Origin of the sequence: Wolbachia endosymbiont (group A) of Melieria omissa (genome assembly GCF_964031125.1) — a bacterium.
Taxonomy (GTDB): Bacteria; Pseudomonadota; Alphaproteobacteria; order Rickettsiales; family Anaplasmataceae; genus Wolbachia; species Wolbachia pipientis.
Map to the genome: position 1 here is coordinate 461,371 of NZ_OZ035007.1, position 57,671 is coordinate 519,041.

The window sequence follows — 57,671 nt, forward strand, 5'->3', positions numbered from 1 at the left end:
ACCTCCAGTTCCTTACTTTTTGTGCTATCTGATACCTTATTGAGATGTTTGCCATAAATATTATACATGTTAATACTACCAAACAAAGATATACAAAAACTTCTATGTTTGCATTTTAGTTGAATATTTCTTCACAATTGTGTATAATTATCAATGCTTTTTATCTTACTTTCTCATGGCTCTTTCTAAGTTTCTCGATCCAAAGCTGGACCTGACCTTTAAGAAAATTTTTGGTACTGAAAAAAATAAGAATATCCTTATCCATTTTTTGAATGATATTTTGGGATTTACTGAAATAAATACTATACAAGATGTCGAATTCCTTAGCACCATTATGGATCCTGAAATTGCCTCTGATAAGCAGAGTATTGTTGATGTCCTGTGCAGAGATTCCACTGGGGCCAGATACGTGATTGAGATGCAACTCGCTCGTGATAAAGGCTTTGAAAAACGCGCTCAACTTTATGCTGCTAAGGCTTACTCGAGGCAAGCTGATAAAGGTGGTAAGTATATTGATTTAAAGAAGGTTTTCTTTATTGCTATTTCTAATTGTAATTTATTTCCTGATAAGCTTGATTATATATCTAGCCATACCATAAGAGATGAAAAAACTAACGAGCATGACTTAAAAGATTTTCAATTTATCTTCATTGAGCTGCCAAAGTTTCCTAAAAGCAGGGAAGAGCAGCTAGAAAATGTAATAGACCGTTGGCTATTTTTCTTTAAATATGCAGAAGAAACAACTGATGAAGATTTGAGAAGAATAGCAGAAAAATCACCAATAATAAAATTAGCATATGATGAGTTAGATAAGTTTCATTGGAATGAGAAGGATCTCCTAGCTTATGAAGAAAGGGTAATGGATTTACAGAAAGAAGCTGCTATCTTGGAACAAAAACTCGATGATGCTACTCACAAAGGTAGACAAGAAGGCATCCAAATCGGCCATGAAAAAGGCAGAGTGGAAGGTCGCAAAGAAAGGGATATTGAAGTAGCCAAAAACTCACTCAAGGCCAGTGTCCCTATAGATGTTATAGCTCAAATTACCGGTCTCTCTCATTCTGAAATTTTACAACTCAGGGAAAAAACATAAATACTACAACTTATTCACTTCAACATTTATGAAAATCTTTCCTCAGTTAAACATATCCTATAATTAAGAGTCTAATGAACTGTCTAAAACAGCTATAAAGATTGCACATAGAATTATATAAATTACTATCATAACGTTACCCAAACTTCTATATCAAAGCTATGTGCTATAAGTTCAATATGGAAAACACATTAACCACTTAGCATTTAATGTCTACTTCATCCATTTTAGTATTAGGACCATCAAACTTGGTCTGGTATCCCTAATTATTTTGGCTACCTTCACTTTAAATTTTCCACTACTTGGCATTTTATAGCTGCACCTCTTATATTATAACCTACCTATTGATATTACCTCCAAGCTTGGTTACTCCTATCTCAGAAAGACAAGTTGATACTTCTGAATGGCTGTGAACTGAAGCATTACTTAAATAACTTTGAGGCTCTAAACTTATCTGCTGTTTTTTTGTACCATCAACTTCTAATCTACCACCTCTGTTGTGTAATATCTGCTCTATTGATTGATTTAGCAGACCCTTATTAAATTGAGCTATAAACTTTTCAAATTTCTTCGGACTTAATTTACCAGCTTCTTTACCAGAACATGCTTTCTCTACATATGAGTTGAAAATCCCCGAAATCTCATCAAATTTACCACTCATGATTTTTCCTGTAACTTCTTTCTGTATTTCCACAAAATCAATATTTAATCGATGCATTGACACACCACTTTTTAATCCAGCTTGCTCTACTACTTTCTCAAATCCCTTTGTAATATTGAGTGTATATTCCTGTGCCTCTAGTGGAGATATAGACTGATCTATTGTAGAAATATACTTTTGACCTGTAACCCTTCTAATCAATAAGTCAAATAAAGTTATTGTACCATTAAAGTCAACCTGTGATAGATAGTGATCTCCCATTTCTAATATTGTATTTCTATCCTTAGGCTTAAATTTAACAGGTGCTTGCCTTTCACACATTCGTTTTAGATTTGCATTTACATAATCGACGTTGTCTCGAAAGAAACCTCCATTTTCTTGTCTTTTATCTGTACCATCAGATGGTAGTGTGGTACCTGTGAAACTACTATTACTTATCGACGCTTTGGCAAATTGCCCATCAACTTGTGATAATGAACTTGCAGTCCCCTCAGATTTAGAACTCAATAATCTACCTACAGAGCTTTTCACCCGACTAAATAAATCATTTATCCATGAAGATGGTTTTGCGCCACTGCTTGTTGCTATCTGAGGTTGGTCTATAGCAAGGGGTTTGCGTGATAAGTTATGAGAATTGTGATCTCCATGGTGATGACGGCGTTTGCGTTCTCCTCTTCCTCCCCTGAGCTTTTTTTCTAAGTATTCCACAATATTATTGTGCCCCTTGTCTTTCGCAATATCTAGCGGTGTTTTACCGTAATTACCTTTAGCACCAAGATTAGCATGAGCATCGACAAGAACTTTTACTATATCAGGACTGTTGGTATCAGCACCATAATGTAAAGGTGTCCAATTGTCTTTGTCTTCAGCGTTAACATTTGCACCACGATTAAGAAGTAATTTGACTACATCTATCCTGTAGTTTTCAACCGCTCCATGCAATGGAGTTGCTTGATATTCTCCGTTTTTAGCTTCAATATTAGCACCGTTATCAAGAAGGAGTTTAACTAGGTTTAAATCACCGATTTCAGCAGCTGAATACAGTAGTGTATTACCGTTCTTGTCATTGGTATCAATGTTAGCACCCTGAGCAATAAGACCTTTAGCTTCATTAAAACCACCGCTTTCCACAATAGTCAACAATTTTCTATCTAATTGTACTTGCTTCAAAATTCCTGCTATATCTAGGTAACCTTTTCGAGTAGCCAAATCTAAAGATGTTTGGTTATAAATATCTCTAACTTCAATGTCAGCACCTCTGCCAAGAAGGAGTTCGACTGTATTTAATTTGTTTCCTTGTATAGCTACATGCAATGGTGTCCAACCATTATTGGTTATATTATTAATACCGCTAATATCCTTGTCTAAAAGAAACTTAACTATTTCAAGATTACTACTGTACTGGGCAGCTACATGTAATGGTGTATTACCATACACATCTTTAGCATTAATATTAGCATTGTTATTGAAGAGAAACTCAACTACACTAAGTTTATTACGAGAAGCAGCAAAGTGTAAAGGCGTCCAACCGTACATGTCTTTAGCATTAATATTAGCCTTCTGATTAATAAGATCTTTAACTTCATTAAGACCTGTATCTTGCACTGCAGCTAACAATTTTTTATCTAATTCCGTTTGCTTTAGAAACTCTGCTACACTTGTGTTATTCTCTTGAGCAGCTAAGTCTAAAGGTGTTTTACTATCCTTATCTTTAACACTGATATCAGCTCCTTTGTTCACAAGAAATTTTACCACATCTAAAGCATTGTAATATACAGCATAGTGCAGAGGTGTCCAATCACTACTGTCTTTAGTATTAACGATAGTTTCTTTATCTGAAAGAAATTGAAATATATCATTAAATAGACTCATATTACCATTGTAAACGGCATAGTGCACGGTAGTCCAGCTTGTTGAGAATTTATCTTTATCTGCAACGTCATCTTGATTTCTTTCAGCAGTTTTATCAAGGAAAAGATTAACTATATCCCACTTGCCATTTTTAGCAGCATATTGCAGCGGTGTATAACCGAACTTATCTTTTTCATTTATGAGAGACTTTAATCTTTCTCTTTGGCGAACTGCTTTTACTAGTTCATCAGGTTCTGAATACAAATTATCTTCAAAATTCATACTTTCAATTTTACCTATAAGAAACCTAATAGAACGCAATTTGCCTTCTTGAGCAGCAACATGAAAAAGTGTTTGGCCATCGTTATTTTTAGCTTCAATGTTAGCTTCGCACCCAGCCTTCTTTTGGCAAATCTCTGAAGCTTTATTAATCAGACCTTGTATTTCTGCTATATCAGACAAACTAAACCTGTCTAATCTCCGGATTATTATTGGTTCTAACCCTAAATCGAATTCCAATGTAGAAATCCTATAAGACTCAGAATTATTCCAATTTTTTACATTGATTACATGGTTAGATACTTCGTCGGAAAACACCAAATCTGTATTACTACTGGAAACCCTAATCTGATCTGGAGTAATATCTTTTAATATCACTACTCCTATGCGTTCTTCATCTTGCCCCACCGAAGTTAAAGTGCCATCTTGATTATGTGTGATACTGATAGACTTAGTGAAATCTATAACATATTCTTTTATAATTTTTTCATAATCATTCTTAAGTTTATCTTGATAGTCCATTATTCCATCAACCTCTTGCTGTAAACCTAAATATGAAAAAAAATTACCATTGTTCCACAGAAGAAAATTAACATCTCTCCATTTACTTTGGTCATTATAAAAATCTTCTACTCTAATAATAAAAGGAATCTCACCTTCTCTCGTTAATAAGAGATCATCTTCATCTTTATATTTCTCGATATCTTCAAGATTAGAATCAATCACTACATGATCACCTTCAAAATCCTTAGGCAACAAAAACATATTCTGAGTCTGTGTGGCATGGAAAAAGGGAGATAATTTGCCACTTTCTACGGAAGAGCCAGCACATGACATTGATTGTACATAAGGAATAAAGGTTTCTCCTTTACTGTTCATAACCATAAGGTGCCTATAGCTGTTACCCTTAAGATAATTTCTTACTTGAACATGAGTATTACTATAGTTTAAATGCAAGTTACACTGTTGAATTGAAAACTCCTCAGGAACTTCTGGCATAACCAACATATCTAATTTTTTATCATCTGAGTTATTATCAATAATAATCTCTCTTTTCTCTGTGTTGCTATCAATAACATACATATCACTTCCATTTCCACCTCTAGCAAACATACTCCTTTGGTCAAAATTTATTATATCTTCTCCTGAAGAACCAAATACCATATGTTGGAATGCGCTATTGCTTTGTAGTTTTGCTCTAACAACACCAAAGACTTTATAGTCCTTATTATTAATGAGTATTTCCTTGTAATGATTTTCTGCAGCATCAAAGCTATCAAGAGAATGTTCTGTATGTAACTCGAACGAGTTAATTTTTGTAATGGATGATTCTAGTTTCTCAATTTTAGGAATAATATTACTACCATTTTTATCTATCAGCATAAAATTAGGTTGATTACTGCCTTGCTTAATATAATTTGTAATATCAAGGGTATATTGATTACCTTGACCCAGCCCTATTTTTAAAGATAAAGTATTATTAGTCGAGAAATAAGATATTTCATCACAATCATCTAGCAGATTAGTTTCCGGAAAGATTACAGTTCCCGTTCCTTTTACATCAATTTCTGAATATAAATCTTTAGCCTCGTAATCTGTGGTTTTTATATAAAAGGTATAATCATTTTCTGCACCTGTAACTTTAGTGTATGGCGCAATAGCTACTTTTTTACAATTATCAACTGTATCCTTCTCATTTTTGCTCAAACCTCCACCACTATTTATAAAGACGTCACGATTATCGTTTCTAGTAAGGCGCCTAGAATTATATGTACATAAAACATTATCTGTCTTATTTTGCCTTCCAATATAGCTATACCTGAAAGCATCGACATTGCTATCAACATAATCATTGATCAATCGATGAAGATTTGTTGTTATAGCTCTTTCCATAAAAGTCCGGATGTGATAGGATAAGGGTAGATGATGATAAGGAGGTTGAATGCCAGCAGCATATAGTTATGATTTAAGAAAAAAAGCAATGGAAGCGCTAGACGAAGGAGAAAGCAGAGAAACAGTGGCAGCAAGATTTAAGATTGGAAGAACTACTTTATGGGAGTGGCAGCAAAGAAGAAAAGAAACAGGAGACTTTCAATCAAAAAAACTTGGAAATGGGGGTTACAATCACAAAATTACCGACTGGGATACCTTTGCCAAATTTGCCAGAGAACACGGAGGAAAGACTCTATCGGAAATGGCTAAACTTTGGAACAACGTTAGTATCCAAACGATCTATCGAGCCCTTAAAAAAATTGGATTTACGCGCAAAAAAAGACATATGGATACAAGGAAAGAAACGAAGAAAAACGTGCTGAATTTTTGAAAATTATAGCGACAAAAGAACCTAAAAACTTAGTGTATATAGATGAGTCTGGCATTGATAACACCGAAGACTACCCCTACGGATATTGCCAGAAAGGACAGCGGTTTTATGCCTTAAAATCTGGAAAGAAAACTCAACGAATCAGTATGGTTGCAGCCTTAAGTGGAAGAAAGATAGTTGTTCCGTTAACCTTTGAAGGCCACTGTAATATGGATGTTTTTAATGGATGGTTTGAGCAATTTTTGACACCGATCTTGGAACCTGGACAGACTGTCATTCTTGACAATGCTACTTTTCATAAGTCTGATAAGATTATCGAGCTTGCTAAAGGGGTTGGTGCAGAAATTTTGTATCTGCCGCCTTATTCTCCAGATTTCAACAAAATTGAGCATCATTGGTTTGCTATAAAAAACAGAGCCAGGAAAAACATTCCTCTATTCGAATCCTTTCGTCGTGCTGTTGATTCTGCCTTCCTATGACCTGTTCGGACTATTATGAGAAATGCTATACTTAGCGGAGCTAAGCGGGGTTCAGAATAAATGGCCTCGAGGTGAACAACTAACTTTAACCCGAAAGGGAAGGAGGACAAGAGCATGTATGTAAAGCGAGAGTTATCTGAAGATGTGTAAGGTAACGGCTTGCAACACCTGATCAATATGGTTAAAGCTAAACTGCTTGAATTCTAATCTTCAGGGGTGGGATTTCACATCCATGGGTATCACATTTAAAACCCCATGTCTACAGTAAGCACAAATTAAACTTTCGTTTGTGTGACATTCTGGCTGTAGAACGATAAGTAGTGAACTTATTTAAGAGCATAATAGATGTCGCAAAGATAACAGATGGGGCAAGGAGCTTAGGGTTAACTCAAGGAAAAATAGAATACGGAAGAGATATAGTAAAGATCGGTAAAAGTGAGGTAGAAATTATAACGGAAAATGGCATAAGGCATTACACTAATCTTGCAGACAATAGTAATATAGTGTTAACTTTCTCTACTAGTTTAGGAGAATTAGAAGTTAATTTGTACCCTGACAAGCAAGATAAAATAATAGTAGAAGTTAGTAACAAAAAGGAAATACTGGAAAAGTTCAAAAATTGTAAAGAAGAATTAGGTGAGAATTGCTCGCTTGGTGGATATTGGGTCTACGATGCTATTAAACAGGGATATTTTGAAAGGTCTGGAAAACTTTGTCAATCTTTTGAAACAATTAGTCTATCTAAAAAAGTCTCAGAAGGAGTCAAAGCAGCGGTAAAAGGTTTAAAGTGTGGTGATATAGTGAGTTCTTCATCCAGTAATATATTTCCTCCAAAAGCGATTATGCAGGAAGGTAAAGCAAGAGTACCAGGAGCATGAACTCAAAGTTGCTTAGGGTCAAGTTTTGAGTATTTTACTAAAATAGCTTTAACATTTTTTGGGGAATGTTTTAAATCCTATGGTGATGTTAAGTTAATAGCTTAAGAGATATTCTAAAGGAGTTATCTTATTTAAAAAATTACTTGGACGCTTATAGTTTTTTGAGCATAGCCTTTCATGTTAGATTCAAAGAAGACTGAATAGGCTGCTCCACACTTTCTACTTTCTCGAGCTTGGTGTTGGGCTTAAAGGTATTGACCTTACCCAGAAAAAGTGGAGAGAAAGTTTGGAATGTTTTTTACAAAAAGAATGATGCATCAAATTGTTCTGGAATGCAATAGTTAATAGTGACGTTGTTTGTTATAAAAAATTTCTATGTATTCAAATATTGCAGTTCTAGTTTGTTGAGCAGAGTGTTGTGAAGTATCAATAAGTATTTCTCTTTTCAATGAGCTAAAGAAGCTTTCTGCAACAGAATTGTCGTAACAACAGCCTTTATTACTCATCTATATTCTTTACAGCTAAGAGATATTGATACCCTTGCGCAGTATATTGTGAACCTTGGTCACTGTGCAGCAGTAGATTTTTAACAGGTTTACGCCTATTAATGGCCATTAATAAAGAGTTCATAACCAATTGTTTATTTATTGCACTACTCATTAACTACCATACGTGAGAATTATTGCTGCCAAATATAGCCATCCCTCCTTGGTTTTGATGTAAGTAATCCCATACTTTATTTGGTTGATCAACAATAAAGTTTTGATCTAATATATTGGGAGCTACAGCTCTATTATCTGTTTGTTGTTTTTTAATTTTAAACTTTCTTCTCAGTATAGCCCTGATGTCATTTTTCTGCATAATACTTTGCACCGTTTTCAAATTGCAACTTTTACCCAAAGCCTTCAATTCAGCATGAATTTTAGGAGCTCCATATCTACATTTAGAAACTTGATATATTTTTTGAATAGCTTCGAGTAGCTCTTTATTTGCTGATTCTCTACTGCTTATTTTTCTTGTGGTCCACTTATAGTAGCCACTAGCAGAAAATCCTACATAATTCCTGTACTTTATAGCAGTTACTATATAAAAAAATATTTTACTCTTTTTGACTGGCCAGGGCTTTTTTTTAAATGTCTCTTTCCCTTGTTACTCTTGCTTTGTAAATCAAACCTCTCTTTGTCGTAAGGAGCCATGTTACCTCTACCTGGAAATGCATCTGCTGCCGACTTTTTTTCGTTGTGTTTCTTTATCCATTTTCCTAATAAACCACCCTTTATTCCTAAATCCTTTGCTATTTTTGTAATTGTTTGACCTGCCTTTCTTTGTTCATTTGCCAGCTTAACAGCTTCCAATTTGAATTCTGCCGTATATTCTCTTGCCATTTCTAATCCTCCAAAATTTTATTTTACCCGAAAAAACTCCTTTCTTTCTCTCCACTTTTTCTGGGTAAGGTCAAGAAGCCTATTGTCTAATTATGTACCTAAATTTTATTACGGCACTTTCACTACTACTTTAACGAGTGAGCTACCTTTCTATAAAAGACCTATCGACTGTTGCAATTATAGGCGTAAACAAGAATGATAAAAGAGTACGAGATTGAGTAACTATGTACACTTCTGCTGGCATACCAGGGTATAGGTATACGTTTTTAAACTGAGCAAGCTCTGGTTTTGGTATCACTACACGTACTGAATAATAACGCCCTAGCCTTGGATCATCAAGGGCATCGGGAGAAATATTGCTTACTATACCATTAATTAAACTTAAACGACGTGCACTGTAAGCACTTAAACGAACTTTAACCTTTAGCCCTTCTAGCCCATCAATAGAGACTATGTTGCTATCTTTCTTTTGTGCTGACAGTATCTCTTCTATGTTTCTGGTCTGAATTTTAGCATCTATTATTAGGTCATCATCCGATGGCACTACGCTCATGATCGGAACTCCAGATTGTATAACACCACCTTCAGTATGGTATCTTATATCTGTGACTATCCCATCTTGAGGCGATTTAATTATTGTACGTGCTAATGAATCTTCAGCAACCATCAGTCTCTCTTTCAAGTCTGCAATAGACGTACTAACTTCCTTAAGTTCAGCGTTTGCTCTTTCTTGAGAATCATTTCTCACGTTTATAATTTCTAATTCGTTCTCTCCAATTTTTTGCTGCACTTGAGATATTGCAGAACGGTAATGTCCAACTCTGCCTTCAATTTCAGCAAACTGCTTTTCTAAAGCTAAAATGTGTGGTTTGCTTATATGGCCACTATCAAGTAATTGTCTTTTTGTTTCCAACTCCTCAGTTATCAAGTCATATTGCTTATGAGCTGCATTTAGTTGAAAGTTTAGCCCCGCTAATTCATCATTTAACTGCTTTATACGTTGTTGCAGTATGTCTGTTTTTCCCAATATGCTCTTTCTCTGAGAGTTGAACAACTTTACTTGATTCTTTATCGCTTTATTTACAAGTTCATCGTGAGATAATTTTTTAACCTCATCAGGAAACTCGAGCGTGTCCAAATCTACTCTGATTGCAAGAAGCCTTGCTTCTGTTGCTAAAAATGATAAGAGCTTCTCTTTGATGATACTTAAATTCGCCTTCTCGTTAACATCACTCAACAAAACTAGAGGCTCATCTTTTTTAACTGCTTGACCCTCTTTTACTAAAATTTTGCTTATTATTCCTCCGCCCAAGTGTTGAACTATTTTTCTATTTGAAGATACAATAACTTCTCCACTTGCATGCACCGCACCGTCAATTGGAGCTATAGCCGACCAAATACCACCTATCCCAAAAAAGATGAGTATTACTACCAGACCAAAAAATAGTGGTCCCCATGTTACTTTCAGGACTTCATTTACGTTATTACTTTCGCGTTTTAAAATAAAATTTATCACTGCATCAATCAATGCAAACGTCTTATCCAAAAATTTTGGGTACTTCTTCTTTTTATTTTTTGCTCCTTGCATATTTATATTATCACCATGGCCAATCAAGCCTGTCAAAGAAAATCCAGCGCTAAGCTTTTTTAACTTACTTATCATAATACTACTGTGAATTTGTGTTAACTCAAGATAACACACAAAAACAAAGAATCTATAATTTAAGCATTCCATTTAGACTGTAGAGCACCAGAATAAACTATTTAGTAACAATTCCTGCATCAACTATGTTTTTAAAATTTTTTGACGTTTAACTTTATTATAACTTTTTCTTTATTTTGTGAATATCTGAGTTACTTATATTATGTAAGAAATCTATTGCCAACTAGTCAATATTCTGTTAGGAATTAAGATAATATAAAGTTATTATGCTTAAATTGGAAAGCAGAAAGTTCCTGATTACTGGCGCATCAGGCGGAATAGGGCAAGCAATTGTAAAAATTATGCACAAAGCCGGAGCAACTTTATGTATTTCTGGCACAAAAAAAGAAGTGCTCGAAGAAGTTGCTAAACAATATGAAAAAAACATGCATGTACTCCCTTGTGATTTATCAAATGCTGAGGAAGTAAATCAACTAATAAATAGAGCAAGTGAGCTGATGGAAGGCTTTGACGGGCTCGTATGCAATGCGGGTATTACGCGAGACAGTTTATTATTGAGAATGACAGATGAAGCATGGCAAAAAGTAATTGATATTAACTTGAGCTCTACATTTAAGCTGAGTAGAGAAGCATGCAGAAAACTAATTAAGAATAATTGGGGAAGAATTATAAATATTTCCTCAATAATAGGGCTGACAGGAAACGCCGGGCAAGCAAATTATGCGGCGTCTAAAGCTGGAATAATAGCTATGAGCAAATCCATAGCAAAAGAAGTTGCAAGTCGTAATATAACAGTAAATTGTATTGCTCCTGGGTTTATAGATACTAAAATGACTGAAGTTTTAAATGAAGTACAAAAGGGAAAAATATTAGATAATATTCCAATGAAAAGAATGGGAACAGGGGAAGAAATAGCAGCAGGGGTCTTGTTTTTAGCAAGTGATGAAGCAAAATATATAACAGGGCATGTGCTCAATATTAATGGTGGGTTATTTATGTAGCAACACTTATGTATGGACAAATTATAATTTTTACTTTAAAATAAAAAATGTGTAGGTGTAGGTTTAGGTTAATTTATTACTTAGAGGCAAAAAAATGAGCTCTATAATGGAATTTTTTAGTGTTTTTTGCGTAGTATTGCTTTTCTCTTTCTCAGGTTATGCAGCTGACCCTGATATGGATGACACAACTAAAGTAATATGCAATATTATTGGTTATGTTTGGGGGATAGGCGGTCCACTTATGACGGTAGTAATAATTGGTGCAGCTTTGCTTGCAATATTTGGCAGGATGCCGTGGCCAGCCCTCTTTGCTCTTGGCATGTTCTGTGGTGTATTTTTTGGCGCTAAAACTATCATAACGAAAATTATGCCCAACGTAAGCGATGAAGCAAAAACTATGTTGGAAAAGTGTGGACAAAAATAATCCAAAAAGTGCAGAAATGCTTTTTTGTTATCCATTAAACCGCTTCATATCTTCAACTTGCAACAAATAAGGGCTATCTTTTGGTAAAGTTTTAACAGCTAGCTCAGCATATTTTGTAAATTGCTTTAAATCACCTTCAATACAAGCCTTTTTTGTCAAGGCAAAATAATGCATTGCCGTATCAGCTTCACATTTATATGCAATGCTTAAATACTTCCAGACAAAAGCGTTATCTGGTTCTACATTCAAAATCTGCTCCAGGTAAAAAATCGCCTTTTTTGCATCACCTTGTAATAATAAAGTATGAGATAATGCAAGTTTCACTAAATAACTGTTTTTCTCAGATAAATACCTAAGCGATTCCTCATACATTTTTATTGCTTCACTTAAATTTCCGGCCTTGTATAGCATTTCTGCTTTTAATTCATATAGGTATGGGTCATTGCGTGACTCTTGAATCAATGAATTAACTTTAGCAATAGCCTCTTCTATCTTTCCTTGCCTATAGCAAACTATAGCATTTACATACTCAGAATTATTTTCATATTTATTAGATAACACATGAATAGGAGCAAAGAAAGAGTCTAGCTTGGCAACCACACGCTCAAACTTTAGTAACTTATCCGCAAAAATTGGTTTTACGTTGTTTTTAACCTTATAATTTTGTACAGCAAATATACGTTTCTCACTAAGTGGGTGAGTGCGGAAATATTCCTCGGTGTTCTCATGCTCAATACTTTTAAAATAATCAAAAATCTCTTTCATACCTGAATTATCATAGCCAGATTCATCAAGATACCTTAAAGCATAGCTATCTGCTACACTTTCTTGCTCTTGAGAATAGTTAAAAAATAGCCTTGAACTAAACGCTACACCACTAAGCAAAATTGCACCAGCAACCTGAGGGTTAATGATAATACTAGAAACTAATCCTACCATATAACTAATCATTGCTATCGATTGAAAATAACCCATAGCACTACTCATTTGCAATATATGACCAGCAGATATGTGAGCAATCTCATGTGCTAATATACCAAGCAGGACATAAGGTTTAGCCGAATATTGTAAAAGTCCTAAATGAATGAAAATACTGTTATTGTTAATTACAAAAGCATTAATCGAATTGTCATTAATTATAAAAACTTTTATTTGCTCATGATCAATATCCGCAGCAGAAAATAAAGGTTGCGCTAGCTCTTTCACTATTGCTTCCACTTCACTATCTCTAATAATGTTAATAGAGTAAGCATTATTACAATATGCAAAAAAGAACAATAAGGTCAAAAACTTAGCAACTCTAAACATGAAAATTCTGTGCTTGTATAATTTATAGAAATTCTATATTTTAACACTTAAATTATACAAATTTATAAACGCTAGTTTAAATTTTTAACGTAACTGATAAGTTTGTCGATGGTAGTTAACTTAATTTTATGTTGTTCAGCAAATTTAAGTAACTGAGGTAAGCGCATCATAGAGCCATCATCATTCACTAATTCACAAATAACTGCTGAATGATCAAACCCTACTAACTTCGCCATTTCAACACTCGCTTCAGTATGACCAGCACGTTGTGCCACCCCACCTTTATGTGCAATTACAGGAAAAACATGACCTGGAGTTATGATGTCATCCTGAGTACCATCCTTGTTGATAGCAGCATGTATAGTTTTCGTTCTATCCTCTGCTGAAACACCGGTTGTAATGCCATAACGTGCATCAATTGATGTAGTAAATGCGGTATGATTTTCACCAATATTTTTCTTCTCCATGAAATTAAGGCCCAACCTTTTCATGTGAAATTTAGTCATTGCTAAGCAAACAACCCCTGTACCGTACCTAACCATAAAAGCCATATGTTCCGGCTTTATTTTCTCAGCTAAGACAATCAAATCGCCTTCATTTTCTCTATTTTCATCATCAACTAAAATGAATAATTTACCGGAACGAGCATCCTCTAATACATCTTCCACAGAAGAAATACCTGGTAGACTCATTGAAGCATAAGTGGCCTGTACCATAATAATTTACTTAAATTCAATCTTAACTATTTTATACAATTTCTCTCCATTTGGCACTGTCACTTCCACATATTCACCGACTTTTTTGCCGATTAAGGCACTCCCAAGTGGTGAACTAGTAGATATTAACTGCTTTGAAACATCAGCTTCATATTCGCCTACAACCTTATAAACATATTCCACTTCACCGTTATTATCACTTAACATGCTTAATGTCACAGTTGCACCAAACATTACTGAATCACCAGACAAATTTTTTACTTCTATTACTTCCGCATGTGAGAGCTTACTTTCTATCTCCATTATACGGCCTTCAATAAAACCTAACCTTTCCCGTGCTGCATGATACTCTGCGTTTTCAGACAAATCACCTTGATCACGAGCATCAGAAATAGCCTGTATCACAGAAGGTTTTTCTTCCTTTAATTTTTCAAGTTCGGCTTGCATATTCTCAAAACCTTCCCTCGTCATAGGAAATTTATTAATAATGGATGAAGCCATAATCACCACCTAAACGCAATTAAATTGAGTAACGAAATTACTCACAATGTTAAAAATATCACCTTTTATATCATCACTCATGTCATTTGACAACTTTTTTAAAACCCCAGGGTGTACAGTATGAAAATAATTAATAAGATCATGTTCAAATTTATTAATGTAACTTATTTGTATTTTACTTAACTGATTATATAGGTTAGAAAAAATATACATCAGCACTACTTGCTCTTCTATTGACATAGGTAAATGTTGTTTTTGCTTTAATAACTCGACAAGATATTTACCCTTATTCAAGGATAATTGAACACTAGCATCAAGATCAGAACCAAATTTTGCAAAATCTTCTAATTCTCTATACTGAGCTAAGCTTAGCTTTATAGAACCAGCAACTTTCTTCACAGACTTTAGTTGTGCAGCAGAACCAACCCGTGAAACTGACAAACCTATATTTACTGCAGGTCGAAATCCTTTATAAAATAATTCAGACTCAAGAAAGATCTGCCCATCGGTAATTGAAATAACATTTGTTGGCACATATGCAGATACATCACCAGCTTGAGTTTCGACAATTGGCAAAGCAGTTAAAGAACCCTGCCCTTTTTTATCAGACATTTTAGCAGCTCTTTCAAGCAAGCGAGAATGTACATAGAATATATCTCCAGGGTAAGCTTCACGACCAGGAGGACGTCTGAGCAATAAAGACATCTGCCTATATGCCACAGCATGCTTAGATAAATCATCATATATAATCAAACAATGCATTCCATTGTCACGGAAAAATTCCCCAATAGTGCAACCAGCATAAGGTGCTAAAAATTGCATAGGCGCGCAGTCAGATGCACTAGCCACAACTACAGTTGTATACTCTAATGCTCCGCTTTCTTTCAGCTTATTTACCACTTTTGCTACTGTTGAAATTTTTTGCCCAATAGCAACATAAACACAGTAAACTTTTTGATTTTCGTTTACCTCATCGTTAATCTTCTTCTGATTGATAATAGTATCAAGCGCAATAGTAGTTTTACCAATTTGTCTATCACCAATAATTAATTCACGCTGCCCTCTACCTATTGGAATTAGCAAATCTATAATTTTAATTCCTGTTTGCAGTGGCTCATGCACAGACTTACGATCAATAATGCCTGGCGCTTTAGATTCTATATCCATTCTGTTTTTGGCTCTAATTTCCCCACCGTCGTCCATAGGATGGCCCAACGCATTTACAACTCTCCCTAACAATTCATGCCCTACAGGCACCTGCACAACATCACCACTACATTTTACAACGTCCCCTTCTTTCACATCACGGTCATTACCAAGCACAACTATTCCAGCCGTATCATGATCTAAATCGAGAACTATTCCTTCTACACCACTTGCAAAAAATACCTTTTCACCGAATTTTGCTTTTTCCAGCCCATAAACCAATGCGATACCATCTGTTACTGAAATTACTTCACCTATATTTTCCCGCTTTATAGGATTATCAAACGTCTCAACCTTTTCTCTTATTATACTTGCTATCTCAGAAACATTCATACTGTTCTTCATACAAAATTCCTTACTTTTAATATTTCCATTTTACTTAAGTCAACTAACCTATCCAAGTAACTTTTTAGCGAAGCATCGATCAAATTAAAACCATACCTAACTACGAAGCCACCTAGTATAGAAGGGTCAACCACATTGCTTACTTTTATTATTTTACCAAGAAAGCTCAAAGATTCAGTAATTATTTTTATATCAGATTCCTTTAAAGTTTCTGCTGACTTTATAGTAATTTCGAATTCATTTTCATTTTCTCTTGCAAGACTTAAGAATTTTTCTAATATAAGGATCAATAAACTAGAGCGTTTATTTGCAAATATAACCATAATAAATTTTACTAAATTCTCACTCAAGTGCTCATTTATAGAAAGCATCACTTCTTTTTTGTGTGCAAAAGAAATCATAGGATGAGATAGGTACACAAAAACATCACGTTGATCCTTAAAAAAAGCCAACAGAAATTCTACTTCTTTCCTTATAATACCTAACCTGCTTCCTGAGACATGAAATAGCACTCTAGCGTAAGATGAAACTAAATTATTGTATTGGGTCTTTTTCATATTAAATCCAGTAAATCTAAATTAATTCAGCTACAAATCTTTCATTCTTCAATCCAAGCATTTTTTATATAAACAGGTCTTCTCTTTAAGGAAAAAAAATATAAATCATATCTGACTGAATAATCTAAAAAACTAAGGTTTTTACTTAAGAAATACTTAGAAGAATTTATAATAGACTGACATTGAAGATGAGATATCGGTATTTCTTTTCCAAGTAAACTTGTTTTAACTTCTATAAAAATCAGCTCCTTTTTTTTAGATACAATTAAGTCAATTTCACCGAACTTACAACGGTAACGGCGTTTTATAACATTATACCATTTCAGTTTTAAATATACTAAAACTAATAACTCGCCAAAGTAACCTACAAAGTAGCGTAACCTACTTACCACAAGAAGAACAATTATGATAACAATTAACTTTGTGTAACTACTTTGCCTCCTTCTTTATTTTTACTATAAACCTTACCTCTTGCTGCAATATCCCTACCAACCAGTTCTATCACTGCCATTGAAGCGCAATCACCCTTTCGAGTGCTAAATTTTATTATTCTAGAATACCCACCTTTACGATCTTGATAACGGCTGGCTAAGACGTTTAATAACTTATCAACTGCTAACTTACTATTATGAAGGCGTGAAAGCAAAAGTCTTCTACCATGTAAAGTATTCTTATTCTTAGCAATTGTAATAAACTTTTCGACATATGGACGAAGTTCCTTAGCTTTTGGTAAAGTAGTTACAATCTGCTCATGGTTAATTAATGAGATAGATAGATTCTTTAACGTCGATAATCTATGTTCAGTACAACGAGATAGTTTACGTTTTTTTATTCCATGTTTCATATATCACCTAATCTTCATCAGTATGTTGTTTAGCCAACTCATCTATATCCTTAGGTGGCCAGTTTAGCACATTCATACCCAAAGACAAGCCAAAATTAGTCAAAACTGCCTTAATCTCATTCAAAGACTTTCTGCCAAAATTAGCAGTTCTTAACATTTCACCTTCTGTCTTTTGCACAAGATCACCTATATAAGTGATGTTTTCGTTTTTCAGACAGTTATGAGACCTGACAGATAATTCCATTTCATCTACCTTACGCAATAAGACAGGGTCATAACCCAAATCTTTAGCACCACTAGACGAAGAAACCTGCGATTTTTTATAACTTACATCAGAACTAATAAAGGGCTGAAGTTGCTCCTGTAATATTCTTGCAGCAGAGTCAACAGCTTGACTCGGAGAAATTGTACCATCAGTTTCAATTGACAATATCAGCTTATCCTTATCAGTCACTTGGCCAACACGACTGTTCTCTACCCTGTACGAAACCCTGTTGACAGGGCTATACAAAGCATTAACTGGAATAAAACCAATTAAATCCTGTTCACTCATAAGCTTCAAAAGTTCGTTTTCTTTATACTTAATTACAGGAAGATAACCTTTTCCGCTAGCCACATATATGGTCATGTTAAGCTCTACATTTTGCCCCAGCGTACATATTAATAAATCCTTATTAACAATAGAGCATTGATCATCAGTTTCTATCATCCCAGCTAATACCTGGCAAGGCCCTTTAGCGTTTAAATTTAAGCATTTATTAGAAGCACCATTTAATTTACACCTCAACATGCCCATATTTAACACTATATCAGTTACATCTTCTCTCACCCCTTGAATTGAAGTAAACTCATGAGTTACACCTTCAATTTTTATTCCATAAACAGCACTACCTTTAAGAGAAGATAACATTACACGTCTTAATGCATTACCTAATGTTAAAGCAAAACCACTTTCCAACGGTTCTAGCACTATATCACTTTTTTCACTTGAATCATCTGATATTACCTTAACTGAACTAGGTTTAATCAATTTATCTAAATTGCTACAGAGAGACACATCATTATTATAATACATAAAACAACCTTTTCAAATATCCTATACTCTTCTTTTTTTTCTTAACCTGCACCCATTATGAGGAATTGCGGTTTTATCTGCAATTGAAGTCACAGTCAACCCACAGCTCTGAAGTGCTTTAACCGCAGCTTCGGTACCAAAGCCAGGACCACGAATTATTACAGAGACAACCTTCATACCAAATCTCTCTATTGCATTCTTCGCAGCAGCCTCCGCAGCCTTACCTGCAGCATAAGGTGTGGATTTTCTCGAACCTGAAAAACCACATGCACCCACAGAAGTTTGACATAGCGTATTACCATGAACATCAGTTACATTTACAAAAGTATTATTAAAAGTTGCACGAATATGGACAACACCAGTAATAAACTCCTTCTTACTCTTACCAACCGTTTTGACTTTTTTCATTAAAACTCACAATAATAATAAATTTTATTTTTTCCCAGCAATAGGCAACCGAGATCTACCTTTACGAGTCTTAGCATTAGTATGAGTCCTTTGCCCTCTCACAGGTAAACCTTTTCTATGTCTCACCCCTCTATAGCATCCCATTTCCACTAAAGATTTTATGTTCATAGCCACTTCTTTTCTGAGCTCACCTTCTATAACATAATTTTGTCTAATGAAACTGCTGATCTTTTCTATATCTTCATCTCGTAATTCTGAAACACGTTTGCGCTTATCAACTTCGCAAGCGTGACAAATTACATTCGCAGTAGCAATACCTATACCATATATATAAGTTAATGCAAAAGGAACACATTTCCTCACTGGAATATTTATGCCTGCAATACGTGCCACTGGTACCTCGATACTTTATTAATAACAACTCTTAATTTATACCATAAAACAACTCAGAGTCAAACCAAATTACAAGAAATTTTACTTTCAATCTCTTGCGTTACCTCATCAACACTCAAATTAGCGTCAATTGTTAATAATTTGCCTTTATAATACTCGCGTAAACCTTTCATTTGAAGGTGATATTCACTTATTCTCTTATTAATTGCAGACATATCAGCATCATCAATTCTTTTCTCTAACCTCGTACTTTTACATTTAGCACAAGTAGTACTCTTAAAAGAAGATACACTATATATGCTTTTACAGTCCAAACACGCGAGACGATTTTTTAACCTATCGATTGCAATATTATCGTCAAGCTGCAGCTCAACTACAATGTCAACATCCCTATTATATTTTTCTTGCAAAACTTGAGTCAAAAAATGAGCCTGGTTTAAATTTCTCGGAAAACCATCTAATAAGCAATTATCATCCACTAATGCAAGCTGGTCACGTAATAATCCACATATAATTTCATCTTGAATTAAATTACCAGATTCCACGGTACCCTTTATTTTTTTACCTAACTCACTACTGCTAGATATAATATTCCTTAATAAATCCCCTACTGAAATTAATTTTAAATTATATTTTGCTATTAACAAGCTTGACTGAGTACCTTTACCAGAACCTGGAGGACCAAAAATCGTAATGATCATCTTACTTTCCTCGTTTTAGACTCATATTTCTTTATCCAGTTGTCGTACCTATTTGAAAAAATATAAGATTGTATTTGCATAATAGTATCAGTAATAACGTTCACTATAATCAGTAAGCTCGTCCCACCAAAAATAAATGGTATATCATAATAATATCTCATAACTTCAGGTACAGTACATATGACTACCAAATACGCAGAGCCAATGAATGTCAACTTAAAAACTATATCTTGAAGGTAATCAGAAGTATGTTTCCCAGGCCTTCTACCAGGTATAAAACCACCATTTTTTTTAAGAAAATCTGCGTTTTCCTCTGGATTAAATATAAAATTGGTATAGAAAAAATTAAAAAATACTATCAGCACCAAATAGGCTACAATATATACTACTTTATTTGCCATAAAGTAATTCAAAATAAAATCAGAAAAAGCGTGCCCCTTATAGAAATTTGCAATTGAAATAGGTGTCAATAAAATTGCATTAGCAAAAATGGTTGGTACTACACCAGATAAATTAATCTTCAATGGAATATAAGTAAAATCGTCATTATGTAATCTTTTAAATTGCTTTTTAGGATGTTGAACAATAACCTTTCTATAAGAAGACTCTACAAAAATGACTAAGAGTAGCAGCAAAAAAAACAATACCAAAACAAAAAGGATAATAAATAACGATACGCTACCGTTTTTATTTAACGTTAACAAAGATGACAAAGCGCTGTGTAACTCTGATATTATACCCGTGAAAATGATTAATGAGATACCATTGCCTATACCGCTAGCGCTGATTCGTTCACCAAGCCATATTAAAAGCATAGTTCCACCTAAAAGGCTGAAAACACCTATTGTACGAAACATAACACCAGGTTCGATTACAACCAATACCCCTTCCCTATTCATCCCTTCCAATCCAACCAAAATTGGAATTGATTGAAATACACAAATTACTATGGTCAGATAGCGTATATAAGAATTCATCTTTCTACGGCCTGACTCTCCATCATTCTTAACTTCCTTCATTCCTTTAATCGCAGAAGAAAGTAACTGAATAATGATAGAAGCCATTATATATGGCATAACGTTCAATGCTAGAATTGTCATTCTAGCCAATGCACCACCAGAAAATAAATTAAATACTCCAAAAACGCCTGAGCCATCTTTGGGAAATATATCATTAATTACATCAAGATTAATTCCAGGAATAGGCACATAAGTACCCAAGCGATAGCAAATTAAAGCTATTAGCGTAAAAAATATACGCTTTAATAAATCGCCTTTATATAACAACGTAGGATCCAAGCTATTAAATGCTGATTTATTGCCCATGACTTACGATAGTATTTCCACACTACCACCAACTGAAGCTACAGATTTTTTTGCAGCTTCTGACGCAAAATCAACATGAAACACAAATTTTTCGCTCAACTTACCTTTATTAAGAAGTTTAATTTTATCCTTAATAGACTTTATAAAACCTAATTTATACAGCCTCTCCTTATCTATAACAGAGTCTTTCACTATTTTTTTAGCTTCCATTAAGCGCTGTATATCGCCAACATTAATTATAGAGTATATGCTCCTACGTATAGGCTTAAAACCTCTTTTAGGCAAACGAGTATATATAGACTGTTGTCCACCCTCAAAACCATTTATAGAAACTCCACTTCTAGCCTTCTGCCCTTTATGCCCTCTACCGGATGTTTTACCTTTACCACAACCGATACCTCTACCCAGCAACTTAGGCTTCTTTTTCTTAGATAATTTAGTAAATATAGAGTTTAATTTTACAGCATTATTCATACTTTACCTGTTTCCAACTATCTCGCTAATCTTTTTGCCTCTTTTGCTTGCTACCTGACGAGGAGATAACATACTATCAAAAGCCTTAAACACCGCACATATAACGTTATGAGGATTATTTGATCTAGTGGATTTAGCTACCACATCCTTTATACCTAACACCTCAAAAACTGATCTAATCGCTCCACCAGCAATAATACCTGTTCCGGCTCTTGCGGTTCTTAAAACTATCTCACCAGAACAAAATTTAGCTTTAATATCATGATGCAAAGTTCTACCTTCACGCAAGTACACTCTAATCATTGATTTCTTTGCAGCATTTACAGCTTTGACTCTTGCTTCAGCAACTTCTGCGTGCTTACCTATTCCACACCCTACCCTACCCTTCTCATCGCCAACAACAACCAAAATTGAAAATGAAAATCTTCTACCACCTTTGGTAACCGTTGTCACTCTTCGTACCGAAACTAAAAGCTCTGATAAATCATTATTATTTTGTAAATTCTTTATAGCCATATTCAAAACCTTCTAAAATTCAAATCCAGAACTTCTTAAAGCCTCAGCAAATTGAGAAACTAATCCTGTGTATTTATACGCTCCACGATCAAACGTAAGCTGCTGCTCTAATTTCATGCCAGACAGACGCTCAACCATTAAAGAAGAAACCTGTTTTATAGTTTCAGCGTTGACTTTCCCTTTACATACATCCTTAATTTTAGCATCCAAAGTAGAAGCTGAAGTGAGAGTTATTCCTTTTACATCATTAATTAACTGGACATAAAAATGCCTATTAGATTTAAATATGGATATACGTAAACGTTCAGCGCTCTTGTCAAGCTTCGCTCTATTACGTAACTTCCTTTTTTCAGAATTACTTAAAAAATTATACGATCTTTTCATTTTTATTACTTCTTTTTACTTACAACCTTACGCAGCATAAATTTGCCTTTTATTACAACACCCTTACCTTTATAAGGATCATATTTTCTAATTTTGCATATATCAGACGCCACCATATAGACCTTCTGCTTATCCATACCACTAACTACTAAGTGAGTTGGCTTTATGCACTTAATCTCAACATCTTTAGGCACTTTATATTTAACATTATGGCTATAACCAAGATATAAAGTCAAATACTTACCATCACACTCTGCCTTATATCCCACACCGTTAATCTCAAGATTAACAGAAAAACCATCAACCATGCCGTTAATGATATTATTAATATTACTCCTATAAGTGCCCCACATAGGCTTTATTTTATCATAATTATCTTTATCTTGATCAACAGAAAGCAATAGCTGATTATCAATAATCTGACACACAACATCCCTGATCAAGCTAACTTCCTTTTCAGCCTTAGCACTCTTTATTAACATACTACCATTATTATATTCAACTGAAACACCAGCAGGAATATTGATAGGAGCAGCACCTATACGAGACATGAATTTCTCCTATTATTTAAAACACACGACACAAAACTTCTCCACCAACCTTTAACTTATGTGCATTATAATCAGTCATCACTCCTTTGGGTGTCGATATAATAAAAATACCAAGACCATTATATGCTTTAGAAATGTCCTTATACTTAGAATAACGACGACAACCAGGCTTTGACACCCTAACTATGTCACTAATTACAGGTAACTTCTCATAATACTTCAATTTTACAATGAAAGAAGGTAAATTACCTACAACTTGCTTTTCATAATCAAGGATATACCCTTCCTCTTTTAAAATCTCCAATATAGAAGAATTCATCTTAGAAAATAGTACCCTTGTTGCCCTATGCATTGCCAATTGAGCATTACGTATCCTTGTTAAAAAATCACCAATACTATCAGATAACGCCACAATATACTCCTTATATTATATTTACCAACTAGACTTTGTAACTCCTGGAACTTGCCCAAAAGAACATAAACCACGCAAAACAATTCTACATAAACCAAATTTTCTATATACTCCTCTTGGTCTCCCAGTTAAAGCACACCTATTTCTAATTTTGGTTTTAGAAGAATTTCTAGGCAATTTTTTAATTAATTTATTTTGAGCTGTAAACCTTTCTACAATAGACAAATTCTTATTATTTATTATAGATTTCAATTTTTCTCTTTTTTCTTTATATTGATCGCACAACTTTATTCTGCGAAGATTTCTTTCTATCATAGATTTTTTTGCCATATATTTCTCCTCTCAATTAATCAAAAAAAGGAAATTTAAGAGCCAGTAATAATTCCTTTGCTTCCTTATCACTAACTGCACTTGTTGTAATATTAATATCCATACCTCTAATTTTACTTATTTTATCATAGTCTATTTCTAAAAACGAGATATGTTCCTTTATACCAAAGGAAAAATTACCATTACCGTCAAATTGCTTCACACTAAATCCTCTAAAATCTTTTTCCCTTGGCAAAGCAATATATATCAATCTTTCTAAAAACTCATACATTTTATCTCTACGCAAAGTTACTTTGCAACCTACTGTAGCACCTTTTCTGATCTTGAAGCCAGAAATAGATTTTTTTGCAAAAGTTGATAAAGGCTTCTGCCCAGCAATCAAATATAGGCTATCAAGTGGTTCATTTATTGCTTTACTATCTGTAGCAGCATCTCCAACGCCCATATTGATACACACCTTGACAAGTTTAGGCACTTGCATTATATTGCCGTAATTAAACTTATCCTTCAAGGACTTTACTATGCTATCTTTATACAATTCTTTAAACATATCAACCTAATCTACCACTTCTCCAGAAACTTTTGCAAAACGCACTTTTCTACCGTCTATAACCTTAAACCCCACTCTAGTTGGAGTTTTATATTTAGGGTCCAATGTTGCAACGTTGGATATATCAATAGCTAACTCTTTATTTAATATACCACCACTACTACCAGCTTTTGGTTTAGTATGTCTCTTATGCACATTCACTCCAGAAACAATTACTTTCTTTTTAGCATCACGTGCTATAACTTTGATTACCTTACCAATTTTTCCCTTATCTTTACCAGTTAAAACTATAACGTCGTCACCACTTTTTATTTTAGCACTCATTATAAAACCTCAACAGCTAATGACATTATCTTCATAAAAGAACCAGATGATAACTTTTTTACCGGACCAAACACCCGAGTGCCGAGTGGTTCACCTTGATCGTTAATCAAAACTACAGCATTGCTAGAAAAACGAATTACAGAACCATCAGATTTTCTAATAGGGCTTTTCACCCTCACCACAACTGCTCTATATACTTTTCCCTTCTCAACTTTCCCTCTTGGAGTAATAGATTTAGTAGATACAATAACTGTGTCACCTATAGATGCAGACTTTCTACCACCAAATAAACCAATACAAAGCACTGCACGCGCGCCAGAATTATCAGCTACTTCCAACAATGTATTTTTTTGAATCATATAAATATCCTATTCAATGTGAGCTATTAACAATAACCCATTTTTTAGTAGTAGAAATAGGCTTGTGTTCTTGTATTAAAACCTTGTCCCCTTCTTTACAACTATTATTCTCATCATGTGCTGTATACTTCTTGTATTTTTTTATAACCTTTTTATACAGCTCATCCTTATACACTTGTAATACCGAAACCTTTACAGTCTTATCACACTTAGCCTTAGTTACAGTACCACAAAAAACCTTTTTAGGCATTCTTTTCCTCTCTTCTTCTTTTATTTAATGTAGTTAAAATACGAGCTATGCTCTTTCTTATTAAGCTAAAACGCGAAATATTGTTGCACTGGCCCAGCTTCTTTTGAAAAACCAAATTAACAAACTCTTTTCTCAAATTCACAAGAATTTCATGCAATTCTTGCGAGGACCTCGATTCAATGTCAGCTATATCCATTGCAACTCCATTTAATTATGATTAGATACAAATTTACACTTCATAGGAAGCTTAGCAGTTGCCTTTTCAAGCGCCAATCTTGCTAAATGCATGGGAACATCACTGCTAATTTCAAACAACATTCTACCGGGCTTAGCTTTAAATACCCAAAACTCAACACTACCTTTCCCTTTACCCATACGCACATCCGCCGGCTTTTTACTAACAGGGGTATCAGGAAAAATTCTTATCCACACTTTACCAGAGCGTTTTAATGTTCTAGATATTACACGCCTTGCAGTTTCAATATGCTTAGATTGAATCCTACCTGCTTCCATAGCCTTTAGACCATAATCTCCAAAAGATAATGTGCTACCACCTTTCGTGTTACCCTTAATTCGTCCTTTAAATACTTTTTTATATTTACTTTTTTTAGGAATAAACATTTCAATATACCTAATTAGTTACCAATATAAACCCAGACCTTAACTCCTATGATGCCATATATAGTTTTTGCTTCAGCAAAAGCATAATCTATATTAGCACGTAAAGTATGCAAAGGCAAACGGCCTTCTTTATACCACTCAGTACGAGCTATCTCAGCTCCGCCAAGGCGCCCAGAACAACTTACTTTAATACCTCTAGCACCCATCCTCAAACAACTTTGAATAGCTTTTTTCATCGCTCTTCTAAATGAAACCCTTTTTTCTAACTGCTGTGCAATGCTGTTTGATATTAAAACTGCATCTATTTCAGACCTTTTAACCCCTACTACATTCACTTCCACATTATTTTTTACTTTTTCAGCTATCTTTTGCTTTATCTTCTCAATATCCGAGCCTTTCTTACCTATTATCACTCCAGGTCTAGAAGAATGTATTATTACAGATACCAAATCGATCGTACGCTCTATAATTACTTTAGAAACACCAGCATGCTTAAAAGATTCATTTATATAACTGCGAATAGATAAATCTTGATGCAACCCTTGTTTATAACCCTTCTCAGCATACCAAATAGATGACCAAGTATTAATTATTTTTAACCTAAATCCTTTAGGATTAACGTTTCCCATATTTTTGCACTTTCCTTATTAATTTTCTATTTTTATGAATCATATAATTTCCCCCAATTTTACAGTTATATTACTATAACGTTTACTAACTCTATTAGCTCTACCCATAGCTTTTGGACATACCCTACGCAAAGTAAGAGACTTACCTATTAAAATTTCTTTTATATATAAATTATCGATATCCAATCCATAATTTTGAGCATTAGCAATCGCAGAATTTAATACCTTCCTTATAAGACCTGCAGCTTTCTTTTCACAAAATCTTAATTGCGCAGTGGCAAAAGAAACTTTTTTATTACGTACTAAACCAGCAACCAAATTCAATTTACGAGGAGTTGATTTTAAAACCCTAGAACCAGCTTTAACTATTACATCTCTGTTTTTCATATCAATTACCTTCTTGTCGCCTTTTTATCACCACTATGCCCAGTAAATTTACGAGTGGGTGAAAACTCACCAAACTTATGACCTATCATATTCTGATCATTAACATTCACAGGAATGTAATCCTTACCATTATAAACAGCAAACTTTAAACCTAAACAATTAGGAAGAATTACAGAAGCCCTGGAATGAACTTTTATAGCCATGTTAACAAACCCCTTGTTTAAAGCATTATTCACCGACTTTAATATAGAAGGATGACAAAAAGGAGGCTTCCATGCAGATCTACTCATAAACTAACCTTTCAATTGTTTTATATACTTATCACTAGATTTATTTCTCCTTCGAGTTTTCTTTCCTTTTGTTGCAACACCCCAAGGAGTAACAGGATGACGACCACCAGAGGTTTTTCCTTCCCCGCCTCCATGAGGATGGTCAACCGGATTCATTGCAACTCCACGTACAGTAGGTCTAATCCCAAGCCACCTACTTCTCCCAGCTTTACCCAACTTTCTATTCTTATGGTCAGGGTTAGATACTACACCAATAGTAGCCTTGCAAGAAGATAAAATCAACCTAATTTGACCAGACCTGAGTCGTAATAAAATATATTGGCCATCACGACCAACGATTTGTGCATAACAACCAGCAGCTCTAGCAATCGCAGCACCATTACCTGGCTTCAGCTCAACATTATGAACGAAAGAACCAACAGGTATATGCTTGAGTAGTAAACAATTCCCTGGCAAAATATCAGCATCATTCCCAGCTGTAACAACATCACCTGGCTTCATACCTTGAGGAGCTAATATATAAGACTTAATATCATCTTCCTTATATGATATTAACGCCAAAAACCCACTTCTATTTGGGTCATACTCTATTTTTTCAACTATACCTTGACCACTTCTATTACGCTTAAAATCTATCACTCTATACTTCTTTTTGTGACCACCACCCCTATGACGAGTTGTAATTCTACCATGATTATTTCTTCCACCACTGGACTTTTTACCGGATGTAAGAGACTTTTCTGGCTCATCTTTTGATAAACCAACTTTACTTACTAACACAGTCCCACGAGAAGACGGAGTAACAGGATTAAAAAATTTCATACCCATACTAAACGCTCATTATATCTAATTTTTGACCATCCATCAAAGAAAAATAAACTTTCTTTTTCTGTTTTTCACAACCAATCACACCCCTAAAACGCCTATATTTAGGCTTAATTCTAACAACATTTATAGAAGAAATTTTAACATCAAATAGAGACTCTATTGCCAACTTTATTTGACGCTTATTTACATTTACAAAAACATACAAAGAATATTTATTAAACTTCTCCCTCAAAAAAGAGGCCTTTTCTGTAATTATAGGAGATTTTATTATATTATTATATTTGATCATAACAATCTACCTTCAAGATGCTTTAAAGTATCCTTTGTCAACATCACGCATTCGTGATTCAATATATCAAAAACATTTAACCCAATAGGTTTGATTAAGTCTACATAGTGCAAGTTTTTAGCCGCACGCAACAAATCATCTCCATAATCACCAACTATCAAAAAGGAAGAAAATTTAAAATTTTTAATACATTTACACATTTCAGACGTTTTCTTCACATCAATATTTAAATTATCCAGAATAATTACTTGATTATTTAAATACTTTAGAGATAAAGCAATTTTTAAACCAAATTTGCGTACCTTCTTATTAAGAGAATAAGTATGACTCCTCACAACAGGGCCGAAAATAATCCCACCACCTCTAAATTGAGGAGATCGCAAGCTCCCTTGTCTTGCCCTACCGGTACGTTTTTGACCATAAGGTTTAGCTGTTGTACCAGAGACATCACTAATACCTTTTGTTTTATGAGTACCAGCTCTTCTCTTCGCTAATTGCCATCTCACTATATCATGCAAAATACTCAATTTTTGCTTAGCAGAAAATATCAAAGGATTGAGCTGAGCAGTACCTACATTATCATTAGATAGATTAACTAAATTACATTCCATAACTAACTTACCAAATTACTAGCATCATCATTTACATCTAACAGTAAACCTACCGGAAAAGGAACATCTTTATGTAAAGATTTTTTAACTGCATCTCTTACAAAAACATAGGAATTTTTAAACCCAGGAACATTATTACCCTTCACAGCAATTATACTATTTTCATGATCAATGGATAATATCTTCATATTTTGTGCAGTTATCCTGCTGTTACCTAAATGACCAGCCATTTTCTTTCCTTTGAATACTCTACCAGGATCCTGACATTGGCCAGTGGAACCTTGTGATCTGTGAGCAATAGAAACACCATGAGATGCCCTAAGCCCACTGAAATTATGCCGCTTCATCACACCAGCAAATCCTTTACCTATAGAATAACCCGTAATATCAAGATATTGACCAACCACAAAATGATTGATTCCCACTTTTTTACCACATTCTATTCCCGACAGGTCATTTAATCTACTTTCGTATAACTTACATTTATTATTTATACCCTTTTTCTTTAAATATTCCAACTGAGGTTTTGCTATATTTTTAAAATCTCCTGTGCCTAAAATGACTGAATTATAGCCACATTTATCTTGTCCTTTTATATCAATAATATAAGTTTCGCTGAGATGCAATAAAGTTACAGCCATGCGACTATTGTCAGAATACATAGCAGTATGACCAATATTCATCATTAGTAAACCAATTCTCCTCAGCGAATTTATTCTCTTCATTTCCTTCTCCTAAACCTTAACTTCCTTGACTTTTAAATCCACTTCTACGCCAGCAGAAAAAGATAAACCTGTAAGCATCTGCATCATAGTAGGAGTAAGATCATGTAAAACAATCAAACGCCTAGAAGTTCTCATTTCAAACTGTTCACGAGATTTTTTATCAACGTGAGGAGATCTATTAACAATAAATTTAGAATCTTTCCTTGGCAACGCAATCGGACCAGATAATTTTGCACTGGACCGCTTTAATTCATCAACAAATTTTCGAACACACTCCTCCAATAAAGAACAATCGAAAGCCTTAATGTTAATATATATATCTTGCTTCATCTTAGTTACTACACTCACTCCAAAATTCCAGAAACAACACCAGAACCAACAGTTCTACCGCCTTCTCTTATCGCAAAACGCAATCCCTTATCCATTGCTATCGGTACTTGCAATTCTACTTCTACACTCACATTATCTCCTGGCATTACCATCTCCTTCCCATCTAGCAATTTTATGCTCCCAGTTACATCCGTTGTCCTTAAATAAAACTGTGGCTGGTAATTCGCAAAAAATGGTGTATGCCTTCCTCCTTCCTCTTTCTTTAATATATAAACCTCCGCCTTAAACTTTCTATGCGGCGTTATCGTCCCCGGTTTTGCCAATACTTGCCCTCTCTCTACTTCTTCTCTTTTTGTTCCTCTTAACAATATTCCTACATTGAGTCCTGCACTTCCCTTATCCAGCAACTTCTTAAACATTTCTACACCTGTGCATATCGTCTTTTGCGTCGCTTTCAGACCTATTATCTCTATCTCTTCTCCCGTCTTTATCTCTCCCTTCTCTATTCTTCCTGTTACCACTGTTCCTCGCCCCGATATCGAAAATACATCTTCGATTGGCAATAAAAATGGTAAATCCACAGGCCTTGGTGGAACCGCTACATATTCATCTAACTTTTCCATCAATTTGTCTATTGATTTCTTTCCATATTCGCTGCTGTCATCCTCCAGCGCCTTGAGCGCTGAACCAACCACCACAGGCACTTCATCCCCTGGAAATCCGTATTTACTCAGTAATTCCCTCACTTCCATTTCTACTAAATCTATCATATCAGCATCAGCAACATCAGCTTTATTTATATACACCACGATATATCCAACACCTACCTGCTTCGCCAGCAATATATGCTCTCTCGTTTGTGGCATTGGCCCATCAACCCCCGACACTACCAATATCGCCGCATCCATCTGTGCTGCACCTACTATCATGTTCTTTACATAGTCAGCGTGTCCAGGACAATCAACGTGTGCATAATGCCTTTTCTCTGTCTGATACTCAACATGCGCTGTTGCTATCGTTATCCCCCTCTTCCTTTCTTCTGGGGCTTTGTCTATCTGATCGTACGCTACAAAATTTCCATAATGCTTCGTTATCGCCGCTGTTAACGTCGTCTTCCCATGATCCACATGTCCTATCGTTCCCACATTTACATGCGGCTTTCCAAATGCTTCCACTATTGCTGTCATAATTTAAACTTTTCTACCTAAAATACAAATACATCAATAAATAATATGTTGATTTTATAAAAATACAACAAAAAAAAGAGCGGATAGTGGGAATCGAACCCACGTCACTAGCTTGGAAGGCTAGAGCTCTACCATTGAGCTATACCCGCACAATGGAGGAGGTAGGATTCGAACCTACGTACGCTCACGCGGACAGATTTACAGTCTGTTACCTTTAACCACTCGGTCACTCCTCCGCAAAAATTTGTTAAGAGAATACTATTTTAGCATCTTAACTTAAGCTCTTATTGTATTTAATACTAAACGCCTAAAATTAAAAAATCAAGCAATAAAACCTACCCTGATTAAAATCATGCAGATTTCATTTTATATAACACAATATTGCCAATAAAACGCCTAAACAAATAATGCGAATCATGCGTACCTGGCGCTTCTTCTGGATGATATTGCACAGAAAAGACTAGGTAATCCTTCATCATTATTCCCTCTACACTATTATCAAATAGAGAAATGTGAGTAATTTCAACATTACTTGGAAGAGAAGCTGAATCAACAACAAAACCATGATTTTGGCTAGTGATCTCAACTTTTCCACTAATTACATCATAAACTGGATGGTTACTCCCTCGGTGACCTATATCCATCTTGATGGTCTTTGCCCCCAAAGTAATCGCAAGTAATTGATGGCCCATGCATATGCCAAAAATTGGTATTTTAGATTTTATAATAATGTCTATTTCTGAAACTACACTTTCTCCTATTTCTTGCGGATCACCAGGACCATTTGAAAGCACTATACCATCTGGATTCATACTCAACACTTTTTGAGCAAAACCTGTGCTTGGTCTGATTAATTCAACTGTACAACCAAGTTCTATTAAGCGTGAAACTATACTGATTTTTACGCCAAAATCAACGATTACAATCCTATATTTTGCATTAAGGTCAATAGGTCTATCTGATGTCATTCCAGTGCGTGACACTGGAATCCATATATTTTTTGCTGGATCCGAGTAGTCAGCTACTTGGATGACAAAGTGCTCCGCTAGTCTATTATTTTCAAAACTGTTATTTAAGCTAACCTTATTAGTTATTTCTATCCCATTTACAGGTTTGTATTCCTTCAATTTGTCTAATGCATGCGCCTTACTCGATGAGCATATCATTCCATTTTGAGATCCATGTTCTCTCAAATGTCTTGTTAAAGCTCTAGTATCAACTCCTGATATCCCAATCACGTTATTTTTCTCTAACCAATCATTTAAACTGATATATGAAGAAGGGTGGGACATGGAAGAAAGTTCACGCATAACCACACCACTTGCAAAAATTTTCTTTCCTTCATTATCTTTATGGTTTATTCCAATGTTACCAATATGAGGAAAAGTGAACGTTATAATTTGATCGGCAAAAGAAGGATCAGTTATAGTATGCTGATAACCGGTCATACCAGTGGTAAAACAAACCTCGCCTATGCACTTGCCTTTTTTACCTACTGATTTTCCCCAAAAGCACTTGCCATCTTGTAAAATTAAAACTGCGTCCTGCACTTCATTATCTATTTAACTGATTCAAAACAGTATACAAGAATTTCAAATAATACGTAACTCTTTCTAAAATTCCAAATTTAACCACGAAGCAGCAAAAAATAACATGAAAAACTTTTAATACAATCTTTCATATAAAATATATAGTTGACTACCTTCATATTTCGTATTAGATATAGGTAAATCATAAGTAAAGTGGAGGGTAATAATGAACACTGGTACAAATCAATCAAAAAAAATAAATGAGAAGTGGTTAGCTGGAGGAGTTGGCGCGCTATTATTTGTAATGATGCTACCGTCGATTCTTCTTTTAGCAAAAATAGCTATAGGGCTAATTATGGTTTCAGTTGCAGCAATAGCGATAAAAGTTGCCTTAAAAACAATATCGAATGCTTTAGAGGATAAACAGGCAGATCAAAGCCAAGCGACGCAACAAACAACACAAAGTAAAATTATAAACCTGGCTATTGGATTAACATCTATATTCGTAGGAGGATTATCACTATTCATTATAGCACAAACTGGCTTAATTGCAGCATGTGCAGCTATAACTGCTTTAGCTCTACACGAATATGTTAAAAATCAAGAAATAGGAAAAGAGATAAATGATAAATTCGATAAGGTAGCTGACGATACAATCAATTTTATTGTTAGCAGTGTTGAAAAACTTATTCCAACAAAGCCGCCAGGCATAACAGCCTAAACTGTCTCCGTTCAGGGCATAAGTGTTACAAGTAGCATTATATAAAGCGATTAATGGCATCCTCCTGATAATAGAATAATTGTATCTGTTCAGGGGCATCGCAAATATTGAAGCAAAAGTGGTCAGTGCTTACTATACGAATATTGTGATTTGAATCCACTAGGGAGGATGTCATCCCAGTGCCCAGACACTGGGATCCAGGAATTTTGATTAGAGATTAAATTGGTGAGTATAAAAGTAGCTAATCCTACGTTAAAATACAACGTTTTTAATGGGACTGCGTAAAAGGGCTGGATTCCAGTGTCAAGCACTGGAATGACACCTTTGTGTTTGAGGCAAAACCTGCTATAACATTTCTTCGCAAACAAACGTTCGTACAGTTATGTATCAGCTACTTTCATGGCACCATTTGTTGTAAACTCACATTTCTCTATGATTATCTTTATTTGCCGCTTTCCCGAACGGATGCTCTACAGTTATTTCCTCATTAATAGAGCGAGGTGCACCGGAACCAGGTACAACGATATTCTCGTGCGATTGCATATCCTTCTTTTCCTCACATGGTGTTTGCTTAATGAAATGTGCTGCTAAAACTTCATGTAAAGCTTTACCTTTTATAAGCACAGCCTCGTTTTGCTTAGCTAACTCTAAAATTTTCTTTGGTTCAACATCTTTACCGTCAATAGTTGATTTTTTAATACTAACTTGACCTAAATTTATATTTAGAACAACAGTACAGTTAAGGTCTTTTCCAGATTCATCTTTTGCACCCCAACTAATTTCGATGTCACATATTGCAAATTTTGTAAAGGAGTAGTTCCTCTGTTGTTTCTCATTCTTCTCAATTGTTACTATTCTTTCACCATTGCTGTATATTTTTGCTCTTTTTACCTCGCTTTTCTCTTCTTCCATTCTTTTAGTTTTTTCAGTGAAAAGACGACTGGTTTCTAAACTTTGTTCAGGTTTAGTAATGTTGATATTAAGATGGTCATAATGATTAAGAAGACGGTTTGCATATGGACATGGCACATAACACCCATCAAAGAAAGCAATTGCACTACCAGTTTTTAGAAATTCTTGTCCATCGCTCATTCTTTCACCAATTCGAATAAGATATCTACCCAACCTCTTTTTAAAATTTTCTTTTAACTCCTCCTGATCTTTAGAAGTAAGCTTCTTATCCAATATACCCATTATTTCTTTTCGCTTACTCAATACCACATAATTGAAAAGGAAAATATCATCCTCTCGATAATAATTTGCTATCTTGTCAAATGGATCTGCCGGCCAACCGTTATTATAATTTACGAAATCAGAAGAATCTTCACACTTATTATCCTTAAAATCAAAATTCAATCTTTCAAAATCTGATAATACTTTTTCTGCCCTATCTTCAAAAGACCGAAGTCCATCTTGAAGTTCTTTTCCATAACTCATTCCTTTGTCAATTTGAAGAACATATTGACCATATTTCTTTCTAAACTCCTCCTGTTCTTCGAGGAGAGGAAGATTCCTATCTAATATATCGATTATTTCTTTCCGCTTATTCAATATTACATAGTTAAAAAGGGCACTCTCCCCCTTCTTTTCATAATCGTCTGCTATTTTGTCAAAACACTTATTATCCTTAAACTCCAATTCCTCAAAATCTGAGAGCACACTTTGTACCTGAGTCTCATCGAATTGAAGATTTGCTTGAGGAGATAGAAGAGTCAACTTTTCTTCACTTTCCTTGGTACTCGAATTTTTGTACAAACCATTAAATAGATTTATAATACTAGAAAACATTTCACACCTCTATTGTTATAAGTAAACTTGATTATATCTTAATGCTAAATGTTGTAAAGCTAAAATTAGAAACTAAAAAAGCTAACATAAGTTCTGCATTGTTTGCAGCTTTATCAGCCTATTAGGCAGAATTATTAAAGAATTAGTTGAATAGGTATTATGATTCAATTTAACTCCATCCACAAGTTCTCCGCTTGTTACTCCAGTTGCAATGAACACTGATTCACCTCTTGCCATATCTTTTACGGCGTAGACTTTTTCTGGGTCATCAATATTTAAATTTTTTGCTCTTTCTCTTAACTGATCCATATCAAGTACTAATCTTCCCTCCATCTGTCCGTCGATAGAGCTTAGCGCTGCAGCCGCAAGCACTCCCTCTGGTGCTCCTCCTATACCGATATACATATCATGATTGCCATTTACTAGTGAAACTACGGCCGCAACATCACCATCATCTATTAGTTTAATTTTTGATCCTAATTTCCTGATTTTCTCTATTAATTCACCATGCCTTTCACGTTTAAGTACAGTTACCACGAGATCATTCACTTTGCACTTTTTTGCCTTGGCTAAATTGTCTAGATTCTTTTCAATGCTATTTTTTAGTGAGACTACACCCTCTGGAAGATTTTTTCCTACCGCTATTTTTTCCATATAAACATCAGGTGCATGTAAAAAATTACCTTTTTTCGTTGCAGCAAGAACAGACATTGCCCCTGGTTTGTAATGAGCACAAATCGTAGTGGCCTCAAGTGGGTCAACGGCAATGTCGATTTCAGGACCATTTCCAGTGCCAACCTTCTCGCCAATATATAGCATCGGCGCTTCATCTCTCTCACCTTCACCAATTACGATAGTACCATTTATTTCCATTGAATTTAATACTGTACGCATTGCATCAACTGCAACCTGATCAGCCCTTTTTTCATCACCAAAGCCTGCCAATTTATACGCAGCAAGTGCTGCAGCTTCGGTCACTTTAACTAATTTATAGGCTAAATCTTCCATCATTTGCTTTAAGAACTATATTCAATATGTATCATGATATATCATGCTGCTTGAAACTGCAATATGCCTTGACTGGTTTTGGGAAAGTTGCTATAATAAATTAGATAGTAATAGTGGTAAAATTTGACATGACTTATGAAAAGATAAAGGAAATTGTAACTAACAATCCTAATATAACTGCTGAGGAGTTTGGTGAGAAGCTCAAAGAAAATAGGATAAACATAAAAAAAACAAATAAATATCATTATACTTTACTTGGGCATATTGTTAATTCAAAGGGACCTAATGTTACAGACAACACCAATGATCGTGCTATATTTCTACACATTATTAAATTACTCACAGAGTTGAAAACTGAAGGCAATACTGGTCAATTCAAACATGTAAAAGCTGGATTGAGCGAAGCTATAACGACTAAGCAAGCTGATGTTGTAAGAATACTCCTGGATAGTGGTAAGTTTAATGAAGAAGAAAAATTTAACGCTTTGCTCTGTGCTGTTACTCAAAAGTATGTCCAGGGAGTTAAATTATTGTTAGGTCATGTAAATGATGAAAACATGCAAAAGGCTTTAAAGGTGGCCATGGATAAAGAACAAACTACACAAGTTGAAGAAATTACTCAGATACTATTAAATTTTATTACACCAGAAACATCCAATGTAGAAGAAAATATAGTACCAGCACCTCCTATAGTAACAGAAGCAAATGCTAACCAACCTGTGTCAAGTAGTGTTAATGATCAGCCAGGTCATAGTAACGAAAATGAAACGCCTGTATTAACAATAGAAACAAATACCGGCAAAACTACTATATCAGATTGTGATAATAATAAAAATGTCTTCACAAATTCTCAATTTTCTATGCCAAATGAACAAGAAACTAAATATAAAGAGAGCAAAAAGGATTTTTACACCTCATTGACAAAAGATGTTGTTGGAGTTGTTATTACAGGATTATTCATTACTGCTGCTGTGATGGTTCCATTTGTAGCTGGTGCAGTAGTTTGCAGTGTCATAGCTGCTTTGATTGCAATATATACCGGGTTGCATGTAAAAAATTCTACATTACCAAGTTATAGGGAGATGAGAGAGAATGAAGTTGAACGTGTAACAGGATGTCATCCCAGTGCCCAGACACTGGGATCCAGAAGGTCATAATAAAAACTAGATTCCAGCGTCACGCGCTGGAATGACACCCTCTGGTGGGCTCAAACCATATGAGTAGCCAACACTGCCACTATACTTACCTAGCAAATTTAGATCTAACACTAAACTGTGCTGCCACTAACTTTGCAATCGGTACTCTATAGGGTGAGCATGAAACATAATCTACCCCTGATTCGATGAGAAACTCTATAGATTTTGGATCTGCTCCATGCTCTCCACATATACCCAGTTTTATTTCTTTTCGGGTTTTTTTGCCTCTTTCAATGGCTATCTTGATTAACTCCCCTACCCCTTCGATGTCCAGCACTTCAAATGGATCATTGTCAAATATGTTGCTTTCCTTATAAGAATCGAGGAAATTAACTGAATCATCTCTTGAAAGTCCCATGGTTGTTTGCGTTAAATCATTAGTGCCAAAACTAAAAAACTCTGCATGTTTTGCTAACTTATCAGCAATCAGTGCTGCTCTTGGTAGTTCTATCATCGTTCCAATTGAGTACGCCTTGTCTGATGTCATTCCAGCGCGTGACGCTGGAATCTGCATCTGGATCCTAGCTGAGATGACAGAGGATTCTTTCTTTGCTAGCTCGCATATCAGAACAAACTCTTTCTCACTCATGATAAAAGGAATCATGATTTCAGGTTCCACTTCTATCTTCTTTTCTTTCTTTAATTCACTTGCAGCACTAAGTATTGCCCTAATCTGCATGCTATATATTTCAGGATGAGAAATAGCAAGTCTACAACCTCGATGGCCAAGCATTGGGTTCTTTTCTGATAACTGTGCTATTTTATTTTTTACTGACTCAACTGACTTACTAAGTGATTTGGCAATTTTTTCTATAGTAGACTGATCATTGGGTAAAAATTCATGCAAAGGTGGATCAAGCAACCGTATAGTGACTTCCCTGCCCTCCATAATAGAAAATATTTCTTTGAAATCAGACTTTTGCATTTCTTCTAGTTTAATGAGCGCATTTGCCCTTTCATTTTCATCGTCAGCTATTATCAATTTTTGAATGAATTCGATTCTATCACTAGCGAAAAACATATGTTCTGTGCGACATAAGCCTATACCTTCTGCACCGAATTCTTTTGCAATTTTTGCATCTTTTGGAGTATCAGCGTTCGCTCTCACTTTGATCGTTTTGATTTCATCTATCCAGTTGATTATCGTTTTGAATTCTTGCGATAATTCAGGCGAAATTGTAGGAAGAATGCCAAGCATAACCTCCCCTGTTCCTCCGTTGATGGTAATTGGTTCACCTTTATTTACTTTTGTATCCCCTACAGAAAAGAAAATTCCATCTTTATCGATATAAAGTCCACTTACACTGCAAATGCATGGCTTACCCATTCCACGGGTTACAACAGCAGCATGCGAGGTCATCCCTCCCCGTGCTGTTACTATGCCGCTTGCAGCATTCATTCCATTAATATCTTCAGGACTCGTTTCTGACCTTACTAAAATCACTTTTTTACCCTGCTCTGCAGCTTTTTCAGCATCACTTGCACTAAACACTACATATCCAGAAGCAACACCTGGAGAAGCAGGTAGCCCCTTCCCTATTACTTTTTGGTCACTCTCAACGTCAAGAACTGGATGCAATAAATTGTCAAAGGTTTTTGGATCAATTCTCAATATTCCTTCTTCTTTTGTAATCGTTCCTTCGTTTACCATATCAACTATTATGCGAATAGCAGCTTCAGCCGTGCGCTTGCCAGACCTAGTCTGCAAAATCCATAATTTACCGTCCTGTACAGTAAATTCGATATCCTGCATGTCTTTATAATGCCTTTCAAGTTTTTCACATACCACACATAATTCTCGGTAGACACTTGGCAGCAACTTCTCCATGGTGTTTTTTTGCTCTCCGTCAATTGGCATAGGAGTATAAACACCAGAAACCACATCCTCACCCTGAGCATTAATCAGAAATTCACCAAAGTATTTTTTTTCTCCAGTTGAAGGATTTCGTGTAAATATCACACCAGTTGCAGAATTATCATTTAAATTACCAAAAACCATTGCTTGCACGTTGACCGCTGTTCCAAGGTTTTCAGGAATATTATGTATTCTTCTATAGGAAACAGCCCTATCATTTTTCCAAGAGGCAAATACTGCATTAACTGAGTTTAACAATTGCTCTTCAACGTTCTGCAGGAAATGTTTTCCTGTTTTTTCATGTACTATCCTTTTGAAATTGTTAACAATTTCTTTTAAAACATCAACATCAAGATCAGCTAAGCTTTTTGCTCCACTCTTTTGCTGCTTATTATCAATAACATCTTGAAATAGGTGATGATCAAGCTGTAGTACAACATTGGAGTACATCATGATGAAACGGCAGTAGCTATCGTAAGCAAAACGTTCGCCACTTTTTTTTGCAAGCCCAACAACGGTTTCATCATTTAGGCCAACATTTAAAATAGTATCAAGCATGCCCGGCATTGAACTAACACTACCAGAGCGTATTGAAACTAATAAGGGGTTATTTAAATCCCCAAACTTACAACCGATGTCATTTTCGAGCATCGCCATGTAGTTTTTGATTTCACTACATATGTCATTCCAGTGCGTGACCACATTTTTTTCTGGATCCGAGTAGTCAGCTACTTGGATGACAGAAGATCTATTGTCTTGATAATAGACTTTGCAAGCAGAGGTGGAAATTGTGAAACCAGGTGGAACAGGAATGCCAACATTGCACATTTCTGCTAAATTTGCCCCCTTTCCTCCCAGCAGATTTTTCATTTCTGCATTGCCTTCGCATTTACCCTGGCTAAAGTAATGTATTAACTTTTCCCCCATCATTTTCTCCGGATTTTCACTGATAAACACATTGTACATATAGTTCCAATAAACCGGTGAGGACTTGAAACCTTAGGATAATAAATTTTACAAAATTTTGCAACAACGTTCCCTCTGGCAACATCAGTAAAGTTAACAAAAAAGATGACAAATTATTGAATTATTATCAATAAGAATATATAATATAAAGATACATTTAAAAATTTTTTTATGGCTCTTTCTAAGTTTCTCGACCCCAAGAATGATGTTGCGTTTCGGCGTATTTTTGGTACTGAAAAAAATAAAGACATCCTCATTCACTTTCTCAATGATATTTTGGGGTTCACTGGCAAAGATGAAATAAAAGAAATAGAATTCCTCAGCACTATTCAAGATGCTGAAATTGCCTCTAAAAAACAAAGTATCGTTGATGTTCTTTGCAGGGATGAAAATGGGGTGCAAGTAATAGTCGAAATGCAAGTTGCCAAAACTAAAGGCTTTGAAAAACGCGCTCAATATTACGCTGCTAAAGCTTATTCAAGGCAAGCTGATAAAGGTGATCAATATCAGGATCTTAAAGAAATCATTTTTATAGCTATTGCTGATTGTATTCTCTTTCCTAATAAATCTGAGTATAAGTCAGATCATGTAATGTTAGACAAAGATAGCTATGAACATGATTTAAAAGATTTTTATTTTACATTTATTGAGTTACCAAAATTTCCTAAAACTAAAGAAGACCAATTGGAGAGTATAGTTGAAAAATGGATCTATTATTTTAAATATGCAGATGAAACTAGCGAAGAAGAATTGGAAAAGATAATAGGTAGTGATGTAATAATTAAAAAGGCATATGAAGAACTAAATAGATTCAACTGGTCAGAGAAAGAATTTATTGCCTACGAACAGGAAATAAAACGTATTCGTGATGAACGGGCTGTTCTTGAACAAAAACTTGATGATGCTAAAAAGGAAGGAAAAATTGAAGTTGCAAAAACAATGCTGGCTAATAATGTTGATGTCACCACTATTGTTAAGTTTACTGGCCTCTCCATGAGTGAGATCAAAGAATTGCAGAATTAAGTGGACCCGCAAACGGTTACACGAAATAATGCTGCAGCCTGACCAGGTGATAAGTACATTTAGCCTATTTATCTTTATACTTTCATGTCAATTTTATAAATCAAATTTATTTCTGTGAGTAGCTACAATTTAAAGACCTTGCTTCATCAATGTAATGGAACAAAACCTTTTTAGTAAGTTCAAAACCCTCTAAAGTCTCTCCTTCGCATCTTGCTGTAATGCAGTTTTGCGTATTTGATACCCTAAGAAGCCACCAACCTTTATTATCGGTTACTTTAACACCATCAAGATCTGAAAATACAATATTTTGCTTCTCCAGTGTTTTCTTTATTGATTCAATTATTTGAAATTTTTTCTCATCTTTCACTACAATCTTTACTTCATGAGTGATATATAACTTCGGTAAATCCTCAATTACCTGAGATAGGCTTTGGTTTTTCTTAAGCAAAATGTCAACTGCTTTAACAGCAGAATATAGCCCATCATCAAAACCTAGCTCAGAAAAGAAGAAGTGCCCGCTTAATTCACCAGCAAACTTTGCCTCTTCCTCTACCATCTTCTTCTTAACTAGTGAATGTCCAGTAGCGCAGGTAATAACTTGCCCTCCTAACTTACTAACAAAATCATGCACTTTCATACTCATTTTTACGTTAGCAATAACTTTGCTTTCTGGATATTCCTCCAACACTTCACGTGCAAAAATTATAAATAAATGGTCATTGGAAACAACGTTGCCTTTATTATCAATTAAGCGCACCCTATCGCTATCGCCATCTAGCGCAATGCCAAGATCACATTCACATTCCTTCACAATGTCAATTAATTGAGCGAGGTTCTTTTCCTCTATGGGATCTGGATCATGCAGTGGAAATGCCCCATCTATAGAGTTATTGGTTACGATATGCGTATGACCAGGCAAGATCTTTTCAATATACCTTATAATTCCACTTGCTGGACTATTTCCACAATCCCAGGCTATTTTTAATTTCTGTGTAGTATTATTCTTCACTGCACTTTTCAATATGCTAATGTACTCACTATATATATTTATGTTAATTAAGCTTCCAATTCTTGTGCTGTTTTTAATTGGACTGCTTATAATTTCCTTCATTTCTTGATCTGAGAAGACTTTTTTATTACTAAAAAATTTAAAGCCATTATATTCGCTGGGGTTATGAGAGGCAGTTATTATGATACCAAGATCCGCCTGTGTGATTTGTGTTGCAGCGTAAAGCATAGGTGAAGAGCATAGTCCAACGCGTATAACATTTGCACCGGATAAAGTTAAGCCCCTAATTAATTCTCTTTCTATACCTGGTGAATCTATTCTGCTGTCGTAGCCGACACAAACACTAACTACGGTTTGGCCAAACTTTCTACCTATCTCGTACCCATCATTAATCTGCAAGTCTTTGCCTATTATACCTCTAATATCGTATTTTCTTATAATGGTATTGTCCATACTGTACTTCTTGAAGTGACTACTATATAACATTTTGGCCAAATGCTCAAGTTTATTTATCCAACAATTAGTTGACTTTTTAAAGAAATCTGTTAATATTATAGTATATTTTTTAAAATGTAAAATTATGCCACAGGAAAACGAAAATGTATTTATAGCTGAAAGTCAAAGTTTAGATGTAGATGAACAGAAGAAAAAGGATATTTTAGATGTGATTGAATCTTGTAGCAGCTTTCAAGAGACTATAAAACAATTGGAGGAAAAAAATTTAATCTGGTATTTTATTGGCCCTTTACGCAAAGATGAGAACATTACAGGACAGATAAATTTAAAGTGGGAAAAGGAGTTCCAAAAATTTGAGCAATCAATAAATGAAACACATAGAGAATTTGAAGCATCTTTACCAAATCAAAATTTCTTAGCGTATTCAACAAAAGATGATGACTTCAAAATTAGATTTGAAAATGAAGAAAAACCAATAGAAATTAGCAATATTTTAAGAGCTAGCAGTGAAGGTAAGGTTTATAACATATCTTTAGGGAAAGATAGTCAAATAACTGCAACCAAAAAAGGCAGCGAAAGGCACTATGATTTTACTGGTTCAAGCTCATGTGAAATGACCATTAATTGGCAGGCTAAGGATTCTGAAGGTAACAGCATAGACTGTAGCATGACCGTAAAATTGGATTCTGGTGGTATACAGAGTGTTATTGGTGAGCCAAAATTTGGAGGAATAACGAGTTCAGAAGAAGTATTAAAGTTAGTTGGACAAAATAAAGAAGTTTTTATCAACGGAAAAACTCTGTATCAAGCTTTTACTGGCATATCCAAGAGTGTAGACGATCAGCAAGTACCAGCAGAGGAAATATTTACAAAAGATCTACATATATCACCACAGTCACCTACACCAAGCAGCAGTGGGTATTCCTCTCCTAGCACACCTTCTTCACGTAGAAGTTCTATATCCACCAGCAGTGAATTTAGTGATGAAGATGAAATATTTGAGGATGATATGTCTGGTGATGAAGAAGAGTATGAGCAAGAAGGATTAAAAGATGAAGTTGAGGAATTAGAGGAAGAAAAAGAAACATTTGCTAAATATTTTGCAGTGCAGGCAAAGCAGCTTGAGGATCTAAGATTAGAACGTGACTCCTTGAGAGATAAAGTCAATGAACAACAGCGAGCGATATTTGAAAGAGGTCAAAGAATAAAGGAACAAGAGGAAGAACTACAGGATAAAAATGATGTAATAAAGAACTTAAATGATCAGTTGAAAGATAAGGAAGGTGAAACAAATGAGGCAAATAAAGAATTACAGAGAAAATTGAAGCAAAGTGAAGCTAATTTAACTGTACTAAAGGAAAAGAATGCAAATTTGGAGAATGACCTGAAGAAAATAGTGGAAGGTTTAAACGATGATCATAAAAAGCAGTTGGCAGAACAGTTAATGGAAACAAAAAAGGAAAACAATACATTGGCTGAAACGGCGAACCAATTGTCTAAAGAATTAAATGAATTACAGAGAGAAAAGGAAGACTTAGAGAGGAAAATTCGACAACTTGAACCTGGAAGATCACTTGCAGATGAGCTAAGCGAAGAAAATACGAAGGGGGAAATAGAAAAGCTTCAACGTCAGCTTAAGGAAAAGGAAGATATGTTACAAGAAGAGTTGAAATCTGCCAAAGAGAGTCTAGAGCAACTGCAGAACATATTACAGCAGGAAAAAGGTCAGGCAACTCAAACTGAAGTTGAATATGAAAGTAGAGGAACAAGCATGCAGCAGCAAGACCAAGGTATACAAGCTGTAAACAACAACTCAAGCAGAACAGCTAGTGGGTTAAGACAAGAAAACAAAAAATTGACTAGAGACAAACTAACTATATCTGAACAATTAAAACAAAAAATAAGAGAGATTGACGAGTTAAAGAAAAATTTAAAGCAATTACAAGAAGAAAATAAACAACTCAAACAAGAAGTTACTAAAAATGCAGGAGTTGATGCATCATCTTCAACAGGTCAAAAAGAAGCTAAAGAAGCAGAAGTTATACCGCAAAACATTATGGATTGGCCTGTTCCAATTCCAGATGATAAACCGGAAGAGCAGAAAACTCCATTAGAGCCAATCAAGGTAAATACAGAATTATCAGATCCAAAATCAATCCCTGCTGAGGGTCCGGAAAAATCTCCTCCTCTTTCAAAATGATGAGTTTTGCTTCTATAGCTGACCCAAGCAACACGTCATCCCGCGATTTATTCGCGTTATCTCAGCCGCTAACACGTAGCGGGATACTTAACCGTCATACCGTGATTTATTCACAGTATCTCTTAGCCACTAACAAGCAGCGGGATGACAGCAATCCTACGTCATGCCGCCGCGGTACCTCTAGATCCCGCTAACTAGTAGCGGAATGACGAATTTTTGTTTTTCAAATTATAGCTAAACATACTGTAATTGCTATTGAATGATGGAGAGACATACTCCATTATTTTAGCACGAAGTAACAAATTCAATGAATTGGTTCTTCAAAAATAATTTAAACTTTTACAGTAGGTCATGAAATATTATAGCGATCTCATTAAAAGAAACTTTTATAAGTATCGTTGATGAGAAAGGAAAAGTTGTTAAGGAAGAAGTTGTTGCAAGCGAAAGTAAGGCAATAGCAGATTAGCCAAGGCAAAAAATACGAACCCATAGGAATAGAAAGTGGATAGTTGTCAATATCAATGTGCAAAGAGTTAAGGAGTTTTGGATTACCAGTAATTTGTGTAGATGCAAGGCATATGGCAGCAGCGTTGTCTGCAAGAATCAATAAGAATGATAAAAACGATGCGAGGGGTATAGCGCAGATGATGAGAAGTGTTAGTAAAATCAGTTGTCAAATTAAAATAGCGCTTGGAAGCAGAAGACAGCTAATGTGTAGCAAACAGCAGGTTATTGGAACAATAAGAGGGTTGTTGAAGATACCATACGCATCAAGTTAAGAGATTGTGAGCAAATTTAGAGAGGTTAAAGTGGATACTCTAGCCCTTCTACGTTTGTCTTTTAATGAAAATCGCGACCAAGTTATAGTGAGTTTTTTAAGAAATGCTTTTAAACTATTAATTTTGGTTAATACTAAAAATAACTCTCTAACCCGCCTTTTTAGCTCAATAAATGCCTTTGTTAAGCTAAGTTCTGTATTCTTTTTCACTTCTGTGCAACCAACTATGCCGTGAAATATAAGAATTGCGCACAATTTAGCATATAGTTCACATAATACTCTGCATGGCTTTCCTTTTAGCTTATCAAGCCTGATATGGCTTTTATACAATTTAAATAATAACTCAATTTGCCACCTTACTCTGTAAATCGTTAATACTTGCTCAGCACTAATTTTATTTTCTGGAACATTAGTTATAAATATTGACCAGTTCAACAATTTTTGATTTCTTTTAGAGGATGTATATCCCTGCGATCTTGCTAATCTATTAGCTTTCCTTCTTCTGGCCATAGACTGTTCTTCAGTTAGTTTCTGACATATAATTCTTACTCTAATTTTTGCTTCTTTTCCTAACAATACCTCGTTTTCTAAAAATAACTTATCCTCTAAACATTCTAATAACTCCATTTTTTGATTTGTTTCTACATCATATATGTTGGTATCGGATTTATAACGACTTATGAAATAAGCTCCTATTTCATTGATTTGTTTAAAAGAACTTGGCACAAAATAACCGAGATCAGATATTAGCAAATCATTGCTTAATATATTACTTAAATGTTTCCTATATCCCTGGTCTGATCTTACCCCCTCCGTTAAATTAAGTTGGTCTATTATCTGATTCATGTAGTCGAAAACTAATTGTAACTTTATTCCAGACTTAGTATTGCTTTCATAGCCACTGTAGCTAGTACCATAACCTTTATACATCTCTTCCATACTGTTAGGTAGAGTAATATAGCTACTGTCCAATAATTTAACACTATTAAATTGCTGTAAGATTTTGCAATCAACTTGCAAGATATTTTTAAAGAGAATCACAGATTCATTATACATCCTTTTCATAAATTCCACTGCTTCTTCAGTAAATCTAAAATCCAAACCTTGTTTTGTTATATCTATCGAGTCCTCGTTTAGTAATTGACACATTGTTTCTACGCTACAATTATCAACTCCTATATTACCCAAGACCATGGCTTTTACGAATGATGAACCTTTTAGCTTTCTCTTTCTTTTTATAAACCTTGTTGTAATTGAGATTTTCTCTGCTTTTTCATTAAAAAATTCTTTGAGCTTTTTTGATAAGCAAGTTATTTTATTCATTGGTTCTCTCACTAAAAGTATATCTGGGAGAACTTATACCTTATTATTCTATCTCTTTCATACCTTTATTTCCTTAACTTGACGCGTATGGTTGAAGATACATGGTCGATAAAGGATCAAAATTTGAAACTTTCGCTTTAAGAATACAAGAGGCAATAAATAATTTGGATGAAATCAGTAGGAGTTCAATTGAAGCGTTAGTTTGTAGTTTGGAAGCAATAGAAAAGTCATTAAGAAAGCTTGACAAAATGCTTTCAGAACAAGGTGAAAAAGACGATGATTGTAAATTGTTAACTACTGTTCCAGGAGTGGGGATTATAGTAGCAATGACGTATAAAGCTGCAATTGATAACCCACATAGGTTTGAGAAATCTGATACAGTTGGAGCATATATAGGGTTGACACCAAGGCAATATTCTTCTGGAGAAGTTGATCGGCATGGCAGCATATCAAAGATGGGACCAGCGGAATGTAGAAGTATGTTATATGAAGCTGCACAAACAATGCTTACAGTTACCAAGAGGACATTTAAATTAAAAAACTGGGGTTGCGAAGAAAAAAGGAATGAAAAAAGCAATTGTAGCAGTAGCAAGAAAATTAGCTGTAATTATGCATAGGATGTTGGTTGATAAAACAGAATTTTATTATCAATAAACATCAAAAGAGCATAGGACAATAATTTTATTGAAAATAAAGATAGCAATGCCGATGGAAGGGACAAGCAAGAACTTAGTTAGACTTCGTGGTAAATATGTTGCCGTCCACTTCCGCCTAACAAGTATAATGCGGCTTGACAAATTTATTGTCATCTCAGACCGCGGAGAGAACCATATGCTACTTTTAACTTATGTAAAATTACCAAGGATTATGGAGAAGATATGCTGTTTTGATTTGTGTGAAAATTATTGTTGACTTATGTGCAATTAGAGAACCTAAGTCACTTTAGCTATAATTCAGAATTGAGAGCTTTTAATAACTCTCTAACTCCCACTTAGGTCTTGGTGCAAAATTAAGTGGATCTATATAATTTTTCTGTAACCTTTCAATTCCTGTCCATCCAACCATAATTGCATTGTCTGTACATAGGTCGTTAGGGGGAAAAAATATGTTTAAGTTTATGTGTTGTTTTAATTTTTCTCTCAAGAAATTATTTGCTGCAACTCCGCCGGTAATCACAAAGTCATTGATTTTGATATTTAAAGATTCGGCCATAATAATCGCATTACTAACCCTGTCCAGCAGTATGTCACTAATACACTCTTGAAACGAAGCACATACATCACACACATCTTGCTCGCTCATTTTAAGTTCTTGTACTAAGTTTTTTACTGCTGTTTTAATCCCAGAAAACGAAAAGTTACATCCAGAACGTTTTATCATTGCCCTTGGCAGTTTGAATCTTGTGCCATTGCCTTTTTTAGCCAACTTTTCAATTAATGGGCCTCCTGGGTAGCTTAAACCCAGCATCTTAGCAACTTTATCAAATGTTTCTCCTAGTGAATCATCGAGCGTTTCTCCAAGTTTAATGTATTTACCTACATCCTGTGCAATTAAAAATTGACAGTGACCACCTGATATTAGTAGGACTAAAAATGGAAATTTTACCTCATGCAGTAACCTAATAACCAATGCATGCGCTTCTAAGTGATTCACTGCAATGAACGGTTTTTGTGCTACATGCGCAATTGCTTTAGCCATCATTGTACCAACTATTAATCCACCTATGAGTCCTGGTCCTGATGTTGCTGCAATTGCATTGAGGTCACAAAAGTTAAGGTTAGATTTTTTTACAGCGCTTTTTATCAGGCCACTTAAATGTTCCATATGAGCACGTGAAGCTATCTCAGGAATCACCCCACCGCGTTTTTTGTGTTCTACTTGAGAAAGAATCTTGTGAGCAAGGACTTGCTTGTCACTATTTACAATCGCTACTGCAGTTTCGTCGCAGCTTGTTTCAACAGCTAAAATGGTTTTCATGTATATTTAGTTACTGTATTACCAAAACTATACTTTGAAACGCTGTAGAAGTTAACTGCAAAGTTAACTTCTACAGCTAAAAGATTTACCGACAACCGTCATTCCGCTACGTGTTAGCTGATGAGATACCGCGCACAACTGTACGAACATTCATTCTTAAAGGTAAACTGCACAGCAAATGGTGTCATTCCAGTGCTTGACACTGGAATCCAGCCTTGCCGTAATCTCATCAAGAACGTTGTGTTTTAACATAAGATCAGCCACTTTTATGCTCACCAACTTAGTGCCCAATCCAAATTCCTGGATTCCAGTGTCAAGCACTGGAATGACACCATCTACTACTCAAATTACCTGCAAATTGCAATGTTCGTACACCAAAAAAATGAATCGCGGTATGACGGTTCGCGGCGGCATGACGTAGGAAAACCTGCACTATAATCTAATCATCATCTCCAAATATAGAGCTAATTTTTTTGCCCCCAGGAGAAAATTTATTAGTCCAACTGCTTTGCACTTTGGTTACGTCTTTAGTGGCAGTTTTATTGCTGTATTCCTTGATTTCCTTATCTATTCTCTCCATCATTTGTGAATCAAGGTAGCTCTTTTTCCATTGGCCAGTAGCAAGGAACACTTTGTTTAAGTCTTGAGTGCGGATTAAGTATTCTTTATCTTTAGGGTAAACCTCCTGCGCCCAAGCAAATAGCTCAAAATAGCGTGCAAATAATTCAGATGCACGTGATTTTGCAGTTTGATAAGCCTGTATCTCCTTAAATATAACTTGGCCGATAATTTTCTGCACAAGAATATTTGCTTGCTTTAGGTTCTGCTCAATATCCTGGTAAACTTTATGGAGGAATTCCTGCTCCAAATTTAAGTTCAGTTCATTTTCAACCATGTGTGAAAGTTCATGCACTATAATGTATGGGTTTGACTTCCTCAGTACAATAACATATCTATTTACACTGGAAGACCTGATTGTCTTACACACTCCCTCTTCCATATCCACTAATCCCTCTTGGTATATTTCAAATGAGAGCCTATTTTGCTTTATTAGTGATAAAGTGAGGTTTAATGTGTTTCTAAACTTCTCAAATTGATAGAGATATTCGACATACCGTATTGCATTTTCACTGCTTCCTACTTGAGTTGCTTGTTTTATTAAATTCCTGATTAGCATACCTTATTATTAAAGGAATTCTTTTTATACTCAAGAATTGATTGGCTACAAAGTGTTTTTAGGAAGCCTGATTGCATAGCTAAAGTAATTCATGTTTACTGATAACCGTCATACCGCGATTCATTCCATAGCTGTACGAACATTGTGATTTGAGAGCAATTTCCATAAGGGAGGATGTCATTCCAGTGCTTGGCACTGGAATCCAGCCTTTCCATAATCATCAAAACATTGTATTTTAACGTAAAACAGCTATTTTTATGCTCACCAACTTAATAAAATTCCTGGATCCAAGTAGTCAGGGCACTGGGATGACATTACAGGGGCACTGAAATGACACCATTTTCGGTCTCTTAAATTGCTTTAGCCATAAATATTTAAGAAATTTACTAAATAAAAAAAAGGCAAAAGAAGCCCCGTGGTGGTTGGCTATTTACTATGTACTAAAATATCGGCGTTTTTTTTATTCTAAAACGCTTGATTAAGAGCGATTTAGCTGCTTTTAACTTGCAACTAACCTACACCGCAAGTGTTTAAGAAATTTACTAAGCAGGAAAAAAGGCAAAGAAACCCCGTAGTAGCTAGCATTCAAATTCTCCCTTGTCAATTTGACGTTTTTTGCTGTCTTAAACGCTTTGTAAGCGCGTTTCGGCTTATATAGGTAAAAACCTAAAAATTTTTAAAGACATGCGATGCACGTAGTGCGAAAAATTAAACATGAGACGCCAAATACCCTAAGTTTTTTGTCATTAACCTGCACAGATTGCGAAGATAAATAAATAGCTTCACTGTTATGATAAGCATACGCGTCAAGTTAAGAGATTGTGAGCAAATTTAGAGAGGTTAAAGTGGATACTCTAGCCCTTCTACGTTTGTCTTTTAATGAAAATCGCGACCAAGTTATAGTGAGTTTTTTAAGAAATGCTTTTAAACTATTAATTTTGGTTAATACTAAAAATAACTCTCTAACCCGCCTTTTTAGCTCAATAAATGCCTTTGTTAAGCTAAGTTCTGTATTCTTTTTCACTTCTGTGCAACCAACTATGCCGTGAAATATAAGAATTGCGCACAATTTAGCATATAGTTCACATAATACTCTGCATGGCTTTCCTTTTAGCTTATCAAGCCTGATATGGCTTTTATACAATTTAAATAATAACTCAATTTGCCACCTTACTCTGTAAATCGTTAATACTTGCTCAGCACTAATTTTATTTTCTGGAACATTAGTTATAAATATTGACCAGTTCAACAATTTTTGATTTCTTTTAGAGGATGTATATCCCTGCGATCTTGCTAATCTATTAGCTTTCCTTCTTCTGGCCATAGACTGTTCTTCAGTTAGTTTCTGACATATAATTCTTACTCTAATTTTTGCTTCTTTTCCTAACAATACCTCGTTTTCTAAAAATAACTTATCCTCTAAACATTCTAATAACTCCATTTTTTGATTTGTTTCTACATCATATATGTTGGTATCGGATTTATAACGACTTATGAAATAAGCTCCTATTTCATTGATTTGTTTAAAAGAACTTGGCACAAAATAACCGAGATCAGATATTAGCAAATCATTGCTTAATATATTACTTAAATGTTTCCTATATCCCTGGTCTGATCTTACCCCCTCCGTTAAATTAAGTTGGTCTATTATCTGATTCATGTAGTCGAAAACTAATTGTAACTTTATTCCAGACTTAGTATTGCTTTCATAGCCACTGTAGCTAGTACCATAACCTTTATACATCTCTTCCATACTGTTAGGTAGAGTAATATAGCTACTGTCCAATAATTTAACACTATTAAATTGCTGTAAGATTTTGCAATCAACTTGCAAGATATTTTTAAAGAGAATCACAGATTCATTATACATCCTTTTCATAAATTCCACTGCTTCTTCAGTAAATCTAAAATCCAAACCTTGTTTTGTTATATCTATCGAGTCCTCGTTTAGTAATTGACACATTGTTTCTACGCTACAATTATCAACTCCTATATTACCCAAGACCATGGCTTTTACGAATGATGAACCTTTTAGCTTTCTCTTTCTTTTTATAAACCTTGTTGTAATTGAGATTTTCTCTGCTTTTTCATTAAAAAATTCTTTGAGCTTTTTTGATAAGCAAGTTATTTTATTCATTGGTTCTCTCACTAAAAGTATATCTGGGAGAACTTATACCTTATTATTCTATCTCTTTCATACCTTTATTTCCTTAACTTGACGCGTATGGTTATGATAAGGGGGCTGGCGAAACTTGTAAAGGAATTTTTTACATCTAATTTATAGCTCCCTGCATGATATCACGTATTATCTATACCAAGGAGTTCTGCTTGTAGATATTATACCAACAATCCACTATTTTTTTTATGTCTTGTGGTTTAGTTTCTGGACCTATACTGATTCTAATTGAACACTCTGCTTGCTCTTTTGTTGCCCCCATTGCAAGCAAAACATGGGAAGGCTCAACTTTTCCAGAAGAACATGCGGAGCCATTACTAACTGCAATATGATTCAAGTCAAAATGCATAAGCTGCACATCACTCTTTACTCCTGGCATATAAATAAAACTTGTGTTTGGCAGCCTCTTAGAGTTTTTACCGAAGATTCTTATGTCACTGGCAAGATTTAATAATTCACACTCTAATTGATCACGTAGCTCCTTTACTTCATCCATTTTTGATAGAAGGTCTGGAATATTTTGCAGTGCAGCAGAAAGGCCTGCAATCGCAACAATATTTTCCGTACCACCACGAAATCCCTTCTCTTGTCCACCACCTATTATAATAGGTTCTATCGCAAGTTCTTTATTGAATATTAAAACTCCACTGCCTGCTACACCGCCAAATTTATGGGCGGATAAAGTGAGTAAATCCACTCCTAAATCTTCCATATTAACTTTAATTTTCCCAACACTTTGAGCAGTGTCAGTGTGGCAAATTGCTCCAAACTTGTGTACTATTTTAGCTATTTCCTCAATAGGTTGAATAACTCCGGTTTCGTTATTTGCCATCATAACTGAAACTATTGCTTTGTTTCCTTTAAGTTCGCTTAGAATTTTTTCTAGCTCTAAAAAGTCAACAATGCCCTCCTGATTAACAGGTATTATATATGGATTACATGCAGAATTAAGAATTGAAGGATGCTCTATAGCTGAAATTATATGCAGGTAGCCTGCTATTCCTCTCATAACAAGGTTATTCGCTTCAGTTGCACCAGACGTAAAAACTATTTCTTTATCACTTGAGACGCCAATAGCACCACGTACGTTATCTCTTGCATCCTGAAGAATCTTCCTCGCTTCTTGTCCTCTTTTATGTAGTGATGATGGATTGAGCGTTTGTTTTAACAAGACCTCAAATATACTTTTTTTTACATTTTCACTAATTGGAGCAGTTGCATTGTAATCAGCATATACGCAACCACTATTTTCTAAAGAGAATGGACTCATCTGTCACTTAAATAAGTTTACCATCAACTATAGCCATAACTATGTACGTTAGCTTTAACACGATAAAAAATTTATTGCAAAAACAGCGAAATTAATACATAATTAATAACTCACGTCATTAATACCTGTCAAGCGGGTTCTTATTAGGGGTTACCATGGTTGAAGTTTTTTTGAATAATGCAACAAGAAAGATAGAAGGTGAATACCACCAAAGCAAAGATGCCAACGCGCCGGTTGTGCTGGTTTTACATCATCATCCTCAATATGGTGGTAATATGGATAGTAAAATTGTACATAGTACATATACGTCTTTTATCGATAACAATTTTTCTGCATTGAAGATTAACTTTCGTGGTGTGGGAAAATCTACCGGAACTTTTGATAAGGGTATAGGAGAATTAACTGACGCTGCGGTAGCCATTGATTGGCTTCAGGAACATAATCCTAGCAATGTTCCAATTTGGATCGCTGGTTTTTCTTTTGGAGCATGGGTGGCTATGCAGCTAACAATGCGCCGCCCTGAGATAGTGGGTTTTATTGCTCTTTCTCTTCCGGTAACTAAGTACGATTTTTCTTTTCTTTCTCCCTGTCCAGTTTCTGGGCTTATAATACAAAGCAGTAATGATACAATCTCAGAAGAAAGCGATGTAACAGAATTAGCAAAAAGGTTGATAAATTCAGTAAGAAGTGATCACATGAAATACCATATAATAGATGATACTAATCACTTTCTAAAGGATAAAGAAGAGGAAGTGACTCAAATCGTGGACAATTATATAAAACTGCGCTTGAATAGTGCAACTATTTCTTTTCAAAAGGTCAAAAAAGAGGTAAGGGTAAAAGAATATGCCTAATCTTTACAAACAAGAGAAATGAGTGTAGTAATATAAATGAAAAGGTTTTGTTATGTTTAAAAAGCTATTATTTTTTGTTTTAGCTGTGTTTATGTTATCGGGGTGTTCCCTAAGTAAACAGCGTAAGTTAAAAAGTCCGTGTATAAAAAGCAATGAAAGCATTTCATGCGAGTTGTACTCTGTTAATGATCATTGGTTAGATAAGTATAAGGCATAGAAATTGTGCTATTTTTCCTATTCACAACTTCACTAATGATCGATCTCTCAATTGGAAAATGCAGTCTGCCTTTTCTGCAAGGAGATGATTGTGTGTTACTATAAGCATAGAGCTGTTATTTTCCTTTACGTATGAATGTAGCAGTAAAAACACGTTAAAAGAATTTGTTGGATCTAAATTTCCTGTTGGCTCATCTGCAAGTAAAAGCTTTGGAGAATTTACAATGCTTCTTGCAATTGCAACTCTCTGCCTTTCCCCACCCGAAACTTCAGATACCATGCTACTTGCTTTGTTTTCCAGACCAAATTTTTCCAACATTGCTTGCGAATTTTTTTTTGCTTCAGCTTTGCTTTTTCCTGCAATGAGTTGAGGAAGCATAATATTTTCCAACACCGATAACTCTTGTAACAAATAGTGAAATTGATAAACAAAACTAAGAAAATTTCTTCTTACATGAGTTTTATGCTTATTACTGGCTTGTGTGCAATTTATTCCATCTATCGTAACTATACCTGAAGTTGGCTTGTCCAACAAGCCTGCGATTTGCAATATAGTTGTTTTCCCTGCACCTGAATCGCCAATCAGCGCTACTACTTGCCCTCTTGTGACACTTAAGTTGATATCCTTTACAACAGCAGAATTGTTCTTGAAGCTTTTATCTACGGAAGTTAGTTCTAGTGCTACATTACCACCCATGTTTAAAAGATCCAGAAGGCATCTAAGTTTTAGTAATAATTAAACCGAAAAACTGTTACCACAACCACATTGAGACTTAGCAAAGGCATTCTTTATTTGAAAACCAGAACCACTGAGATCCTCAGTATAATCTATAACTGAGTTATTTAAAAATTTTGCTGAACAATTATCAACCATTAATACAGGATTACCATTTTCATCATTAATTACTATATCTTTACCTTTTTCGCTAAAACTGGAATGGCTTCTATAGTCCTCGCTTTCTTCATAATCATCATCTTCGTCTTCGTCATCAAACTCATCATCGTAATCATCATCTTCATCATCCAAAGATAGATTTTTATTCATTTGATCCATAAGAAAATTGTATTTGAAGCCAGAACATCCACCGCCTGAAACTGCAACCCGTAAAACGGAACTCTTATCTCCTTCCTGCTCTGCAAGAGAGTGGATTTTTTTTAGTGCATTATCAGTTAAGTTGATGTTGTAATTTGTTGACATAGTAACCACCGTTTATTATTGATAACTTATTATAGTAGAAATTTTACATGTCAAACAATAATTTTCTATTAAATTATGCATGTTTTCCAAGCAAAACAAAAGGGAGATACTTCAAAGAGCCAGAAGATGAGAATCGCAGCTGCTTTCAGCGTGATAGGGACCGTATCATTCACTCTAATGCGTTTAGAAAATTGGAGTACAAAACACAAGTTTTTATCAATTATGAGCACGACTACTATCGCACTCGGCTTACTCATAGCCTTGAAGTTGCACAAATTGCAAGGTCCATTGCGCGTAGACTTGGCTTAAATGAGGATATCACTGAATGCATAGCGCTTGCACATGACCTTGGTCATCCTCCATTTGGTCATGCAGGTGAAGATGCTCTAAAGAAATCAATTCAAGATTTGAATCTTGATAACGAGAAGTATGAGTTTGATCATAATGTTCAAGCTATAAGGATTTTAACTTATCTTGAACAAAAACATGCTGATTTTGATGGTATGAATCTAAGTTGGGAGGTGATTGAAGGAGTTGCAAAACATAACGGTCCCTTGCTTGGTCAAAACGCGGAGTCTTCTACAAGTAATCAGCTGTTATTAGAATACAACAAAAAATATGATCTAAAACTTGAAGAATTTTCAAGCATTGAAGCGCAAGTTGCTTCAATTGCCGATGATATTGCTTACAGTGTTCACGATCTTGATGATGCACTCAGGGCGAATTTAGTAACCATCGAAGATTTGCTGAATGTTCCTTTAATTGAAAAAATGTTTAAAGACATAAGGAGCAGATATTCAGAATTGCCTCAGAGCAAACTCATACATGAATCACTGAGTGGAACTATAGGAACTATGATAAGTGATGTTGTTTCTCAGACTGAAAGAAATATTGAAGATCACAAAATAAAAAGCGTAGAAGACGTAAGAAGTCTAAATAAAATGCTAGTCACATTTTCACCAGAAGTTGCGAATGCTACAAAAGAAATGAAAAGATTCAACATGGAGAAAATATACAGAAGCTATAAACTGAGTAGAACGATGAACAAAGCAAAACGCATAATACAGGAACTCTTTCAATGTTTTTATGAAAACCCAGGATTACTTCCCACAGAGTGGAGCAAACTCGCTTGTGGATCTCAGCGTTCAGTAATAATATGTGACTATATCTCAGGTATGACAGATAGATTTGCTATACACGAGCACAGAAGAATTTTTGATACCTCATACGAAATGACTTCTTTCTAATGACTGATGATCATTTCATGTCAATTGCATTAAGGCTTGCAGAAAAAAATCTTGGAAATGTTGCACCAAATCCTGCTGTCGGGTGTGTTATTGTAAAGGATGGTACAATTGTTAGTGAGGGATACACAGGGATTGGTGGGCGTCCGCATGCGGAGGTAGTCGCTTTGCAAAACGCTAAAGATTCAACTCATGGCGCAACTATATATATCACTCTTGAGCCATGTTGTCATCACGGAGTCAC

61 protein-coding genes, 2 tRNA genes and 3 pseudogenes (2 of these 66 only partly in view) are annotated in these 57,671 nt (G+C 35.0%); 15 read left to right on the forward strand and 51 right to left on the reverse strand.

Annotation, left to right across the window (positions count from 1 at the left end):
- Window positions 1-55, reverse strand: a pseudogene (wmk, locus tag ACQH2Q_RS02030) (WO male-killing family protein Wmk); its annotated part reaches 627 nt to the left of the window's first position; the annotation flags it as partial.
- Window positions 56-175: 120 nt separating this feature from the next.
- On the opposite strand from wmk, the gene ACQH2Q_RS02035 reads away from it, so the two are divergent.
- Window positions 176-1,093, forward strand: a complete 918-nt coding sequence (locus ACQH2Q_RS02035) for an Rpn family recombination-promoting nuclease/putative transposase (RefSeq protein WP_265024227.1) — start codon at window positions 176-178, stop codon at window positions 1,091-1,093.
- Between the two features lie 337 nt (window positions 1,094-1,430).
- Here the strand turns inward: ACQH2Q_RS02035 and ACQH2Q_RS02040 are convergent, their stop codons facing one another.
- Complete coding sequence (locus ACQH2Q_RS02040) at window positions 1,431-5,777, reverse strand: ankyrin repeat domain-containing protein (RefSeq protein ID WP_425383554.1); 4,347 nt, start codon at window positions 5,775-5,777, stop codon at window positions 1,431-1,433.
- A 49-nt stretch (window positions 5,778-5,826) separates the two neighbouring features.
- On the opposite strand from ACQH2Q_RS02040, the gene ACQH2Q_RS02045 reads away from it, so the two are divergent.
- Both ACQH2Q_RS02045 and ACQH2Q_RS02050 read left to right on the forward strand, forming a co-directional pair.
- A protein-coding gene (locus ACQH2Q_RS02045) for an IS630 family transposase (RefSeq protein WP_264705388.1) occupies window positions 5,827-6,686 on the forward strand; the annotation gives its coding sequence in 2 pieces (ribosomal slippage) (window positions 5,827-6,151 and window positions 6,151-6,686; 861 coding nt in all).
- Window positions 6,687-7,006: 320 nt separating this feature from the next.
- Window positions 7,007-7,564, forward strand: coding sequence for a hypothetical protein (locus ACQH2Q_RS02050; RefSeq protein ID WP_405196805.1), 558 nt, complete (start codon window positions 7,007-7,009; stop codon window positions 7,562-7,564).
- Window positions 7,565-7,862: 298 nt separating this feature from the next.
- Here the strand turns inward: ACQH2Q_RS02050 and ACQH2Q_RS02055 are convergent.
- Window positions 7,863-8,949: pseudogene (locus ACQH2Q_RS02055) on the reverse strand (IS3 family transposase).
- A 142-nt stretch (window positions 8,950-9,091) separates the two neighbouring features.
- A complete protein-coding gene (locus ACQH2Q_RS02060; RefSeq protein ID WP_174516815.1) occupies window positions 9,092-10,612 on the reverse strand; it encodes an HlyD family type I secretion periplasmic adaptor subunit in 1,521 nt (506 codons plus the stop codon).
- 266 nt (window positions 10,613-10,878) lie between these two features.
- Here ACQH2Q_RS02060 and fabG point away from each other — a divergent pair, with 266 nt between their 5' ends.
- Together fabG and ACQH2Q_RS02070 are read left to right on the forward strand one after the other, a co-directional pair.
- The gene (gene fabG, locus ACQH2Q_RS02065) at window positions 10,879-11,613 is read left to right on the forward strand and encodes a 3-oxoacyl-[acyl-carrier-protein] reductase (RefSeq protein ID WP_425383555.1); all 735 of its coding nucleotides are present in this window, start codon (window positions 10,879-10,881) and stop codon (window positions 11,611-11,613) included.
- A 94-nt stretch (window positions 11,614-11,707) separates the two neighbouring features.
- Window positions 11,708-12,037 (forward strand): TrbC/VirB2 family protein, encoded by a 330-nt coding sequence (locus ACQH2Q_RS02070; RefSeq protein WP_155968336.1) that lies wholly within the window; start codon window positions 11,708-11,710, stop codon window positions 12,035-12,037.
- Window positions 12,038-12,064: 27 nt separating this feature from the next.
- On the opposite strand, the gene ACQH2Q_RS02075 is transcribed toward ACQH2Q_RS02070, so the two are convergent.
- The 36 genes from ACQH2Q_RS02075 to carA form a co-directional block, all read right to left on the reverse strand.
- Complete coding sequence (locus ACQH2Q_RS02075; protein WP_425383556.1) at window positions 12,065-13,345, reverse strand: M48 family metalloprotease; 1,281 nt, start codon at window positions 13,343-13,345, stop codon at window positions 12,065-12,067.
- A gap of 71 nt (window positions 13,346-13,416) precedes the next feature.
- Window positions 13,417-14,061 (reverse strand): 3,4-dihydroxy-2-butanone-4-phosphate synthase, encoded by a 645-nt coding sequence (gene ribB / locus ACQH2Q_RS02080; protein ID WP_007549343.1) that lies wholly within the window; start codon window positions 14,059-14,061, stop codon window positions 13,417-13,419.
- 6 nt (window positions 14,062-14,067) lie between these two features.
- Window positions 14,068-14,562 carry a transcription elongation factor GreA gene (gene greA / locus ACQH2Q_RS02085; protein WP_007549342.1) on the reverse strand — a complete coding sequence of 165 codons (495 nt, stop codon included), beginning with the start codon at window positions 14,560-14,562 and terminating at the stop codon, window positions 14,068-14,070.
- A gap of 9 nt (window positions 14,563-14,571) precedes the next feature.
- Complete coding sequence (gene atpA, locus ACQH2Q_RS02090) at window positions 14,572-16,113, reverse strand: F0F1 ATP synthase subunit alpha (protein ID WP_012673176.1); 1,542 nt, start codon at window positions 16,111-16,113, stop codon at window positions 14,572-14,574.
- A complete protein-coding gene (gene atpH, locus ACQH2Q_RS02095) occupies window positions 16,110-16,670 on the reverse strand; it encodes an ATP synthase F1 subunit delta (RefSeq protein WP_010962742.1) in 561 nt (186 codons plus the stop codon). Before atpH ends, atpA begins: the two co-directional genes overlap by 4 nt.
- Window positions 16,671-16,711: 41 nt before the next feature.
- A complete protein-coding gene (locus ACQH2Q_RS02100; protein WP_425383557.1) occupies window positions 16,712-17,062 on the reverse strand; it encodes a YraN family protein in 351 nt (116 codons plus the stop codon).
- Between the two features lie 23 nt (window positions 17,063-17,085).
- Window positions 17,086-17,514 carry a 50S ribosomal protein L17 gene (rplQ, locus tag ACQH2Q_RS02105; RefSeq protein ID WP_425383558.1) on the reverse strand — a complete coding sequence of 143 codons (429 nt, stop codon included), beginning with the start codon at window positions 17,512-17,514 and terminating at the stop codon, window positions 17,086-17,088.
- 7 nt (window positions 17,515-17,521) lie between these two features.
- Entirely contained in the window at window positions 17,522-18,589 is a 1,068-nt protein-coding gene (locus ACQH2Q_RS02110) for a DNA-directed RNA polymerase subunit alpha (RefSeq protein ID WP_077188176.1), read from the reverse strand.
- 21 nt (window positions 18,590-18,610) lie between these two features.
- The gene (gene rpsK / locus ACQH2Q_RS02115) at window positions 18,611-18,997 is read right to left on the reverse strand and encodes a 30S ribosomal protein S11 (protein ID WP_012673179.1); all 387 of its coding nucleotides are present in this window, start codon (window positions 18,995-18,997) and stop codon (window positions 18,611-18,613) included.
- 24 nt (window positions 18,998-19,021) lie between these two features.
- Window positions 19,022-19,390 carry a 30S ribosomal protein S13 gene (gene rpsM, locus ACQH2Q_RS02120; RefSeq protein ID WP_007550179.1) on the reverse strand — a complete coding sequence of 123 codons (369 nt, stop codon included), beginning with the start codon at window positions 19,388-19,390 and terminating at the stop codon, window positions 19,022-19,024.
- 59 nt (window positions 19,391-19,449) lie between these two features.
- The gene (locus tag ACQH2Q_RS02125; RefSeq protein WP_007550178.1) at window positions 19,450-20,091 is read right to left on the reverse strand and encodes an adenylate kinase family protein; all 642 of its coding nucleotides are present in this window, start codon (window positions 20,089-20,091) and stop codon (window positions 19,450-19,452) included.
- Window positions 20,088-21,416 carry a preprotein translocase subunit SecY gene (gene secY / locus ACQH2Q_RS02130; RefSeq protein ID WP_010962747.1) on the reverse strand — a complete coding sequence of 443 codons (1,329 nt, stop codon included), beginning with the start codon at window positions 21,414-21,416 and terminating at the stop codon, window positions 20,088-20,090. Before secY ends, ACQH2Q_RS02125 begins: the two co-directional genes overlap by 4 nt.
- 3 nt (window positions 21,417-21,419) lie before the next feature.
- Entirely contained in the window at window positions 21,420-21,890 is a 471-nt protein-coding gene (gene rplO, locus ACQH2Q_RS02135; protein WP_006279863.1) for a 50S ribosomal protein L15, read from the reverse strand.
- A gap of 3 nt (window positions 21,891-21,893) precedes the next feature.
- On the reverse strand, window positions 21,894-22,406 hold the full coding sequence (rpsE, locus tag ACQH2Q_RS02140; protein WP_010962748.1) for a 30S ribosomal protein S5: 513 nt from the start codon (window positions 22,404-22,406) through the stop codon (window positions 21,894-21,896).
- A gap of 12 nt (window positions 22,407-22,418) precedes the next feature.
- Entirely contained in the window at window positions 22,419-22,790 is a 372-nt protein-coding gene (gene rplR, locus ACQH2Q_RS02145; protein ID WP_006279867.1) for a 50S ribosomal protein L18, read from the reverse strand.
- A gap of 5 nt (window positions 22,791-22,795) precedes the next feature.
- Window positions 22,796-23,341, reverse strand: coding sequence for a 50S ribosomal protein L6 (rplF, locus tag ACQH2Q_RS02150; protein WP_007551152.1), 546 nt, complete (start codon window positions 23,339-23,341; stop codon window positions 22,796-22,798).
- A 16-nt stretch (window positions 23,342-23,357) separates the two neighbouring features.
- Window positions 23,358-23,753, reverse strand: a complete 396-nt coding sequence (gene rpsH, locus ACQH2Q_RS02155; RefSeq protein WP_155968326.1) for a 30S ribosomal protein S8 — start codon at window positions 23,751-23,753, stop codon at window positions 23,358-23,360.
- Between the two features lie 21 nt (window positions 23,754-23,774).
- Entirely contained in the window at window positions 23,775-24,083 is a 309-nt protein-coding gene (rpsN, locus tag ACQH2Q_RS02160) for a 30S ribosomal protein S14 (RefSeq protein WP_425383559.1), read from the reverse strand.
- Window positions 24,084-24,099: 16 nt separating this feature from the next.
- Entirely contained in the window at window positions 24,100-24,633 is a 534-nt protein-coding gene (gene rplE / locus ACQH2Q_RS02165) for a 50S ribosomal protein L5 (protein ID WP_425383560.1), read from the reverse strand.
- A 6-nt stretch (window positions 24,634-24,639) separates the two neighbouring features.
- Window positions 24,640-24,957, reverse strand: coding sequence for a 50S ribosomal protein L24 (gene rplX, locus ACQH2Q_RS02170; RefSeq protein ID WP_425383561.1), 318 nt, complete (start codon window positions 24,955-24,957; stop codon window positions 24,640-24,642).
- Complete coding sequence (gene rplN, locus ACQH2Q_RS02175; RefSeq protein ID WP_425383562.1) at window positions 24,957-25,316, reverse strand: 50S ribosomal protein L14; 360 nt, start codon at window positions 25,314-25,316, stop codon at window positions 24,957-24,959. Before rplN ends, rplX begins: the two co-directional genes overlap by 1 nt.
- 13 nt (window positions 25,317-25,329) lie before the next feature.
- Window positions 25,330-25,566 carry a 30S ribosomal protein S17 gene (gene rpsQ / locus ACQH2Q_RS02180; protein WP_007549925.1) on the reverse strand — a complete coding sequence of 79 codons (237 nt, stop codon included), beginning with the start codon at window positions 25,564-25,566 and terminating at the stop codon, window positions 25,330-25,332.
- Window positions 25,559-25,762 carry a 50S ribosomal protein L29 gene (gene rpmC / locus ACQH2Q_RS02185; RefSeq protein WP_006279350.1) on the reverse strand — a complete coding sequence of 68 codons (204 nt, stop codon included), beginning with the start codon at window positions 25,760-25,762 and terminating at the stop codon, window positions 25,559-25,561. The genes rpsQ and rpmC overlap by 8 nt, the downstream gene beginning before the upstream one ends.
- 11 nt (window positions 25,763-25,773) lie before the next feature.
- On the reverse strand, window positions 25,774-26,187 hold the full coding sequence (gene rplP / locus ACQH2Q_RS02190; RefSeq protein ID WP_010962752.1) for a 50S ribosomal protein L16: 414 nt from the start codon (window positions 26,185-26,187) through the stop codon (window positions 25,774-25,776).
- Between the two features lie 14 nt (window positions 26,188-26,201).
- Entirely contained in the window at window positions 26,202-26,816 is a 615-nt protein-coding gene (gene rpsC / locus ACQH2Q_RS02195; RefSeq protein WP_010962753.1) for a 30S ribosomal protein S3, read from the reverse strand.
- A 39-nt stretch (window positions 26,817-26,855) separates the two neighbouring features.
- Window positions 26,856-27,203, reverse strand: coding sequence for a 50S ribosomal protein L22 (gene rplV, locus ACQH2Q_RS02200; RefSeq protein WP_425383563.1), 348 nt, complete (start codon window positions 27,201-27,203; stop codon window positions 26,856-26,858).
- A 5-nt stretch (window positions 27,204-27,208) separates the two neighbouring features.
- Window positions 27,209-27,493: a 30S ribosomal protein S19 gene (rpsS, locus tag ACQH2Q_RS02205; protein WP_006279181.1), complete on the reverse strand. Its 285-nt coding sequence runs from the start codon at window positions 27,491-27,493 to the stop codon at window positions 27,209-27,211.
- Window positions 27,494-27,496: 3 nt separating this feature from the next.
- Complete coding sequence (gene rplB, locus ACQH2Q_RS02210) at window positions 27,497-28,321, reverse strand: 50S ribosomal protein L2 (protein ID WP_155968324.1); 825 nt, start codon at window positions 28,319-28,321, stop codon at window positions 27,497-27,499.
- Window position 28,322: 1 nt separating this feature from the next.
- Window positions 28,323-28,610, reverse strand: coding sequence for a 50S ribosomal protein L23 (locus tag ACQH2Q_RS02215; RefSeq protein ID WP_015589144.1), 288 nt, complete (start codon window positions 28,608-28,610; stop codon window positions 28,323-28,325).
- Window positions 28,607-29,221, reverse strand: a complete 615-nt coding sequence (rplD, locus tag ACQH2Q_RS02220) for a 50S ribosomal protein L4 (RefSeq protein ID WP_012673183.1) — start codon at window positions 29,219-29,221, stop codon at window positions 28,607-28,609. Before rplD ends, ACQH2Q_RS02215 begins: the two co-directional genes overlap by 4 nt.
- Before the next feature lie 2 nt (window positions 29,222-29,223).
- Window positions 29,224-29,946, reverse strand: a complete 723-nt coding sequence (rplC, locus tag ACQH2Q_RS02225; RefSeq protein ID WP_006279218.1) for a 50S ribosomal protein L3 — start codon at window positions 29,944-29,946, stop codon at window positions 29,224-29,226.
- A 9-nt stretch (window positions 29,947-29,955) separates the two neighbouring features.
- Complete coding sequence (rpsJ, locus tag ACQH2Q_RS02230) at window positions 29,956-30,276, reverse strand: 30S ribosomal protein S10 (RefSeq protein ID WP_012673184.1); 321 nt, start codon at window positions 30,274-30,276, stop codon at window positions 29,956-29,958.
- Window positions 30,277-30,290: 14 nt separating this feature from the next.
- On the reverse strand, window positions 30,291-31,463 hold the full coding sequence (gene tuf, locus ACQH2Q_RS02235) for an elongation factor Tu (protein WP_425383564.1): 1,173 nt from the start codon (window positions 31,461-31,463) through the stop codon (window positions 30,291-30,293).
- Window positions 31,464-31,541: 78 nt separating this feature from the next.
- Window positions 31,542-31,612: transfer RNA gene (locus ACQH2Q_RS02240), tRNA-Gly, on the reverse strand.
- Between the two features lie 4 nt (window positions 31,613-31,616).
- Window positions 31,617-31,699: transfer RNA gene (locus tag ACQH2Q_RS02245), tRNA-Tyr, on the reverse strand.
- Between the two features lie 114 nt (window positions 31,700-31,813).
- Window positions 31,814-33,013, reverse strand: a complete 1,200-nt coding sequence (gene carA, locus ACQH2Q_RS02250) for a glutamine-hydrolyzing carbamoyl-phosphate synthase small subunit (protein WP_425383565.1) — start codon at window positions 33,011-33,013, stop codon at window positions 31,814-31,816.
- 205 nt (window positions 33,014-33,218) lie between these two features.
- On the opposite strand from carA, the gene ACQH2Q_RS02255 reads away from it, so the two are divergent.
- On the forward strand, window positions 33,219-33,713 hold the full coding sequence (locus ACQH2Q_RS02255; protein ID WP_425383566.1) for a hypothetical protein: 495 nt from the start codon (window positions 33,219-33,221) through the stop codon (window positions 33,711-33,713).
- A 420-nt stretch (window positions 33,714-34,133) separates the two neighbouring features.
- Here the strand turns inward: ACQH2Q_RS02255 and ACQH2Q_RS02260 are convergent, their stop codons facing one another.
- Both ACQH2Q_RS02260 and glpX read right to left on the reverse strand, forming a co-directional pair.
- Window positions 34,134-35,501: a hypothetical protein gene (locus ACQH2Q_RS02260; RefSeq protein ID WP_265023970.1), complete on the reverse strand. Its 1,368-nt coding sequence runs from the start codon at window positions 35,499-35,501 to the stop codon at window positions 34,134-34,136.
- A gap of 81 nt (window positions 35,502-35,582) precedes the next feature.
- On the reverse strand, window positions 35,583-36,509 hold the full coding sequence (gene glpX / locus ACQH2Q_RS02265; protein ID WP_425383612.1) for a class II fructose-bisphosphatase: 927 nt from the start codon (window positions 36,507-36,509) through the stop codon (window positions 35,583-35,585).
- Between the two features lie 128 nt (window positions 36,510-36,637).
- Between glpX and ACQH2Q_RS02270 the strand changes: the two genes are divergently transcribed.
- Window positions 36,638-37,666: a hypothetical protein gene (locus tag ACQH2Q_RS02270; protein WP_425383567.1), complete on the forward strand. Its 1,029-nt coding sequence runs from the start codon at window positions 36,638-36,640 to the stop codon at window positions 37,664-37,666.
- Between the two features lie 85 nt (window positions 37,667-37,751).
- Here ACQH2Q_RS02270 and ppdK read toward each other — a convergent pair whose 3' ends face one another.
- Window positions 37,752-40,487 (reverse strand): pyruvate, phosphate dikinase, encoded by a 2,736-nt coding sequence (gene ppdK, locus ACQH2Q_RS02275; protein WP_425383568.1) that lies wholly within the window; start codon window positions 40,485-40,487, stop codon window positions 37,752-37,754.
- 210 nt (window positions 40,488-40,697) lie between these two features.
- Between ppdK and ACQH2Q_RS02280 the strand changes: the two genes are divergently transcribed.
- Window positions 40,698-41,549, forward strand: coding sequence for an Rpn family recombination-promoting nuclease/putative transposase (locus ACQH2Q_RS02280; protein ID WP_096616857.1), 852 nt, complete (start codon window positions 40,698-40,700; stop codon window positions 41,547-41,549).
- A gap of 106 nt (window positions 41,550-41,655) precedes the next feature.
- On the opposite strand, the gene ACQH2Q_RS02285 is transcribed toward ACQH2Q_RS02280, so the two are convergent.
- Window positions 41,656-43,044 carry a phosphomannomutase/phosphoglucomutase gene (locus ACQH2Q_RS02285; RefSeq protein ID WP_265023973.1) on the reverse strand — a complete coding sequence of 463 codons (1,389 nt, stop codon included), beginning with the start codon at window positions 43,042-43,044 and terminating at the stop codon, window positions 41,656-41,658.
- Window positions 43,045-43,138: 94 nt separating this feature from the next.
- Here ACQH2Q_RS02285 and ACQH2Q_RS02290 point away from each other — a divergent pair, with 94 nt between their 5' ends.
- Entirely contained in the window at window positions 43,139-45,214 is a 2,076-nt protein-coding gene (locus tag ACQH2Q_RS02290) for a hypothetical protein (RefSeq protein ID WP_264339460.1), read from the forward strand.
- A gap of 521 nt (window positions 45,215-45,735) precedes the next feature.
- On the forward strand, window positions 45,736-45,993 hold the full coding sequence (locus ACQH2Q_RS02295; protein ID WP_182309174.1) for a hypothetical protein: 258 nt from the start codon (window positions 45,736-45,738) through the stop codon (window positions 45,991-45,993).
- Here ACQH2Q_RS02295 and ACQH2Q_RS02300 read toward each other — a convergent pair.
- Window positions 45,990-47,315 (reverse strand): IS4 family transposase, encoded by a 1,326-nt coding sequence (locus tag ACQH2Q_RS02300; RefSeq protein WP_264339118.1) that lies wholly within the window; start codon window positions 47,313-47,315, stop codon window positions 45,990-45,992. The two genes, ACQH2Q_RS02295 and ACQH2Q_RS02300, sit on opposite strands and share 4 nt — an antisense overlap.
- 101 nt (window positions 47,316-47,416) lie before the next feature.
- Here ACQH2Q_RS02300 and ACQH2Q_RS02305 point away from each other — a divergent pair, with 101 nt between their 5' ends.
- Window positions 47,417-47,932: an IS110 family transposase gene (locus ACQH2Q_RS02305; RefSeq protein ID WP_065095460.1), complete on the forward strand. Its 516-nt coding sequence runs from the start codon at window positions 47,417-47,419 to the stop codon at window positions 47,930-47,932.
- A 352-nt stretch (window positions 47,933-48,284) separates the two neighbouring features.
- Here ACQH2Q_RS02305 and tsaD read toward each other — a convergent pair whose 3' ends face one another.
- Window positions 48,285-49,292 carry a tRNA (adenosine(37)-N6)-threonylcarbamoyltransferase complex transferase subunit TsaD gene (tsaD, locus tag ACQH2Q_RS02310; RefSeq protein WP_425383569.1) on the reverse strand — a complete coding sequence of 336 codons (1,008 nt, stop codon included), beginning with the start codon at window positions 49,290-49,292 and terminating at the stop codon, window positions 48,285-48,287.
- 298 nt (window positions 49,293-49,590) lie between these two features.
- Between tsaD and ACQH2Q_RS02315 the strand changes: the two are divergent.
- Window positions 49,591-49,692: pseudogene (locus ACQH2Q_RS02315) on the forward strand (WPE palindromic element domain-containing protein); the annotation flags it as partial.
- A 39-nt stretch (window positions 49,693-49,731) separates the two neighbouring features.
- On the opposite strand, the gene ACQH2Q_RS02320 reads toward ACQH2Q_RS02315, so the two are convergent.
- The 3 genes from ACQH2Q_RS02320 to ACQH2Q_RS02330 form a co-directional block, all read right to left on the reverse strand.
- A complete protein-coding gene (locus ACQH2Q_RS02320; protein WP_012673220.1) occupies window positions 49,732-50,469 on the reverse strand; it encodes a WD_0702 family putative metalloprotease in 738 nt (245 codons plus the stop codon).
- 811 nt (window positions 50,470-51,280) lie between these two features.
- Entirely contained in the window at window positions 51,281-52,606 is a 1,326-nt protein-coding gene (locus ACQH2Q_RS02325) for an IS4 family transposase (protein ID WP_264339118.1), read from the reverse strand.
- A 172-nt stretch (window positions 52,607-52,778) separates the two neighbouring features.
- The gene (locus ACQH2Q_RS02330) at window positions 52,779-53,915 is read right to left on the reverse strand and encodes a cysteine desulfurase family protein (RefSeq protein WP_264339472.1); all 1,137 of its coding nucleotides are present in this window, start codon (window positions 53,913-53,915) and stop codon (window positions 52,779-52,781) included.
- 155 nt (window positions 53,916-54,070) lie between these two features.
- Here ACQH2Q_RS02330 and ACQH2Q_RS02335 point away from each other — a divergent pair, with 155 nt between their 5' ends.
- Window positions 54,071-54,769 (forward strand): alpha/beta hydrolase, encoded by a 699-nt coding sequence (locus tag ACQH2Q_RS02335; RefSeq protein WP_151808056.1) that lies wholly within the window; start codon window positions 54,071-54,073, stop codon window positions 54,767-54,769.
- Window positions 54,770-55,007: 238 nt separating this feature from the next.
- On the opposite strand, the gene ACQH2Q_RS02340 is transcribed toward ACQH2Q_RS02335, so the two are convergent.
- Together ACQH2Q_RS02340 and ACQH2Q_RS02345 are read right to left on the reverse strand one after the other, a co-directional pair.
- Window positions 55,008-55,682 (reverse strand): ABC transporter ATP-binding protein, encoded by a 675-nt coding sequence (locus ACQH2Q_RS02340; protein ID WP_010962776.1) that lies wholly within the window; start codon window positions 55,680-55,682, stop codon window positions 55,008-55,010.
- A gap of 39 nt (window positions 55,683-55,721) precedes the next feature.
- Entirely contained in the window at window positions 55,722-56,183 is a 462-nt protein-coding gene (locus tag ACQH2Q_RS02345; RefSeq protein WP_164224387.1) for a HesB/IscA family protein, read from the reverse strand.
- A 47-nt stretch (window positions 56,184-56,230) separates the two neighbouring features.
- On the opposite strand from ACQH2Q_RS02345, the gene ACQH2Q_RS02350 reads away from it, so the two are divergent.
- Together ACQH2Q_RS02350 and ribD are read left to right on the forward strand one after the other, a co-directional pair.
- A complete protein-coding gene (locus ACQH2Q_RS02350; RefSeq protein ID WP_425383570.1) occupies window positions 56,231-57,430 on the forward strand; it encodes a deoxyguanosinetriphosphate triphosphohydrolase in 1,200 nt (399 codons plus the stop codon).
- Window positions 57,430-57,671, forward strand: partial view of a bifunctional diaminohydroxyphosphoribosylaminopyrimidine deaminase/5-amino-6-(5-phosphoribosylamino)uracil reductase RibD gene (gene ribD / locus ACQH2Q_RS02355; RefSeq protein WP_007550419.1) — the 5' portion only. The gene runs 841 nt beyond the window's last position; the window shows 242 of its 1,083 coding nt (coding positions 1-242); its start codon is at window positions 57,430-57,432; its stop codon lies beyond the right edge, outside the window. Before ACQH2Q_RS02350 ends, ribD begins: the two co-directional genes overlap by 1 nt.

Coding starts and splice junctions, on each gene's coding strand:
- ACQH2Q_RS02035 (WP_265024227.1), top strand. CDS start 176: ATGGCTCTTTCTAAGTTTCTCGATCCAAAGCTGGACCTGACCTTTAAG.
- ACQH2Q_RS02040 (WP_425383554.1), bottom strand. CDS start 5,777: ATGGAAAGAGCTATAACAACAAATCTTCATCGATTGATCAATGATTAT.
- ACQH2Q_RS02060 (WP_174516815.1), bottom strand. CDS start 10,612: ATGATAAGTAAGTTAAAAAAGCTTAGCGCTGGATTTTCTTTGACAGGC.
- fabG (WP_425383555.1), top strand. CDS start 10,879: ATGCTTAAATTGGAAAGCAGAAAGTTCCTGATTACTGGCGCATCAGGC.
- ACQH2Q_RS02070 (WP_155968336.1), top strand. CDS start 11,708: ATGAGCTCTATAATGGAATTTTTTAGTGTTTTTTGCGTAGTATTGCTT.
- ACQH2Q_RS02075 (WP_425383556.1), bottom strand. CDS start 13,345: ATGTTTAGAGTTGCTAAGTTTTTGACCTTATTGTTCTTTTTTGCATAT.
- ribB (WP_007549343.1), bottom strand. CDS start 14,061: ATGGTACAGGCCACTTATGCTTCAATGAGTCTACCAGGTATTTCTTCT.
- greA (WP_007549342.1), bottom strand. CDS start 14,562: ATGGCTTCATCCATTATTAATAAATTTCCTATGACGAGGGAAGGTTTT.
- atpA (WP_012673176.1), bottom strand. CDS start 16,113: ATGAAGAACAGTATGAATGTTTCTGAGATAGCAAGTATAATAAGAGAA.
- atpH (WP_010962742.1), bottom strand. CDS start 16,670: ATGAAAAAGACCCAATACAATAATTTAGTTTCATCTTACGCTAGAGTG.
- rplQ (WP_425383558.1), bottom strand. CDS start 17,514: ATGAAACATGGAATAAAAAAACGTAAACTATCTCGTTGTACTGAACAT.
- ACQH2Q_RS02110 (WP_077188176.1), bottom strand. CDS start 18,589: ATGTATTATAATAATGATGTGTCTCTCTGTAGCAATTTAGATAAATTG.
- rpsK (WP_012673179.1), bottom strand. CDS start 18,997: ATGAAAAAAGTCAAAACGGTTGGTAAGAGTAAGAAGGAGTTTATTACT.
- ACQH2Q_RS02125 (WP_007550178.1), bottom strand. CDS start 20,091: ATGATCATTACGATTTTTGGTCCTCCAGGTTCTGGTAAAGGTACTCAG.
- secY (WP_010962747.1), bottom strand. CDS start 21,416: ATGGGCAATAAATCAGCATTTAATAGCTTGGATCCTACGTTGTTATAT.
- rplO (WP_006279863.1), bottom strand. CDS start 21,890: ATGAATAATGCTGTAAAATTAAACTCTATATTTACTAAATTATCTAAG.
- rpsE (WP_010962748.1), bottom strand. CDS start 22,406: ATGGCTATAAAGAATTTACAAAATAATAATGATTTATCAGAGCTTTTA.
- rplR (WP_006279867.1), bottom strand. CDS start 22,790: ATGAAAAGATCGTATAATTTTTTAAGTAATTCTGAAAAAAGGAAGTTA.
- rplF (WP_007551152.1), bottom strand. CDS start 23,341: ATGTCTCGTATAGGTGCTGCTCCTATCAATATTCCTGCTGGTGTTTCA.
- rpsN (WP_425383559.1), bottom strand. CDS start 24,083: ATGGCAAAAAAATCTATGATAGAAAGAAATCTTCGCAGAATAAAGTTG.
- rplE (WP_425383560.1), bottom strand. CDS start 24,633: ATGTTTAAAGAATTGTATAAAGATAGCATAGTAAAGTCCTTGAAGGAT.
- rplX (WP_425383561.1), bottom strand. CDS start 24,957: ATGAGTGCTAAAATAAAAAGTGGTGACGACGTTATAGTTTTAACTGGT.
- rplN (WP_425383562.1), bottom strand. CDS start 25,316: ATGATTCAAAAAAATACATTGTTGGAAGTAGCTGATAATTCTGGCGCG.
- rpsQ (WP_007549925.1), bottom strand. CDS start 25,566: ATGCCTAAAAAGGTTTTTTGTGGTACTGTAACTAAGGCTAAGTGTGAT.
- rpmC (WP_006279350.1), bottom strand. CDS start 25,762: ATGGATATAGCTGACATTGAATCGAGGTCCTCGCAAGAATTGCATGAA.
- rplP (WP_010962752.1), bottom strand. CDS start 26,187: ATGTTTATTCCTAAAAAAAGTAAATATAAAAAAGTATTTAAAGGACGA.
- rpsC (WP_010962753.1), bottom strand. CDS start 26,816: ATGGGAAACGTTAATCCTAAAGGATTTAGGTTAAAAATAATTAATACT.
- rplV (WP_425383563.1), bottom strand. CDS start 27,203: ATGAAAAACAGAGATGTAATAGTTAAAGCTGGTTCTAGGGTTTTAAAA.
- rpsS (WP_006279181.1), bottom strand. CDS start 27,493: ATGAGTAGATCTGCATGGAAGCCTCCTTTTTGTCATCCTTCTATATTA.
- rplB (WP_155968324.1), bottom strand. CDS start 28,321: ATGGGTATGAAATTTTTTAATCCTGTTACTCCGTCTTCTCGTGGGACT.
- ACQH2Q_RS02215 (WP_015589144.1), bottom strand. CDS start 28,610: ATGATCAAATATAATAATATAATAAAATCTCCTATAATTACAGAAAAG.
- rplD (WP_012673183.1), bottom strand. CDS start 29,221: ATGGAATGTAATTTAGTTAATCTATCTAATGATAATGTAGGTACTGCT.
- rplC (WP_006279218.1), bottom strand. CDS start 29,946: ATGAAGAGAATAAATTCGCTGAGGAGAATTGGTTTACTAATGATGAAT.
- rpsJ (WP_012673184.1), bottom strand. CDS start 30,276: ATGAAGCAAGATATATATATTAACATTAAGGCTTTCGATTGTTCTTTA.
- tuf (WP_425383564.1), bottom strand. CDS start 31,463: ATGACAGCAATAGTGGAAGCATTTGGAAAGCCGCATGTAAATGTGGGA.
- ACQH2Q_RS02255 (WP_425383566.1), top strand. CDS start 33,219: ATGAACACTGGTACAAATCAATCAAAAAAAATAAATGAGAAGTGGTTA.
- ACQH2Q_RS02260 (WP_265023970.1), bottom strand. CDS start 35,501: ATGTTTTCTAGTATTATAAATCTATTTAATGGTTTGTACAAAAATTCG.
- glpX (WP_425383612.1), bottom strand. CDS start 36,509: ATGGAAGATTTAGCCTATAAATTAGTTAAAGTGACCGAAGCTGCAGCA.
- ACQH2Q_RS02270 (WP_425383567.1), top strand. CDS start 36,638: ATGACTTATGAAAAGATAAAGGAAATTGTAACTAACAATCCTAATATA.
- ppdK (WP_425383568.1), bottom strand. CDS start 40,487: ATGGGGGAAAAGTTAATACATTACTTTAGCCAGGGTAAATGCGAAGGC.
- ACQH2Q_RS02280 (WP_096616857.1), top strand. CDS start 40,698: ATGGCTCTTTCTAAGTTTCTCGACCCCAAGAATGATGTTGCGTTTCGG.
- ACQH2Q_RS02285 (WP_265023973.1), bottom strand. CDS start 43,044: ATGTTATATAGTAGTCACTTCAAGAAGTACAGTATGGACAATACCATT.
- ACQH2Q_RS02290 (WP_264339460.1), top strand. CDS start 43,139: ATGCCACAGGAAAACGAAAATGTATTTATAGCTGAAAGTCAAAGTTTA.
- ACQH2Q_RS02295 (WP_182309174.1), top strand. CDS start 45,736: ATGTGCAAAGAGTTAAGGAGTTTTGGATTACCAGTAATTTGTGTAGAT.
- ACQH2Q_RS02300 (WP_264339118.1), bottom strand. CDS start 47,315: ATGAATAAAATAACTTGCTTATCAAAAAAGCTCAAAGAATTTTTTAAT.
- ACQH2Q_RS02305 (WP_065095460.1), top strand. CDS start 47,417: ATGGTCGATAAAGGATCAAAATTTGAAACTTTCGCTTTAAGAATACAA.
- tsaD (WP_425383569.1), bottom strand. CDS start 49,292: ATGAAAACCATTTTAGCTGTTGAAACAAGCTGCGACGAAACTGCAGTA.
- ACQH2Q_RS02320 (WP_012673220.1), bottom strand. CDS start 50,469: ATGCTAATCAGGAATTTAATAAAACAAGCAACTCAAGTAGGAAGCAGT.
- ACQH2Q_RS02325 (WP_264339118.1), bottom strand. CDS start 52,606: ATGAATAAAATAACTTGCTTATCAAAAAAGCTCAAAGAATTTTTTAAT.
- ACQH2Q_RS02330 (WP_264339472.1), bottom strand. CDS start 53,915: ATGAGTCCATTCTCTTTAGAAAATAGTGGTTGCGTATATGCTGATTAC.
- ACQH2Q_RS02335 (WP_151808056.1), top strand. CDS start 54,071: ATGGTTGAAGTTTTTTTGAATAATGCAACAAGAAAGATAGAAGGTGAA.
- ACQH2Q_RS02340 (WP_010962776.1), bottom strand. CDS start 55,682: ATGGGTGGTAATGTAGCACTAGAACTAACTTCCGTAGATAAAAGCTTC.
- ACQH2Q_RS02345 (WP_164224387.1), bottom strand. CDS start 56,183: ATGTCAACAAATTACAACATCAACTTAACTGATAATGCACTAAAAAAA.
- ACQH2Q_RS02350 (WP_425383570.1), top strand. CDS start 56,231: ATGTCAAACAATAATTTTCTATTAAATTATGCATGTTTTCCAAGCAAA.